Raw genomic sequence first — 49247 nt, forward strand, 5'->3', positions numbered from 1 at the left:
CGAGCGTGCGCCAGCGCAGACCCCGCCCGCGGTGCAATGAGCTGCGCCAGCGCGCGGCCGCGCAGCGTTTACGGCCTACGCGGGAATGGCCACGCCCGGCGCCGGCCGTGGCCGGCTTCGGAAACCGGCGCCTACGCGCCTACAATGGCGGCCGTTTCCGCAGATTGAATTTGCCATGTCCAAGAATTCCAAGGCCAAGCGCGACCAGCGCAAGAAGCAGCAGCCCAAGCGCCCGATCATGCGCCTGAACAGCCAGCAGCCGGTGCAGAACCATGCGGTGCTGCAGAACGAGGAGGGCCAGGTGGTGGCCGCGATCGGCCTGCAGGGCAGCGAATGGCTGCTGTCCATCGGCGGCCAGACCATGGGCAACGCCGACAACCCGGTGCCGATGCTGGCCATGCTCAAGCACCTGTCCAACGTGCAGGAGAAGGAAGGCCGCACGGTCACGCTGGAATACTCGAGCCAGCTGCAGCAGCTGATCGACGACCTGGCCGCCGATGACGGCAAGAGCGCCGACGAGTACCTGGCCAACCTGGTCGCCGAGTTCGAAGGCGCCGATGACGCTGCGGATGAGCAGGCCGACGACAATGCCGACGCCGCGGCCGCCCAAGACCAGGCCACGGCCGACGCACCCGCCGACGCCGACGCCGACAAGCCGCAGGCCTGAGACGGTCCCTGCCGGGTGAGCGTGTATATCGACGATGCGGTCCACCCCTGGCGCGGTGAGCGCTGGGCGCATCTGATGGCCGACACCCTGCCCGAGCTGCATGCCATGGCGCGGCAGCTCGGGATTCCGCCGCGGGCGTTCCAGAACCGCCCCAGCGGCGCGCATTACGACGTCCCGGCGACCTTGCGTGAACTGGCCATCGGCCTGGGCGCGCGCGCCATCTCGCGCCACACCGACCGCGCCCTGATGAAGGCGGTGATCGCCAACGCGCGGGCCCAGTACCGCAGCGACTGATCCGCCCCGGCGCCAGCCCCTCTCTCCCGGGCGGGCGGCCTTTGTGCCGCAACTGATGCTCCCGCGGCCGCGCGCGACCTCAGAACGGGTCACTGCCCGGGCGCACTTCCACTCCCAGCAGCGAACACAGCGCCAGCATGGCGTCGTCGTCCCGGCTCAGCGCCATCCAGCCACTGAGGCCCGGCCGGCCGGTATCCACGCTCCACAGCGAATAGTTGTGCTCGCGCAGGCGGTCATGGGCGGTCGCCATCAGCGACGGGGCATCCACGCTGGCGGCAAAATCGTCATCGTCCAGATCGCCACCCCAGTCCAGCTGCAGGTTCCAGCGCATTGCCAGTTCGTTGACGGCGGTCATCAGCGCGTCGGCATCGGTACGCTCGACCTCGAAGCCGGATTGCCAGGCAATGGCGGCCATCAACGGCGGCAACCAGTCGCTGTCCTCGTCGATTGCCTCGCCGTTCTCCAGCAGCGCTTCGCGCCAGCGGCTGAACTGCTGCAATGCCAGTTCCTCGTCGCCGGGGTTGATCAGCACGAACAGGTTCCAGATGCGGGCCTCGAAATCGTCCTCGTCGTAATCGCGGGCTTCTTCCTCGAAGTCGAAATAATCGCTGTTGTCTGGCATGGCACTGCATCCGGGTGGTGGCTGGCACGCATTCTGACCGCGGCAGGCGCGCCAAGGAAGCACGGGATTGGGCGCCTGCGGCGGCGCGGTTTATCCTGTGCCGCAGAAGACGGCTACGGTGGCCGTCACCCGAGTTGAAAGATGAGCGATACCCCTCCCGACCACCTGGCGGTCAACCCGCACAGCCCGTTCCACGATGCGGCCGTACTGGAACGCGGCATCGGCGTGCGGTTCAACGGCATTGAACGCGACAATGTCGAGGAATACTCGGTCAGCGAAGGCTGGATCCGGGTGCAGGCCGGCAAGGCGCGCGACCGCCGCGGCAACCCGATGACGATCAAGATCAAGGGCACGGTCGAGCCGTACTTCCTGGAACCGGCACAGAAGTAACTCGCGCGTGCGGCGGCCTCGGCCCGGCCCGCCGTCGGCACTCAGTCGCGCTGGCGGGTTTCCAGCAGGTCCAGATTGCGGATCAGCTTGCGCGACAGTTCCTCGGAAATCAGCCCGCGCCGGGTCAGCCGGAACAGCTCCTCGCGCTCGGCGTTCAACCCGGCCGCGCGCAGGGTGCGGTAGGCCTGCTGCAGGCGCCGGACTTTTTCCGGATCGGCATCCGGGTCCTGGTTCTTTTGCAGATTCTGCTGGTAAAGCAGACTGACCCGCGAGGCGGCCTCGTTGTACAGCGACACGTTGCCGGTGGGCTGGTTTTCCAGCAGCGTCTGGCGTGCTTTCTCCACCGCGGCCAGTGCCGCCTTGGAGGACAGCTTGCGCGCCAGATCCTCTTCGCGCCGGCCGCTGTCATCCTTGGGCAGCTCCAGCCCGCGCAGCAATCGCGGCAGCGCCAGGCTGGCCCCGGCCAGCGAGAACAGGATCACCGCCGCGGCCAGGAAGATGACCAGATCGCGCGCCGGGAAGCCCGCGCCTCCGGGCAGCGCCAGCGGCAGCGTCAGCACGCCGGCCAGGGTGATCGCGCCGCGCACCCCGGCCACCGAGGTCGCCACCACCACCCGCCACGGCATGCCGGTCTCCTGCTCGCCGCGCCAGCGCGCCTTGAACAGGCTGAAGCGCAGGGACAGCGACACCCAGACCAGCCGCAGCAGCACCAGGCCGGCGTTGATCGCCAGCACGTAGACCAGCAGCCACCACGGATTGTGGTGCCCGGTTTCGCCCATGCTGTGGACCGCGCGGTCGACAATGCCCGGCAACTGTTCGCCCAGCAGGACGAAAATGACGCCGTTGAAGGCGAACTGCACGGTGCTCCACACGGCGGCGCGCTGCACCCGCATGCTGCCGCTGATGCGCCCGGTCAGCTCCACGTAGCTCATGGTGATGCCGGCGGCGACTGCGGCCAGAATCCCGGAGGCGTTGAACTCCTCGGCCAGCAGATACGCGGCGAAGGGAATCAGCAGGTTGACCAGCATCGCCGCGCCGGGCTCTTCGCCAAAGCCGCGCCACAGCCAGCGCTGCAGCGTGGAGACGGCAAGCGTCACCCCGAACCCGATCGCCAGCCCGGCCAGCGCCACCCACAGGAACGTCAGCGAGGCCGAGGCCAGCGAGAAGCTGCCGGTCATCACCGCCGCCACCGCGAAGCTGAAGCACACCAGTCCGGACGCGTCGTTGAGCAGCGACTCGCCCTCCAGGATGTGCATCAGCCGCTTGGGAACCGGCACCCGCGCGGCAATCGCGGACACCGCCACCGGGTCGGTCGGCGAGATGATTGCCGCCAGGGCGAAGGCCACCGCCAGCGGCATCACCGGAATCATCCAGTGGATGAAGAAGCCGGCGCCGATCACCGTGAACACCACCAGCCCCAGCGCCAGCTCCAGGATCACGCCCTTGTCGCGGAACAGGCCCTGCTTGGGGATCCGCCAGCCATCCAGGAACAGCAACGGCGGCAGGAACAGCAGGAAAAACATCTCCGGGTCCAGCGTATGGCCGCGCTTGAAGCCCCCGGCAATCACCGCCCCCAGCGCGATCTGCACCAGCGGCAGTGGCAGGGAAAACGGCAGGATCCGTACCAGATAACCGCTGGCGACCACCGCCACCAGCATCGCCAGAACCACTTCAATCGTGTGCATGCCCGGTCCGCGCGATCACCCCCGCACCGGCAGGCTGCTGGCGCAATGGCGAGGGATGAAAGTAACGCCGGAAATTACCACAGCCCCGACGCGGGACCGATGACAGCGCGCGCCTGGAACGCGCCCGCGGCCGGCGGCGCCCCGGGGCGCTGGTGGGACGTTCAACGGCCTGCGCGGAATCGACGCTCAGGCCGCGGGCTGCGACGCGCCATCCCCGTCGAAGCGGTAGATATCCATGGCCAGCATGCCCAGATCGATCCCGGCATCGATGCGCTGCGCACCGAAGCGCTCCGCCCCGGCCGCGCCCATCGCGAAATACAGCGGCAGCAGATGCTCGTCGCTGGGATGGGCCTGCGCGGCGAAGGGCGCCTGCTGGCGATAGTCGAACAGCGCCTCGCGGTCATCGCGCGCGAGCGTGCGCTCGATCCATTCGATGAACGGCCGTACGTAGGGCGCTTGCTTGCCCTGCGGGTAATTGCGCCAGTCCCCCAGGTTGTGGGTGATGCTGCCCGAGCCGATCAGCAACACCCCCTGCTCGCGCAACGGCGCCAACGCCCGGCCAAGCTCGAACTGGTGCCGCGGCCCCAGCAGCGGCTGGATCGACACCGGCACCACCGGGATGCCGGCCTGCGGATACAGAAAGCGCAACGGTACCCAGGCGCCGTGGTCCAGCCCGCGCTGCGGGTCAAGCTGTGGCTGCAGGCCGGCCTGCGCCAGCCGTTGCGCCACTTCGGCCGCCAGCGCCGGGGCGCCGGGTGCCGGGTATTGCAGCTGGTACAGCTCGGCCGGAAAGCCGCCGAAGTCGTGGAGCGTCCGCGGCTGCACCGCACTGCCCACCTGCGGGTGCGCCGCGAGCCAGTGCGCCGATGCCATCACGATCGCGCGCGGACGCGGCAAACCGGCGGCCAGCTCGGCCAGACGTTCGCCGACCAGGCCCGGCTGCATGGCGGTCAGCGGCGAACCATGGGAAATATAGAGGGAAGGCAGACGGCTCATGGGCGCACTCCGGAACGGATCGGGGGACGTCCTCCAGCGCGAACGCGGCGGCAGCGGCGGTATGCCGGGGTGCCGGCGCAATGCCTGCAAGGACGCGAGAAGGCCATGCTATTGACCTCGCCCACTTCGATAAATAACGTCAAGCGACCGGGTTTCTATCAAAAAGAGAAACAATGGACACACTCGATGCCATGCGGGTGCTGGTGGCGGTGGTGGAACGCAATGGTTTCAGCGCCGCCGCCGAGGCGCTGGATATTTCCACCCCGGCCGTGACCCGCCACATCGCGGCGCTGGAAAAGCGCCTGGCCACGCGCCTGCTCAACCGCACCACGCGCCGGGTCAGCCCGACCAGCGTCGGCGCGGCCTACTACCAGCGCTGCGTGCGGCTGCTGGCCGAGTTCGACGAGCTGGAGGCCGCGGTCGGCGCGCAGGCGCTGCAACCGTCGGGGCGCCTGCGGATCAATGCGCCGGTCAGCTACGGCATCGCCCGGATCGCACCGCTGCTGGCCGGCTACCGCGCCCGCCATCCGCAGGTGCAGCTGGACCTGACGCTGTCCGACCGGCAGGTGGACATGGTCGAAGAAGGCTTCGACCTGGCCATCCGCATCACCCGCAACCCGTCCCCGGCGCTGATCGCCCGCAAACTGGGCGATGCCGCGGTGATCCTGTGCGCCGCCCCGGCCTATCTGGCAGCGCACGGCACGCCGGCCACGCCAGGTGATCTGGCCGCCCACCAATGCCTGGCCTACAGCTATTGGGCGGGGGGAGACAGCTGGCTGTTGCAGGGCCCCGAAGGCGAGATCAGCGTCAACGTGGGCGGCGGGCTGCGTGCCAACAACGGCGAGGTGCTGCGCGAAGCGGCCATCGCCGCAATGGGCATCGTCGCCCAGCCGGATTTCATCGTCGGCCAGGCGCTGGCCGGAGGCCGGCTGGTGCGGGTCCTGCCCGATTACCGCATCGCGTCCATCGGCATCCACGCCGTCTATCCCAGCCGCAGCCACCTCGCACCGAAGGTGCGCAGTTTTATCGACTACCTGCTGGAACAGCTCGCGCCGGATCAACCCGACACCGCAGAAGCCTCCAGCAGTTCGACCAGCGCCGGCAGCGGCAGCGGCCGCCCCAGCAGGTAACCCTGCACCTGGTGGCAGCCATGTGCGACCAGCCAGGCGTACTGCCCTTCGGTCTCCACGCCTTCGGCGATCACCACCAGCCCCAGGCTGTGGCCCAGTGCCAGCAGCGCGCGGCAGATGGCGGCGTTGCGCGGGTTGCGGTCGACATCGGTGACGAAGCAACGGTCGATCTTCAGCGAATCCAGCGGCAGGTGCTGCAGGTAGGACATGCTGGAAAACCCGGTGCCGAAATCGTCCAGCGACACGCAGATGCCCTGCTGGTGCAGCTGCTGCAGGGTCTGCAGCGCCTGCGCCGGATTGCGCATCAGGCTGCTCTCCGTCAGTTCCAGCTGCAGGCTGCCGCGCGCCAGGCCACAGGCCTCGATGGCGCGGCTGAACTCGCCGACCAGATCGCTGTTGAAGAACTGCACCGCCGACACATTCACCGCGATCGGCAGATGGCCCCAGCCCAGCCGGCCCAGCTGCTGCTGCGCCTCGGCGGCGGCGGCGATCACCCAGCGTCCGAGCGCGATGATCAGCCCGGTGTCCTCGCACAACTGGATGAAATCGCCCGGAGGGATGAAGCTGCCATCGGCCTGCGGCCAACGCAGCAACGCTTCCAATACTGCCGGACGGCCATCGGCGGCATGCCGGATCGGCTGGAAATGCAGTTCGAATTCGCCGCCGTCAATGGCGCTGCGGATCCGCCCGGCCAGCTGCAGGCGCTCGGCCAGCTGCCGCGCCACTGCGCCGTCGAAACGCGCCATCGCCGCGCCGCTGTCGCGCGCGGCATGCGCGGCCTGCGCCGCCTTGCCGATCACCTGCTCGGCCACCGCACCGTCGGCCGGGCAACTGGCCACGCCGATCCGCGGTTCCAGCTGGTGGAAGAAATCGCGGCCGCGGACCGGTTCGGACACCAGCTCCAGCAGCGCATCCAGTGCCATCTGCGGGTCGTGTTTGCTGTTGATCGCGAACACGAAGTCCTCGGCCGGTTGATAGGCCAGCAGGCCATAGCGCGCGCCCAACCCACCCAGGCGCGCGGCAATGGCGCGCAGCACCTCTTCCCCGGCCTCGCGGCCCAACGCATCGTTGACCATCTGCAGGCCGTGCAGCTGCACGTGGGCGATGGTGTAGCCGCGCGCATCGCCATCGAGCAGTTCGGCCAGCGCACGCACGGTGAGCAGGCCGGTGCCCTGATGGTGGCTGGCGCGATAGGCCAGCTCGCGCTCATAGGCGAGCTGCTCGCTGATATCCTCCGCCAGCACCAGACAGGCACGCACCCCGGCAAATTCCAGCTGCGCCAGATGCGCGCGCACCTTGAACACGGTGCCGTCCTTGCGCCGGTGGATGCGCACCATCGGGCCCTGGGCCTGCGCGTGTGGCGGCTGGGCAATCGCGGCAAGGATGCTGGCCCATTCCGTTTGTGGGCGGATGTCCAGAATCGTCATCGACAGGAATTCATCGCGGCTGTAGCCGTACTGTTCCACCGCCGCGCGGTTGACTTCAAGGAAGCGCAGCGTGGTGACATCGAAAACCCAGAACGGCGCCGGATTGCGGTCGAACACCAGCCGGAACTGGCGCTCGGCCTCCTGCGCCCGCGCCTGGGTCAGGATGCGCTCGCTGACATCGACCACGGCGCCGGTCATGCGCCGCTGCCCGCCGGCCATCGCCACCCGCTCGCCGCGTACCGACAGCCAACGCACACCGCCGCCGGGCAGCACCAGCCGGAACACCGTATCCAGCGGATGGGTGCCGGCCCAGGCCGCGGCCAGCATCTCGCGCAACGCAGCCTGCTCGTCCTGGTGGACGCGGGCCAGGAACGTCTCCAGCCGGGTGTGTTCACGATCCACCGCGAACATCCGCCGGGTGGGCGGCGACCAGCGCAGGATGCTGGCATCGCCCTCGATGAACCACGTGCCGACCTTGCCGACCTGGTGCGCCAGCGCCAGTTCGGCACCGCCCTTGCGCAATTCCTCGGCCAACACCGCCTGGCGTGCGGCGCTGCGGTGCATGCTGGTCAGCAGATAGGCAAATCCGGCCAGATACAGCAGATAGATGGCGATGGCGGCATAGAGATAGCGCCACCACGGCGCCAGCACTTCGTCATAGCCCAGCCCGGCAAACAGCATCAACGGATAGTCATGCGGCGTGCTGACCGCACCGATACGGCGCATGCCATCCAATGGACTGGACACCACCCCGAGTGCCTGTACCTGGTCGGCCGCAGGGAACAATCGTATCGGGCGCGGCAGGGCCCGTTCGACCATCGACGGATCCTGGCTGTGCGCCAGCAGCTGGCCGTAGCGGTTGCTGATCGAAACCACACCGTGGCGCCCGGAATCCAGTCCGCTGACCACCCGCTGCAACATCACCTGACGCACCCGCGCCAGGAGCCACTGGCCCGGCTGCATCGGCACCGCGACCCTGACCAGGGGCGTTTCCCCGGGGATCCTCTCCAGGGCACCGACATACAGCTCGCCGGCCAGGACGCGGTTGCGCGGAATCACCCAGCTTTGCAGGGTCCGGTCCCCGCGGCCGCCGGCAAGCGGCGCCCCATGGTCATCAACCAGGGTGATGCTGGCCAGCCCCGGGTTGCGCTCCAGGATGCCGCGGATGCTCTGTTCCAGCAGCGCGGGCGCATGGACGGGGGCCTGCTCGAAGAACATGCGGCCATCACGGGCGGCGCCGCGCAGGGCGCGTTCCAGCGTCGCCAGCTCCGCGCCCAGCAGGCGATCGCTGCCGGTGGCCAACGCCATGCTCTGCCGCTGCGCGGCGGCGATCCGGCTGTGCCTGTCGTTCCACAACATCAATGCCAACGCGCCTGCCAGCAACAGCGCGATCAGTACCCCGAAACAGGCGGCCATGCGCGTGGGATGGCCCATGTCCACCTTCACCGGCGTTTTCCGCAAAGTAGTGACCGACTGGGTTTCATGACGCGTGGCGGCGGCCTTCGATAGTCTCAAGGGAATACATCTCGGCGTACCCGGCCACGAATCGTGACAGCGTGCACACAATCAGCGTAGCCGGGCGGGCAGCGGCAACCTCCGCAAGCGACAACGCTTTCCTACACCGCCGACAGCATGCCCCACGGCCGTGACCGCGGGAAGAGCGGGCTGCATCCGTCGTGCCGCACCACATGGCCCGCGCGGTCGGCACGACGGTGGCGCGCGCGCAGGTCTAGACTTGCGGCTTACCCTCGCATGGAAATCGCCATGACCCTGCATCGCCCCCTGCCTGTGCTCGCCATCAGCATCGCGCTGTCGCTCAGTGGCTGCGGCCGTGACAGCACTCCGGTCGTTACCACCACGCCGGCGCCCGCTGCCGCGGCCAGCGCCGCGGCACCGCAGCTGGGTACCTTCGGCTTCGATGTGGGGGGCATGGACCGCAGCGTTGCCGCCGGCGACAACTTCTACGATTACGCCAACGGCAACTGGGTGAAGAACACCCAGATCCCGGCCGACCGCTCCAGCTATGGCAGCTTCAATGTCATTGCCGAAAAGACCCTGGCCGACACCCGCGCCATTCTCGAACAGGCGCGTGACAACCCCAGCGCCCGCGGCGAGGCGAAGCAGATCGGCGACTACTACGCTGCGTTCCTGGACGAAGCCGCCATCGAGTCGCACGGCCTTGCGCCACTGCAGCCGGAACTGGAGGCGATCAACCAGCTCGCCGACAAGACCGCCCTGGCCCGCACCCTGGGCGGCGAACTGCGGGCCGATGTGGACCTGCTCAACGCCACCAATTTCTATACCGACCGCCTGTTCGGGCTGTGGGTCTCGGCCGACCTTCTGCAGCCCGGGCGCAATGTGCCGTACCTGGTGCAGGGCGGGCTGGGCATGCCGGACCGCGACTTCTACCTGCAGGGCGGGCGCATGGCCGAACTGCGCGGCGCCTACCAGGGCCATGTGGCCAGGATGCTGGAGCTGGCCGCGGTGCCGGATGCCGCGGCCAAGGCCCAGCGCATCGTCGCGCTGGAAACCAGGATCGCCCGCGTCCACGCCACCCAGGAGCAGACCAATGATGTCGAGAAGGGCGCCAATGCCTGGACGCAGGCAGACCTGCGCACGCAGGCGCCGGGGATGGACTGGGCCGCATTCCTCGAGGCGGCCGGGCTGAATGCACAGCAGGACTTCATCGTCTGGCAGCCGGCGGCGGTGCGTGGCATTTCCAGGCTGGTCGCCAGCGAACCGCTGGCGGTGTGGAAGGAATACCTGGCCTTCCACGCCCTGGATCGCGCCGCACCGTACCTGCCCAAGGCCTTCGCCGAGCAACATTTCGCTTTCCACGGCACCACCATGAGCGGCACCCCGCAGCAGAGCGAGCGCTGGAAGCGCGCCGTGGCACAGACCAACAGCGCGCTGGGCGAGGCGGTCGGCAAGATCTACGTCGAGCACCACTTCGACGCCAGCACCAAGGCCCGCGCCGACGCGATGGCCAAGAACATCATCGCCGCCTTCGCCAAGCGCATCGACGCGCTGGAGTGGATGTCGCCACAGACCCGGGCGCACGCCCAGGCCAAGATCGCCGGGCTGACCGTGGACATGGGCTATCCGTCCAAATGGCGCGACTACAGCGCGCTGGAAGTCAGGCGCGACGACGCGCTGGGCAATGCCGAACGCGCCTCGCTGTTCGACTACCGCCGCAACCTGGCCAAACTCGGCCAGCCGGTGGATCGCAGCGACTGGGCGATGCTGCCGCAGACCATCAACGCGATGAACGTACCGCTGGAAAACCGGCTGGTGTTCCCGGCGGCGATCCTGCAACCCCCGTTCTTCGACGGCGCCGCCGATGACGCGGTCAACTACGGTGCGATCGGCGCGGTGATCGGTCACGAGATCAGCCACGGCTTCGACAATGCCGGCGCCCTGTTCGACGAAACCGGCAAGTTGCACAACTGGTGGACGCCGCAGGATCTGCAGCGGTTCAACGCCGCCGGGGCGGCCTTGGCCGCGCAGTTCAGCAGTTACAGGCCGTTTCCCGATGCGGCGGTCAACGGGCGGCTGACGCTGGGTGAGAACATCGCCGACGTGGCCGGGCTGGCCACCGCCTACGACGCCTACCGGCTGTCGCTGCAGGGCAAACAGCCGCAGACGCTGGAAGGTTTCAGCCCGGACCAGCGCTTCTTCCTCGGCTTCGCGCAGATCTGGCGCAGCAAGATGCGCGAGCAGGCCTTGCGCAATTCGCTGCTGACCAACGTGCATGCACCGGGCCAGTTCCGGGCGCTGACCGTGCGCAACCTCGATGCGTGGTACCCGGCGTTCGAGGTCAAGGACAGCCAACAGCTGTATCTGGCCCCGGAACAGCGGGTCAGGATCTGGTAACAGCACGCCCGGCGGGTCGGGGAAAACGGGCGCTGCGGCGCCCGTTTTCTTTGCTGCCGGCCCGCCACGAGCTGCGGGCCGGGATCCCGCCAAGCCCGGTCATGACCGGCCTCGCCTCTACGGGGCGGGTGGCGGCCAGTGCAGCAGCCGCTGCGGGTCCTGCCCGAGCCTGCGGCAGGCACGGTTGGCGATGCCATCGCCCAGCGCCACCCGGAACAGCGGCGCGGCGCCGCGCAGCATCCTGGCCGCCATGGCCGAATGAAGTTGCTGGGCCCGCGTGCGCCCGATCCGCGCGGCAGCCCAGTCCGGCAGCAGCGCCGCGCCGGCGGCCAGGAACAGGTCGCGTGACACCCCCGGCAGGGGCACCGGCAGACGCACGGCACCGAGCACTTCCAGCACCTCGCGCGAGCGCGCATCCATGCACAGCTGCGGTTGCTGGCGGGCGAAGTAGTCCTGGACCTGCGCCTGGCTGGCGGGCACGTCGCGCGCGCCCAACGCCTCGGCCACCCGCCGGTACTCGTCGTAGTAACGGTCGGCGATGGCGGCCGGCACCTCACGGCAATAGCGGCGACACCCTTCCAGGAAGCCATAGGCCTCGGTGACATGCACCCAGGTCAGCAGCGCCGGATCATCGGCCGCATAGCGGCGGCCATCGGGCAGCTGGCCGTAGACACTGGCGTGGATGCGGCGCACCCGCGCCACCAGCTTTTCCACCGCCGCGGTGGGGCCGTAGCTGGTACCGGCGACGAAGGCGGTGGTGCGGCGCAGCCGCCCGACCAGATCCTGGCGGAAGTTGGAATGGTCATAGACGCCAGCCAGCACCAGCGGATGCAACAGCTGCAGCATCAGCGCGCACAACCCGCCGGCGAGCATCCCGGGGAATTCGCCATGCACCCGCCAGGTCACGCTGTCCGCGCCGAACCAGCCCGGATCACCGGCAGGATGGTCGTAATCGATTCCACCCTGATCGCGGGGAAAAGCGTCCAGCACCCAACGGCGGATGGGCGCGGCGGCGGCGGCGGAAACTCGGCGGGGAACTGGCGGCATGGCCCTTTCGTAACGGCCCGCCACTGCGCAGCCACCGCGCGCGCATTCGCGGAATCCATGCCCCGGTGCGCCAGTCAGCGGCGCGCAGGGCGATTGTGCTGGCGCAACATTCCAGCTGCGCACGCGGCCCGCATGCCGCGGTTTGCACGATGCCGCGTCGCAAAAATTCCGGGGCCGGGTGAGCCGGCGGGGTCGGCGCCGCAGCTGCCTTCGCACCTTCCCCATTGCCAAGCCGCGTGAAAGTGCTAGAACTGGAACCGCCTGACATGCTCACGCCGTATCCGCCGCTCGTTCCAGTGTTCTGCAAGGAGCTCAATATGATCACGTTGTTCAAAGGTTTGGGATTGTTGTTGCGGGACAACGAGCTGTACCACAGCCCGTTCGAGAAACAGGTTGCGCACTGGAAGAACCTGAGTGAGGAACAGATCCGCAGCGAAGTGGCGTTGCTGGCCAAGGCCAAAAGCCAGTGGCTGGTGGCTTCGATCATCGGCTGGCAGGCCGCCTCGCTGCTGATTCTCGGCCTGATCACCAACTACCTGTGGCGCGATGATTTCCAGATCAGTTTCACCCGCGTGGTGATCGTGTTCGGCTCGTGGGTGTCGATCCTGTTCGTGATCTGGTTCATGGCCAACATGTTCGACCACACCGCCGGTTTCGAACGCTGGATGCGGGCGTTCAACAGCCGCGCGCGGATCAGTTCCGATGTCGACAGCGTCGAGACCGTCGCCGATGCGCTGGAAATGTTGAAGCACTACCCGGAAGTGCTGGACTACAAGCAGGCGGTCAGCGCCAGGCGTGAACTCCGCCACGAAGATGTCGTGATCATGCGTGAGCTCGGACGCATGCGTCAGCATTCGGAACTGGTCGGCAAGCTCAACCATGTCGGCGAGGATGGCCTGCGCCTGCAGCCGGCGTTCTGACCGCAGCGCGCGCAATGGAACTGCCTCTGTCGCCGCGCACCGTCGCGGCGACAGTGTTTTGGCGGCCCTGTCGCGCGCCGGGGCAGGTCGGGCGGCGCTGCGGCATGCCCGGCGGCCGCCTGCACACTGGCCGCGCAGCCAGGATCCGGATACGACAACGGCGGACAGTGACCTGCCCGCCGTTGACAGGTGCTCGATTACGGCTTATTTGCGCTCGGCCGCGCTGGCGTCACGGACCGCGCGGAACGGTTCGGCCGCGTCCCATGCCGGCCACTGCCGCGAATTGGCCAACTGTGAACCCAGGGTGTAAACCACTTCCAGATCACGCGCGGCACCGGCAAAGGTCCAGTCCGGCTGCCATTCGTCGCCCTGCTGGTGGTAACGCTTGGCGGTGTAGTCGTCCGAGGCCCGCTTGCCGGCGGCAACGCCGCCGTCCACCCAGTCCTGGCCCGCCGAATACGACAGCGCCGGGACCCCGCGTTTGGCAAACGGGAAATGGTCGGAGCGGAAGAACAGCCCGGCCTCCGGTTTCGGGTCAGCGGTGTAGCGGATGTCCCAGCCCTTGGCCACATCCTTGAGCTGGTCCAGCAGCTCCAGCTTGGCCGAGCCGTAGATGCCGAAGTCGCGCGACGGGCCGAACGGCGCCATGCCGTCCATGTTGATCACCGCCACGGTCTTGCCCAGCGGGTACAGCGGATGGCTGGCGTAGTACTCCGAACCGAGCAGGCCCTTCTCCTCGGCGGTCACCGCCAGGAACACCACCGAACGCTGCGGGCGCGGCTGGCCGGCAAAGCCGCGGGCCAGTTCCAGCAGCGAGGCGGTGCCGCTGGCGTTGTCGAGCGCGCCATTGAAGATGCGGTCGCCGCGGGCATCGGGTTCACCGACCCCGATGTGGTCCCAGTGCGCGCTGTAGATGACGGTTTCGTCCGGATATTTGGCCCCTTCCAGACGGGCGACGACGTTGTGCGAGGTGATCACCTCGTTCTTGACCTGGTAGTCGGCCGAGAAGGTTTCGCCCTTCAGTTCGACCGGCTTGAAGTCACGCGACTGCGCCTGCTTTTTCAGTGCTTCGAAATCCAGCCCGGCCTGCTTGAACAGGTCCACCGCCAGATCGCGCTGGATCCAGCCTTCCAGCGGCGGATGCGCCTGACGCGGGTTGTCGCGCACCACGTCGAACATGGTGTTGGTGTTGGAGCCGGCCACCGTGGCCCAGCCGTAGGACGCCGGTGCGGTCTCGTGCACGATCAGCACACCAGCCGCGCCCTGACGCGCACCCTCCTCGTACTTGTAGGTCCAGCGGCCGTAATAGGTCATGCCCTTGCCGTCGAAGTCGCCAACGCCGGATTCGAAATCCGGATCGTTGATCAGCATCACCGCGATCTTGCCCTTCAGGTCCACGCCCTTGAAGTCGTCCCAGTTGCGCTCCGGCGCCTTGACGCCATAGCCGACGAACACCAGCGGCGCATCCTTGATCGCGACCGCGCTGTCGCCGTTCATCGCGGCGCGCACCGCGATCTGCTGGCCCTGGGCCAACGTCTGCGTCTTGCCGCGGCTGCGCAGCGACAATGAGGGCGTGCCGACGATATCGCCCTTGAGCAGCGGCACCGCCTGCGTCCACAGACGCTTGCCGTCCTTGAGGTCCCCGCCCGGCTGCAGGCCGGCGGCGGCGAACTGCCTGCTCAGATAGGCGACGGTCTTGTCTTCGCCCGCGGTCGCCGGCGAGCGGCCTTCATAGGCATCGGAGGCGAGCTCCTTCACGTCGGCGGAAATGCGCGCACCGTCGAACCTGGGCGTTGCCGCCAGCAGCGCGCTGGAAATCGAAACCGCCAGCACGCCAATTACCAATCGCTTCATCAATTCTCTCCACAGCGGAACCAATCCGGGCTCGAGTGTAGGCGATGCCCGCGGCGTTGCAGCACAGGCGCTGCAGCAGACAGGCCGTGCCGGTATCAGCCGATTGGATCTGCCGCCGCAGCCGCTGCCCCGGACGCCGCCGGCCTCGCCGCCTGTTCCGCTGGCTTGCGCCTGTGCGCTACGGCGGCGGCCGTGACTGCCGGCTCCACCGCTCCCACTTGTGGCGAAGCCCGATCGCACCGGGGCGGAACTGCGCCGCCGGATTCGCGCCGTCTTCGATACGGCTGGACAGCCAACCCGGCGGCGCACAACGAAATTTAGAGGTAAAAGCGGCCAATTACCTAGCTGCACATGTTTCAAAAAAAACTCGTTCAATAACAGTCGCTTGTAGATTTTTTTCACTTACATTTAACTTAAAAAGTCAATATTCATTAATTTCCCGTTCAAAAATAAGTTAGCCTGCGTTCACCTTGTTTGGGTGGCTGGCGTTTTTCTGCCCGGCAAGCGCTTATCAAATTCATCGAGAGAGAGAGTAATGATCAAAGGCAAAACGATCCGGCGCGCCTCTTTGAGCGTTGCCTTGGGCCTGTGCATCGCTTCTGGCGCCTATGCACAGTCCAACGCCTCCGGCTCCATCTTTGGCAACGGTGGCCAGCCCGGCAACACCGTCATTATCCGCAACGTCGATACCGGCTTGAGCCGCGAAATCCGCGTAGACAGCAGCGGCCGCTACAACGCCTCGGCACTGCCGGTCGGCAAGTACGAGGTCGTACTGAAGAACAACGGCGAAATCATCGCCTCGCAGCCGAATGTGATGGTGCAACTGGGCTCGGGCAGCGAGATTTCGTTCGGTGTCGCCGGGGGCGGCAGCGCGACCGACATGGAGCGGATCGAAGTCCGGGCCAGCGCGATGTCGAAAATCGACGTGTCCTCGACCGATACCCGTTCGGTGTTCACCGCCGAACAGATCGCCAAGATGCCGATCGCCCGCAACATCAATGCGCTTGCGCTGCTGACGCCGGGTGTCGTCGCCGCTGACTCGCGTTATGGCAACGTCGCTTCGTTCGGCGGTTCGGCCGCTTCGGAAAACGCGTTCTACATCAACGGCTATGCGGTCACCAATCCGCTGACCAACCTGGGTTCGACCACGCTGCCGTTCGACGGCATCAGCCAGTACCAGGCCATCACCGGCGGCTACGGCGCCGAGTTCGGCCGTGCCACCGGCGGCGTGGTGAACATCATCACCAAAAGCGGCACCAACGAGTTCAAGGCCGGCGGCCAGGTTCTGTGGGCACCCAAGAAGGGCCGTGCGCACTCGCGCAACCTGTATTACCCGAAAAACGGTACCGCAAGCGACGGCTTGATCTACCAGCACCTGAGCGACCAGGAAACCGAATCGCTGACCTACAGCGCCTATGTCAGCGGTCCGATCATCAAGGACAAGCTGTTCTTCTACGCCGCCGGCGAATTCGAAGACCAGGATCGCACCACCGTCTCGGCCCGCTCCAATACCGGCTCGGGCTTCCAGAAGCGCAACTATGAAGTTCCGCGCTGGCTGGCAAAGCTGGACTGGTACATCACCGACAACCACCTGCTTGAACTGACCGGCATCTCGGACAAGACCAAGCAGACGATGTCGTCGTACGAGTACAACTACACCGGCAACAACGTCTTCAATCCCGGCTCGAAACAGAACGCCGGCTACTACTATGAAGATGGCGGCGAGCTGTATATCGGCAAGTACACCGGCTACCTCACCGACAACCTGACCCTGTCCGCGCTGTACGGCAAGCAGGACCAGAAGCACATTGCCAATCCGTGGGGCTACGATCCGTCGGTGGTCTACGTCAGCGATGCCCGTGCCGGCTCCACGCCGGTCCGCTTCGGCGCCTACGATCAGCTCAGTTTCCCGGATGCCTACGACAAGACCGATGGCGGCCGTATCGATCTGGAATGGCGCCTGGGCAGCCATACCCTGCGCGGCGGCTACGACGGCCAGAATTCCGAATCACGCGCCGGTGAAGCCACTGCCGGTCCCGGCTATCGCTGGCAATACAATTCGGTCGGCGCAACCAATGCCAACCAGAACATTCCGGGCAGTGGCGGTGCGCGCGGCCCCGGCGGCAATGGCGACTACGTGATCAAGTACGTGTACGCCAACGGCGGCACCTTCAAGGTCGAGCAGAAGGCGTTCTATCTGGAAGACCGCTGGCAGGTCACCGACAACGTGCTGCTGTCGCTGGGTTTGCGCAACGAGAGCTTCCAGAACTTCAACGCCGACGGCATCGTCTATGTCGAACAGAAGAACCAGTGGGCCCCGCGTATCGGCGCAAGCTGGGACGTCTACGGTGACGCGTCGCTGAAGGTGTTCGGAAACGCCGGCCGTTACCACCTGGCCATGCCCAACAACGTCGCGCTGCGCGGCGCGGCCGGTTCCACCTACACGATGGAGTATTTCTCCTTCACCGGCATTGATCCCAACACCGGCGTGCCGTTGGGCACCACGCCGCTGGGCAACGGCCCGTATTCGTCCAACCAGGAATACGGACAGGCTCCGGACCCGGCTTCGGTCGCCGCCAAGGGCCTGAAGTCCCACTTCCAGGACGAGTTCGTGCTCGGCTTTGAGAAGCAGCTCAGCGAGTCGCTGACCTTCGGCGCACGCTATGTCTTCCGCGACCTGAAGAGTGCGATCGATGACATGTGCGACTGGCGCCCGGCCTACAACTGGGCCATCGACAATGGTTACTCGGTGGACGTCGCCGAAGCACTGGGTGACGGCCTGAACAATTGCCGCCTGTTCAACCCGGGTGAAAGCAACACGTTCCAGCTGGATGACGGCACCGGCAAACTGATCACCGTGCCGTTGAGCGCCAAGCAGCTGGGCTTCCCGAAGCTGAAGCGCCGCTACCAGGGCGTGGACCTGTTCCTGGAGCATGGCTTCGACGGCAAGTTCTACGGCAAGGTCGACTACACCTGGTCGCACAACTACGGCAACGCCGAAGGCCAGCTGAAGTCCGACGTGGCCCAGGGCGACGTGTCGCAGACGATGGACTGGGATCACCCGGAGCTGATGTTCCACGCCAATGGCAACCTGCCCAATGACCGCCGCCATTACCTGAAGGCATTCGGCTTCTACCAGTTCAGTCCGGAATGGCGCTTCTCGGCCACCTTCACGATGATGTCCGGTCGTCCGAAGAACTGCACCGGCATCTACGCCGGTCCGGATCCGGATGGCGAGTTCTCCGATACGGTGGAATACTCCGGTCCGTACTACCGCTACTGCAACGGTAAAGTCCAGCCGCGCGGTTCGGCCGGTACCACGCCGTGGGTCGGTCGCCTGGACCTGGGCACCGCCTACCGCCCGTCGTTCGCCAATGACAGGCTGGAATTCTCGGTGGACCTGTTCAACGTCACCAACTCGCAGACCGCGCAGAACTTCATTGAATACGGCGAAATCGGCTCGGTCGGCAATCCCTATGCGCAGACCAACCGTGTGATCAGCTACTCGACCCCGCGCTACGTGCGGTTCGCAGTGCGTTACGACTTCTGATCCAACCAGGCTCCACGCAGCACTTTGAACCCGGCCTTGTGCCGGGTTCTTTTTTGCCGCGGAAACACGGCGTCGCACACGTGATTTGCCCGGCCCTCAGATGAGGCGGATCGGCAGATCGCGCCCGGCCACCGCTTCATTGCCGCTGTAGTCGCGCGCGATGATGCGCAGGGTGTAGTCGCCTGGCGGCAGCTCGGAGGGCTGCCACAGGCCGCTGGCCAGGGTGCCGTCACGCACGGTGTTGGTCAGCACGTAGCGGAAGCGGGTTCTCGCGCTGCCATGCACGGTGATGCCGCTGTCGGCGGCGTAGGCCAGCTTCACCGCTTCGTTCTGCGGCGGCATCCGGTTGAATTCGATGTTCATGCGCGGCGCCTCGTAGCCGGGCAGCGCGCGGCCGTGTGCATCGAGGATCTGGTAGCCAAGCGCATACAGGCCGAGCCGGCGGCGCGGCAGATTGTGGTCGACCTGGTCCCAGGCTTCGACCACCAGTTGCAGGCCGCCCGCCTCGCGCGGTACCCGCAGCCGCCCGTCGCTGCGCTCGCGCAGCGGCTGGTCGGCCGCATCCAGCAAGGCGATGGCATCGATCTGCGGCGGATAGTGGTCGGCGTAGCCGGTGAACCCCAGCCGCACCGCATTGCGTTCGTAGCCGGTCGGCCCCACCGCCAGATGCACATGCGCCTGGCGGTTGATCGTGCCCAGCGCATCGCCGGCGGCGAAACGGGTGCCGCGGCGCACGCGCACCCGCGCCAGCTGGCCGGCCTCGTCGTAGGAAAACTGGAAGCGCGCATCCAGCGGCCGGTTGCCGGCCTCGCGGCCGACCTTGATATGGAGGTAGTCCAGGCTGTCCAGCGACAGCCCTTCGGCCTGTCCGTCCAGGCTCCAGGTGGCCACCGGGCTGCTGACCTTGGCATCGGCGATCGCCAGCACCCGCTGGCCGACGTCGCCGCGGATATCCAGCCCGCTGTGCAGGTGATGGCGGCTTTCGCCCCTGAAATTGCCGCGCACCTCCCCCAGCGTGCCGACCACTTCGTGCCAGCCCTGCTGCGGGGCCAACGGCCAGCGGCCCTGGTTGCGCGGCAGCGGATTGTCCGGCGCCGGCCCGACGGCTGCCCGCGACGGGGCGCCAGCGTCGGGCACCGGGGTCAGGTGGTGCAGGCGGTAGCCGTCGGCATCGCTGAGCAGCACGCTGCCATCGGGCGCCAGCGCAATGCCCGCCGGACGCGCAAACCGCGCCGACGGCTCGTCCCCGGCGATGGCGACCCGGTGCCCGCCCGGCGACACCTGCACCACGCGCCCGCCCAGCCGCTCGGCCACGTACAGCACGCCGTCATGGGTGACGGCCAGGGCCATCGGCCCCCACAGCACCCGCTCGCCGCCGGGCCCGCCAATCCGGGTGCTGACCACACCCGCGGGACTGACGCCGCGGATGGCGTCGTTCCCCAGATCGGCCACCCACAGCGTGCCGTGCGCGTCCAGCTTCAGGTCGGTCGGAGTATCGAAGCGGGCAACGGCGCCCCGGCCGTCGGCATGGCCGGGACGATCGCCCCCGGCCAGCGTGCGCACGCGGCCATCGGTTTCGATCACCCGGATGCGGTCGTTCCAGGTATCGGCCACATAGATCCGGCCCTGGTCATCCACCGCCACGCCCATCGGGCCGTTGAACTGTGCCCGCGCGCCCCTCCCATCGACAGCGCCGGCGGTGCCATTGCCGGCCACGGTGCTGACCTCGCCGCGTGGGCTGACCTTGCGGATCGCATGGTTGCCGGTATCGGCCACGTAGAGGTTGCCATGGCGGTCCAGCGCCAGCCCCGAAGGGGTGTTGAACGCGGCAGCCGCACCGGTGCCATCGGCAAACCCTTCGGCCCCGCCGGCCAGGAGGTGGAAGCGGCCATCCAGCCAGCGCCGGACAATGCGGTTGTTGTCACCGGCATCGGCGACGTAGAGGCTGCCACCGGTGTCGATCGCCACGCCCCAGGGGTCGCTGAAACGCGCCTGCGCGCCGTCGCCCGCGGTGTTTCCGGCGATGCCGTCACCGCCCAGCAGCACGATCCCGGCCCGCCAGCCCAGGGCGGTCGCCGCCGGCGCTGTCCTTTCCGGCGCCGGTTCCGGCAGCAGGTAACTTGCCGCCAAGGCAAGCCCTGCCACTGCCACCACGACTGCCACTGCGCGCTTGCGATTCATGCCTGTCCGCCCCGTTCACGACCGGGCACGATAGACGTTCAGCCGCGGCAGCGGAACCGCACCGCCCGTTGCGGCCGGTTTGCCAAGTGCGGGATCGCCCCGGGTCATGCGGCCATCCTTGGTGGCGGTGGTGCGGGTTCCGGCCTTTCCGGAAAAACCCGCGCAGCGACCGGTGCCGGTGCCGTTTGCGCGACGGCCGCCGCTCACCGATTACGGTGCCGGCCGCTCCGGGCCGGTGCCCAACGCCTCGCGGTAGCGGGTATACAGCGCCAGCACCTTGTCGATATAGCGGCGGGTTTCCGCATAGGGCGGCACCCCGCCGTAGTGGCTGACCGCGCCGGTGCCGGCGTTGTAGGCAGCCGCCGCCAGCGTGCGGTTGCCGTCATAGCGGCGCAGCAGCGACTGCATGTGGCGCGCACCGGCGGAGATCGACTGCTGCGCCGAGAACGGGTCCTTCACCCCGTAGGCGCCCGCCACCTCCGGCATCAGCTGCATCACTCCCTGCGCGCCCTTGGGCGATACCGCAGCCGCATCGAAGGCGCTTTCGGCATGGGCGACGGCGCGCAACCAGGCATCGTCCACCCCGGTAGCCTTGGCCGCGGCACGGAACTGGCGGCTGTATTCGCCCAGCCGCGGCTTGCCGACCCGGCCCAGTCCGGCATGCGCCGGTTCGCCCGGCGGCGTGGCCACGGTGAACTTCAGGTAGGCCCGTGAACCGGGCAGGTTGCGGGTTGAATATTCCAGGCGCCCCTGCTGCTCGCGCTCGTACAGGGTGCCGCTGAACACGCCGAAATCGCCCCACAGGTTGGGGGTCTGCACCGCCGCGTCATCCACCGTCATCGCCTTGCACTTCGATCCGGGTTCCGGCGCGGTGGCCAGACTCACCGTGCCGCCCTGTACGCAGCGATATACCGTGCGCGCGACGGCCGGGGCGGCCGGCAGGCACAGCAGGACCAGCACAATGGGCAGGACACGGGGCATGCACGCATACCGGGGACGGGAGGCGGCGCGATGCTGGACCTGCCCCTGCTAACCGGAGGTGATGGATCCAGCCCGACGGGGTTCACAATGGTGGGCCTTCCGCAAACACGAGAGCACCATGGCCACCGGCGCCTGTCCCGTCATCGATTACGTCACCCCGCTGTTCAATGTTGGTCAGAACCTGACCGTCAGGCGCGGCACCGAGTGGCATGGCGTTCCTGAAGCGCGGATGCAGCTGGCCCATGGCCAGCTTTCGCCGCCGCGGCCGCTGCAGACCGAAGTGCGCCGGTTCGACACCCTGGTGGCGGCCGACCTGCAGCATGAACATGACCCGCGCTGCCGCACCCCGGAGGGCCTGCTGGCTGAACTGCAGCGCATCTATGAAGGCTTTAGCGCCGAGGAAACCGTGACCCTGGTGCGTTTCACGATGGAATGAGGTGGCACCGGCGCCGGTACCTGTCCGTGCGTTGCCGCGCCGTCATTTCGCGTTGCTATCGGCCAGCGCCGCGCTCCGGCACGCGCGGGCGACCGGCCGCTTCCCCGTTGCTGGCTGCCATTGGAGGAAACCGTCATGACCTTTGAATTTCTGTACCGCGTCCTGCTCTGGTCCCTGGCGATCAACTACGCCGTGCTTTTCGCCTGGTTCGCTGTATTCATCATCGCCAGAGACTGGATGCGCAGGTGGCACGGCAAGTGGTTCCACCTGGCGGATACCACGTTTGACGCCATTCATTACAGCGGCATGGCCTTTTACAAGATCTGTATCTTGCTGCTCAACCTGGCCCCGCTCATCGCACTTTGCCTTGCCGGCGGTGGCCGCTGACAATCCGCGGCGGCGACCCCGCTGAACTCGCACGCACGCTCGCCATTGCGCCGAGATACTCCGCAGCGGCAGGTCGCCCCGGTCCCACACGCGCACCGCAGTGGAAGCTGGCCCGCCTGTCCTCGTCGGGCGCCTTCGAGGCGAAGCCCGCCCGTCGGCTCCGCCAGGGAACGACCCGCTGGCCTGCAACGCCGGCAGGCGCTCAACCGGCGCAGGCGGCCAGCTGCCGCTCGGCATACCACAGCGCGCGCCGTGCCAGATCGTAGGCGCTGTCGGCAGCCCTGGGCAGGGTGTGTTCGGCTTCCACCGGGTCGGCGCCATGGCCGTAGCGGTATTCCAGCCGTTGCAGTTCATCCACATGCTTCAACACCGGCGCCATCCAGTTTTGCCGCCGCGCCGGCGGGCAGGGGCGGTAGCGTCCATCCAGCTCCCCGATGCGGGCGCGGATACGGCGGCTGGCGTCGCCGGCCAGCCCCGGCGCCTTTTCAAAACGGACCGGCGCGGCCTTGTAGGCATCCCCGGTGGCTTCACTGCCCAGATCCGAGGGCCGCTCATGCAACGCGGGGTTGAACGCCACTTCCGGCGGCCTGCGGGCCTCGGCCATCTGGGTGTCGCGGCCATACAGCAGGCGCTGCGTCCGCGACTGCGTGGTACCGGCCGCCTTGCCTGAAAACAGGTGGGCGGTGGCACGTTCACCCACGCCACGCTGCAACGGGTCGCGATGCTCGAACACCCGCGCCGCCGCATCACCATCCATCGGCGCCTCCGCATTGCCGGGGGCCAGCTTCACCCGGCCCTGGTCATCGATCAGCGACAGCCTGGCGGGTGCGGGTGCGGCCACTGGCGCGGCAATGACCTCCACCGCCGCGGGAGCGTACCGCGGCGCTGCCGTTTCCGGCGCAGGCGCTGCCGGGTCCGGCAATCGCGGCGGTGGCAGCGCTGGCGCCGGCTCACGACTGAACAGGCGCAACTGCATCCGCGCCTCCCGCCCCGGCGGCAGGCCCGCCTCGGGAAGCCGCAGCAGCACACGACCCAGCAACAGCAGCATCAATGCGGCCACCAGCACGGCGCTGGCCTGTGCCCAGGTGTCTGTTGCGGAGTCCGGTCTGCGCATGCCACTCCTGGGACGGGATTATCGATCGCGGGCCCTCCGCGCACGCCGGCTGGCCAAGACCGGAACAGACCGCCGCCGGCCGGCCGAGTTCCCCGGACGCTCCGCTCCGGCGCACCCGCCGCAGCCGCGCTCGCACCGCTCCGGCGCCGGTACCGCGTTATGGCCGGTGGGTGCTGTCTGTTCCGGGTGCTGGCAGGTCCTGCCGCCGGCGCCGACCCGGGCCGCGTCTACTGCCGCCACCGCAGCGGACCCGGTATCCCGGATGACCGGCACCGCTCACCGCTTGCCCGTAAACTGGGCCCTCTTGCCGCCGTCATTCGACCGGGCAACGGGAATCTCCCGTTTCCGCCGCCCTTGCACGTCCCGGCCTCAATCCACGCATCGGCAATGGACCGGCACATGATCAAAAGCGACATCACCCCCGTCTTCGAACACACCGCCTTCCACTTCTTCTACGCCTTCGCCCGCTTCGAATTCTGCCTGAAGGAAGCCGGCTACCTGAAGTCGGACAAGCCGGGCAAGAAGGCCGAGCCGAACTGGGACAGGTTCGTGCGCAGCAACCGCAGCCGCTACACCCTGTCCGCCGCCGCACTGGCGCTGCTCAACGCCGCCCCGCAGCAGCAGATCAGCACCGCGCCCGGCAAGCTGGCCTGGCGCGAGATCGAGTTCGATGAAAACGAATACGAGCTGCAGGCGGTGGCGATCCTGTTGCGTACCGCGCGCAACAACGTCTTCCACGGCGGCAGGCACGGTGCCAACGGCTGGGACGATGTGAATCGCACCATGCAGATCCTCACCCATGGCAAGACCGTGCTGGATGAACTGGCAGAATTCGCCAGGTTTGGTGACTACCTCCGCCGCTGAGTCGGCCGGCCACCGCAGCCCCGGCGCGGCGCTACGTGCCCGCCGTGATTGGACGGGCCCCTGATGACATGGCAACGCTGCGCCCGCATCGCGCCGGTGCCCGCCAGACAGCGCGCATGGGCAAACGGCGGCTCTCGCGCTTGGGACAAAGACCATCGACAGCGCCCCGCCGACGGCCGACTCGCCTGCGGTAGCATGGCCGCCCTTGCCCCACCAGCCGTCCGCGCATGTCCCACTACACCGGCCCCCTGCTCACCCGCCCGCTGCTCGACCAGCTGCAGGCCGCGCTGAAGAACGGCCACCGCCAGGCCCGGGCTTCGTTCGACCTGGGCCGCAGCGAGGACAGCGTGATGCTGTCCGCCGACGGCTGGCACTGGCGTGGACAGCCGTTCCCCTGGCCGGCCAGGCTCAAGGACCGCACCATTCATTACTGGGACGGCAGCGGGTTTGCCGCCATCTCGCGCTTCGGCAGCGGCCTGTACAAGCTGGTGCCCACCGACTGGGGCGCACCCACCTTCGAGATCGACGGCATCAAGATGCTGCCCAGCGCGCAGGTGTCGCCGTTCGAGGATGCACGCACCAAGGTGGCGCTGGTGCAGCCGCAGGGCAAGGTGGTGCTCGATACGTGTGGCGGCATGGGCTATTTCGCCGCCTGCTGCCTGGAAGCCGGCGTGGCGCAGATCCTGTCCTTCGAAAAGAGCGCCGAAGTGCTGTGGCTGCGCACGCTCAATCCGTGGTCGCCGGATCCGGAGGCGGCCACCGCCGGCGGCCGTCTGCAGCTCACCCACGCCGACGTCTGCAGTGCCATCACCGCGCTGGCGGACGCCTCGGTGGATGCGATCCTGCACGATCCGCCGCGCTTCGGCATCGCCGGCGAACTGTATTCGCAGGCGTTCTATGACCAGCTGGCGCGGGTGATCCGCCGGGGCGGGCGGATGTTCCATTACACCGGCGCGCCCAACAAGCTGACCAGCGGCCGCGACGTGCCGCGCGAAGTGGCCAAGCGCCTGGAAAAGGCCGGATTCAAGGCGCAACTGGCGCTGGACGGGGTGTTTGCGCTACGCCGCTGAGCGCCCGGCACCGATGCGTCAGCGGCGCGGCTTGAGCGCGACTTTCAGCACCCCGTCGCGCTGGTGCGAGAACAGGTCGTAGGCTGCGACGATGTCATCCAGCGCGTAGTGATGGGTGACCAGCGCGCCGAAGTCGGCGCGACCGGAAGCCACCACATTCATCAGCCGGCGCATGCGCTCCTTGCCGCCCGGGCACAGCGCGGTATTGATCCTGTGGTCGCCCAGGCCCGAGGCGAACGCCGCCAGCGGAATTTTCAGGTCCTCCGAATACACCCCCAGGCTGGACAGCGTGCCACCCGGCTTGAGCACGCGCAGCGCCGATTCGAACGTGCCCTGGGTGCCCAGCGCCTCGATCGCCGCATCCACGCCGCGGCCGCCGGTCAGCTTCATGATCTCGTCCACCACATCGCAGTCGTGGAAGTTCAGCGCCACGTCCGCGCCCATGGTTCTGGCGATGTCGAGCCGGTGCGCGTTGCCGTCGACCACGATGATCGTCGACGCGCCCAACAGCCGCGCCCCGGCAGTGGCGCACAGGCCGATCGGGCCCTGCGCGAACACCGCCACCACGTCGCCGATGCGGATGTTGGCGTTTTCCGCGCCCTTGAACCCGGTGGACATGATGTCCGGGCACATCAGCACCTGTTCGTCGCTCAGCCCGTCGGGCACCGGCGCCAGATTGGCCTGGGCATCGGGGACCAGCACGTATTCGGCCTGGGCGCCGTCGATCATGTTGCCGAAGCGCCAGCCGGCGGTGGCCTTGTAGCCGTGGCCGCCGCAGCAGCCGCTGGCCTGCAGATAGCTGCCATCCTGCGAGGCGACGCCGTCCTGCGCCGCGTAGGAATTGAAGTTCGGGCAGATCGCACCGGCAATCACCCGTTGCCCTTCGCTGTAACCGCTGACCGCGCTGCCGAGCTTCTCGATCACCCCGACCGGCTCATGGCCGATGGTCAGGCCCTTGGCGACCGGGTATTCACCCTTGAGGATGTGGATGTCGGTGCCGCAGATGGTGGTGGTGGTGATGCGGACCAGTGCGTCGTTGGGGCCGACGTCCGGAATCGGTTTGTCGGTCAGTTCGATGCGTCCGGGCGCAACGAAAATGGCGGCTTTCATCAGGCTCATAGTGCGGTCCTCGAAGGAAGGGACCGGCCGCCGCCGGTACTGCCGGATCATACCCCCGCCCTGCCAGGCATCGGTCACGCGCTCCTGCGGTCCATCGCAGTCAACGCGGCGGAACGCGCTGCCAGCAACCCTCGGCGATGCGGTGGGTTCGGCGCGACTACGCGGCGCGCGCCGGGAGCAGGCCACGGCGGCGCGACCACAATTCCAGCGGCACCGTCACCAGCGGCGGCACGGCAGCCAGCAACGCCACCACGGTCGTCCACAGCGGCCAGCGCAGGCGCATCCCTGCCACCAGGCTGACCGCCACATCGAACAGGAATGCGGCCCCGTGCAGGCGACCAAACAGCCAGCCCCCCAGCCCGGTAGTGCCGGTGCCGTATTTCAACAGCATGCCGAACAACAGGCCGGCCCAGGTCAGGCCTTCGATAGACGCAGCGGCAGCAAACAGTTTGCCGGTGGTGGAAAGCGGTTTGGCGGACATCAAAAAAACCATGCACGTGCAAAAAACCCGCCGATTGCAGGCGCGCCGCACGGCAGCCCCTGGATCAGCGCCGCGTTACGCGCTGCGCGGGGCGCGTTTGGCGGAGCCCGGCGGGCCGCGGCGAGCGGTGTCCCGGCTGCACCCGGCAAGGGCGCGCGGCTGTCGTTTTGTCGCGGGTTGATTCAATCGACCCGGACGCCGGCTTTCTCACGCTGGAACAGTACCCGCTCGGGCCGATGCAGCAGGAAGCCCTGGGCGTAATCCACGCCAAGCTCGCGCAGCACCTCCAGCACGCCCTGCTCGTCCACCCATTCGGCGACCACCTGCAGCCTGCGTTCGTGCCCGATCCGGGTGACCGCATCGATGATGATGCGGCTGACCGGCTCGCGCTCCAGGTCGCGCACGAAACTGCCGTCGATCTTGATGGCGTCCACCGGCAGGTTTTTCAGATAGCCGAAGGAGGACATGCCGGCGCCGAAATCGTCCAGCGCGATCCGGCAGCCGGCCGCCCGCAGCCGTTCGATCACCCGGGCCACGCGTTGCAGATCGCGCACCGCCACCGTTTCGGTGATTTCAAAACACAGTCGCTGCGCCGGCACGCCGAATGTGCTGATCGTATCGAGGATGAAATCGGCCAGCCCGTCGTCTTCGAGACTGGCGCCGGACAGGTTGATCGAACAGCTGTGCAGCTGCGCGCCGCACGGATGGATCTGCTGGAAATTGGCCAGCGCGGTGTGGATCACCCAGCGGTCAACCGCCGGCATCAGGCCGTAGCGTTCGCCCGCGCTGAGGAAGGCGCCAGGCATGACCACCCGGCCGGTGTGGTCGCGCATGCGCAGCAGCAGCTCCACGTGCACCGCATCGCCCGCCGTCGGGTCCAGCGCCACCAGCTGCTGGTAATCCAGCAACAGCTGGCCGTGCTCCAGTGCGCCGCGCAGGCGGTTGGCCCATTCCATCTCGCCGATGCGCTGGGTGCTGGCGGCATCCTCGCGATAGGTGCAGACCCGGTTGCGGCCGTTTTCCTTGGCCTGGTAGCAGGCGCTGTCGGCCCAGGCCAGCAGGTCCTTGAGCGTGCTGCCCTCGCCCTCGACCATGACCAGGCCGATGCTGGCGCTGACCGTATAGGTGCGCTCCTGCCAGTGGAAGATATGCCCTTCGATACAGCGGCGGATGCGCTCGGCCAGCGCCTCGGCCCGGGCCAGATCCACCCCGAACGCCAGCACGCCGAATTCGTCGCCGCCGAGGCGCGCGAGGAATTCCGTGTGGCCAAGCTCGGCGCGCATCGCGCGTACCAGCTGCACCAGCAGCTGGTCACCGGCGGCGTGCCCGGACAGATCGTTGATCAGCTTGAACTGGTCCAGGTCGAAGTACAGCAACGCAAACGGTGCCACCGGCGCAGTGCAGCCGTATCCGGCCAGCGCTTCGCGCAGCAGCCGCTCGAATTCGCGACGATTGCGCAGCCCGGTCAGTTCGTCGTGCGTGGCCTGGTAGTGCAGGCGCTCGGTCATCGCCCGCTGCGCACTGGTATCGGTGGCCACCATCAGCAGGTGCGGCAGCCCTTCCACCTCCACCTGCGCCAGCGAAGCGTTGATCCAGAACGCGGCACCCGCGGCCGGGGCCAGCATCGCCTCCTGGCTGCGCCAGCCGCTGCCACTCGCCGCCATGGCCATCGCGCGCTCGCAGGCAAGGCTATCGGCGAACAGCGAGCACAGCGGTGCGCCGACCACCGTGCCCAGCAACTGGCGCGCTGTCTGGTTGGCGTAGGTGATGCGGCTGCCATCCCCGTTGGTCAGCAACACCAGCGCCGGCAGCAACTCGTTGAGGGTACGGAAGCGCGCTTCGCTTTCGCCGAAACGCACGCTCATGCGCCGCCCCAGATCCACTGCGCGGCGCCGGGTGGTCATCTGCGACCACAGCAGCAGCGCCAGCAGGATGCTGATCGTGGTGCCACCGCCCAGGATCGCCCGCAATTGCCCCCATTCGACGATGCCGGTCCGCGGCCATAGCCGCATTTCCCAGCGGCGGCCGCCAAAATCCAGGTGCCGTACCTGCTGCGGTATATCCGCCACCGGTGGCGCGGAAGCGAACACCAGGTCCTGCCCCGCCGGCGCATCCAGATCGCGGATATGCACGTGCATGTAATCCAGCACCCGGCCCTGCAGCGCCTGGGTGATCATCGGCCCCAGCCGCATGCTGACCGCCAGCGCGCCGAGTTCGCGCGCACGGCGTTCAGTCACCGTCACCGGCATCGCGCCGGGAGAATAGACCGGCAGGCGCAACGTGATCCCCAGCGCACTGGCCGGCTGCCCCTTGAACTGCAACAGCGGAAACGGCGCTGACGCGGTGGGCAGATCGCGGTCACGCGCCACCTGCAATGCCCGAAGATTCTCCGGCTGCCGGGTGATGTCGAAACCGAGCAGCACCTGGTTGCCTTCCAGCGGCGCCACGAACTGGTAGCGGTAAGCCACCTGCGCCGGATGGGCCGGGTCGGGCTGGCGGCGCGCGTACCCGGTGAGCACATACCCCCGTGCCAGCTCCTGCGGACGCAGGTTCTGCTGGTACTGGGCAAACTCGTGCTGATCCATCTTGGCGCTGGAGAGAAACACGGTCTGCATCGAGCGCAGCACCATGGCTCCGCCCTTCAACGAATCCTGCATGCGTGACTGCGCCGCATTGGCCAACGAGTGCTGCAGGGATTCGGCACGCTGCTGCTGCTGCCTCCAATCCAAATGCGCCATCGCCGCGGTACTCAGCAGGCCCAGCAGCAGCAATGCCAGGGACCAGAATGCAGGAGTGGACCGCACTGCGTGCGCGCCGCCGCTGCCGATGCCGGTTATCCGTAGCGTCTCCCCTGACCCCTGTGCTGGCATGAATCCGGCTCCCTGACAACAAGGCCAATGATGCTACGCGTCCACCCGCGCCGCGCAGTGAAAGCGCCCGGATCGATGCACGCATCCTTCTGGCCGAGCCAGCTGGGCGGTCGTCCATCAGTAGCTTTATCGGGCGCTGACGGGAATTCTTGACCGCAACGCCGGCAGTGGAATTCCGGTCCGATACGGCGCGCCGGTGGTACGGATGGCCAGCCTCATGGAGCCGTCGCGCTGCGTGCTCGGCGCCTGCCCACGGGCCTGCCGGCGGCGTCACTGGCAGAGCGGTCGGGTGCTTCCACGCGTCGGCGGCATTGCCGGTATCTGCGCTACCGGAGCCGGCGTGGATCTGAAAAATCCTGCGCGGCTGAAGGCCGGAACCGGCGGCTGGATATTTTCTGCAGCGCGATAGACAAAGCTGTTTTCAGCGATGCTTCATGCCACCTGCCGCCAAATGAGTTCGTCCCAGTTGCCCGCCGGCACACCTCTGACAGGAGAACCGAACATGTCCAACATTTCCGCACTCAGCTTCCGTGGCCTGGCCATGGCCCTGGCCCTCACCGCAGGTCTGGCCACCGTCAGCGACGCCAGCGCCATGTCGAAGAAAGACAAGCACACCGTCGTGGGCGCGGTGGTGGGCGGCGTGGCCGGCCACCTGATCTCCAATGGCGATCCGGCGGCGACCATCGGCGGCGCGGTGGCCGGTGGCGCCATCGGCAACCTGACCACCCGGGACAACCACAGCCACCGCTACGATCATCGCCATGACTATCGCCGCGGACATGGCCATCACCACGACCGCCGCGACCGGCAGCGCCGGCACGGGCGCGGCTGGTAAAGACGCCGTCACTGCCGGCCGATCACCGCACCGGCAGCCGGGCCCTGACAGCTCGTCCACAACCACCGGAAGGCCGCGCAACGCGCGGCCTTTTCCATGGGCGATGTTGCTGCGACGGGCCGGGGCTGCCGCGGTGAAGCCCGACCGGGTTGTGCAGGCGGATGGAACCGGAGCGCGGGAGGCTCGCGGGAGCGCCTGCATCGACGCAGGTTGCTTTTCCGCCGAGACGAGCGCGTGTGGGTGCACGGCGCCCTCTTCACAGGCATGGCTCCGCGCCGCGCACGCGCTACCCTGTTTTCCCCGGTTTCACTCCGCATGTCCCCCCGTCAGCCAATGAACACCATCGAGCACCGCGTCCAGGGCCTCAACAACGATGAGGTGGCGGCCGACTGGCCCGCGATCAGCGCGCGCGAGATCGCGTGGCTGCGCGATCGTTTCGCGCAGCTGGAAGGCGACTGCCAGGTGCTGTGGCACAGCCCGCGCCCGATGTCGGCGGCCGCCATCGTCGACAGCCGGCCGCGACAGGTCTTCGTCAAGCGTCATCACCACAGTGTGCGCAGCGCCGCCAGCCTCGGCGAGGAGCATCGCTTCATTGCGCATCTCGCCGCCGCCGGCGTGCCGGTGGTGCAGGTGCTGCAGGATCGCCATGGCCGCACCGCACTTGAACATGGGGACTGGACCTACGAACTGCATCACGTCGGCGACGGACAGGACCTGTACCGCGACGCGCCGTCATGGACCCCGCTGAGCGACATCGACCAGGCCCGCGAGGCCGGCAGGATGCTCGCCACCCTGCATCTGGCCTCGGCCAGCTACCGCGCCCGCCAACGCAGCACGCATCTGCTGGTGGCGCGTGACGACCTGATCCGCGCCGCCGATCCGATCGCGATGCTGGAGCGCACTTTCGGCGCGCGTCCGGCGCTGGCCGACTATCTGGCCCGCAAACCATGGCGGCAGGATCTTGAGCAAACCGTATTGCCTTGGCACGCGGGCCTGGCTGAACGTCTGCAGGCCGAACCATCGCTGTGGGCGCACAACGACTGGCATGCCTCCAACCTGCTCTGGCGCCGCCAGGGCGGCAGCGTGGTGGTGGACACCGTATTCGACTTCGGCCTGGCCTCGCCCACCAGCGCCCTGTTTGACCTGGCCACCGCAATCGAGCGCAACGCGGTGGCGTGGCTGCAACTGGAACGCGGCGCGCGGGCGGTGCAGGGCGATACCGCGCTCGCCCTGCTCGACGGCTACCGCCACGTGCGTCCACTGACCGCCGCGCAGGTGCAGTTGCTGGCCGACCTGCTGCCTGTGGTGCATCTGGATTTCGCGCTGTCGGAAGTGGAGTACTTCCACGGCGCGACCCGCTCGGACGCGAATGCGGACATGGCCTATCACGACTTCCTGCTGGGCCATGCGCAGTGGTTCCACACCAGCGCCGGGCAGGCGCTGCTGGCTGCGCTGCGCGCCGCTGGCTGAACGGACGCGGGCAAATCGCGACCCGTTGTGGTGAAATAGCCCACTGAAGCGGGGGTGCCTGGTTTGACCAGGCTGAGAGAGTCCCTTGGAACCTGATCCGGTTTGCACCGGCGTAGGGAGCTTTGAGCAGCACACAAACCCCCGTCATGGTGTGGTGCGCGTGCGCGCCTTCGCTTCGTCTCCTTATCCTGCTGATGACGAATCGAATGAACCGCTACTACCGAATCCCGCTGTTGACTGCCGCCCTGGGCGCAGCCCTGCCGCTGTATGCCAGTGAAGCGGACGCTGAAGCCTCCGACCGTTCCCCGACCGAGCTGGCGGCCGTGCGCGTGCAGGCCAGACACGCCGCCGCAGCGCAGACCACCCAGTCCAGCAGCTTCGGGGCCGGTGACTGGAAAAGCACCCCCGCCTCGGTCAGCGTCCTGGACCGCGCCCTGCTCGACAGCCGCCACGTGCGCACGCTGTCCGAGCTGGCCAACAACGATGCGTCGCTCGGCGACAGCTACGCGCCGGTCGGCTACTACCAGAACATCGCCATCCGCGGTTTCGCGCTGGATACCGGCACCGGTTACCGCTTCAACGGCCTGTCCATCGCCGGCGAGCAGCGCCTGGCGCTGGAGCACGTGCAGCAGGTGGAAATCCTCAAGGGCGAAGCCGGGCTGGCGGCCGGGGTGATGGCACCCGGCGGCATCGTCAACTACGTGGGCAAGCGCCCGGCTGAAGTGCGCAACCTCACCCTGGGCACCGACTCGGAAGGCTCGCGCTACGCCGCCATCGACGCCGGGCACTGGCTGACGCCGCGCTTCGGGGTGCGCTTCAACGCCGCCTGGGACGACAGCAGCTCGTATATCGAGCACGCCGATGGCCGCCGCAATTTCTATTCGCTGGCCACCGACTGGCTGATCAGCGAGCGCAGCAAGCTTGAAGTGGATGCCAACTACCAGACCAGCGCGCAGCGTTCGGCTTCGGGCTACCAGCTGCTCGGCGGCGTTGCCCTGCCGCACGGTGTGGACCGCAAACGCATGCTCGGCTACCAGGCCTGGCAGCAGCCGGTGGGCATCGACAGCACCAACCTCAGCGCCCTGCACACCTACGACTTCAACGCCAACTGGCAGTCGCGCGTATCGGCCAGCCACAGCCGCTCGGTGATCGATGACAACGTCGCTTTCGCCTACGGTTGCTACTACGCCGTGCAATGCGCCGACGGCAGCGTGCCGGGCAACTACTTCGCGCCCAACGGCGACTACGACATCTACGACTACCGCAGCCCGGACGACACCCGTCGCAACCGGGAACTGCGCGCCGAATTGCGTGGCAATTTCGTTACCGGCAACATCGGCCACCAGCTCACGCTCGGGGCGGATGGCTTCGATCGCACCGTGGACAAGCGCCGCAACGTCAACGAGTACGTCGGCACGGCGAACATCCACGATGCACAGGTGCCGCAGTTCGCGCCCTCCCCGAAGATGCCCGGCGACCCGGTGCGGCGCCTGGACAGCCGGCAGACGGCCGTGTTCGTACTGGACCGTCTGAGCTTCGGCGACGACTGGCAATGGCTGGCCGGCGGCCGCTTCGTGCGCCTGGACGAACGCACCTACAGCAAGCGCGGCGTGCCCGAGCGTGCGGACCGGCTGTCGCGCTTCCTGCCGCAGACCGCGCTGATCTGGAAAGCGAATGCGGCGATCAACGTGTACGCCAGCTACGTGGCCGGCCTCTCGCTCGGCCAGGAAGCACCGTTCTGGACCTCCAACGACGGCGCCTTCCTGCCCTCGGTGGTCTCGCGCCAGGTCGAGGCAGGCATCAAGTACGCCTCGTCGGATGCACTGACGCTGGGCGCCGCGCTGTTCCGCACCACCCAGCCGTTCCAGTACGCCAGGCCCGACGGCAGCGACGCGGGCTACACGTTCGTCGAAGAAGGCCAGCAGGCCCACACCGGCCTGGAGCTGACCGCCAACGGACGCGTCACCGAGAACCTGCAGCTGACCGCCAGCGCGAGCGTATTGCAGGCGCGGGCGCGCGACACCGGCACACCGGCCTACGAAGGCCACCAGCTGATCAACGTGCCAAAGACACGCGCGAGCCTGCATGCGGATTACCAGCTGCCGTTCGTGCCCGGCCTGGCCGTCGCCGGTGGCTGGCGCTATGCCTCCGCGAATGTGGCCACCGCCGATGGCCGCGTGCGCGCGCCCGGCTACAGCGTTGTGGATGCGGGCCTGCGCTTCCAGCACCAGCTGCGCGAACATCCGGTGCGCTGGAACCTGTCGGTGGACAACGTCTTCAACCGCTTCTACTGGCGCGATACCGGCAGCAGCTCCGGTGACTACTACCTGTTCCCAGGTGCCCCGCGCCAGGCCCGCCTGTCGGTCACCATCGGGCTATGAACGCCGCGATCCTGGAGTGGTCGGCCGTCGCCTTCAGCGTCCTGGGCGTATGGCTGATGGCGCAACGGCGGATGCTGGCCTGGCCGGTCGGGCTGGTGTCCGTCGCGCTGTACGCGCTGGTGTTCGCCGAGGCCAGACTGTATTCGGACACCCTGCTCCAGGTCGCCTTCGGCGCGTTTCTGCTCTACGGCTGGTTCAACTGGCACCGGCAGACGCAGGCCGACGGGCGCATCGTCATCGCTCCGCTGGCACCCCGGCATCGACTGCGCGACCTGGGCCTCGGCGTGGCGTTCGGCATCGCGCTGGGCGCGGCGATGCACACCTTCACCGATGCCGCCCTGCCCTGGCTGGACGCCATGCTTGCCGCGTTGAGCCTGGTCGCGCAGTGGTGGCAGGCACGCCGGCATACCGCCGCGTGGTGGCTGTGGATCGCGGTGGACGTGGTCTATGTCGGCATGTACCTGGTCAAATCGCTCAACCTCACCGCGGGGCTGTACCTGCTGTTTGTCGGGCTGGCGGTGATGGGGTTGCGGGCGTGGACGGCCGCGGGCAAGACCGGGGGCCACGTGGGCAGACCGGCGATGTAGAAGAGACGGGGCAATTCACTCTGGCCTCTATCTTCCTATTTTGAAGGCTGGGTTGGTAAGGCCAACCCAGCCTATGTTCCTGCACTGCGCCGTCGAATTTTTCCGCGCGGGCTGCATCTCAAAGCACGAACATGGCAATCGCGGCGACTGCCATCACCGCCGTGGCGAGCCAGCCGACAAGCTTGAGCCGGAAGGGAGCGGAAAACGCGCCAAGGTACTTTTTGCTGGAGACGACGATCATCGTCGCGACCATCAGTGGAACCGCAATCACACCGTTCAGCACTGCACTCCAGAACAGCATCCTGATCGGGTCGATCGGCAGGAACAGCATCAGCAGGCCCAGCGTGAAACCCAGCGTGATGACCCCATAGAACGCCTTGGCGTTGCGTGGCTTCTGCTCCAGGCCGGCACGCCAGCCACGCAGCTCGCCCACGGCATAGGCCGTTGAGCCGGCAAGCACCGGAAGCGCCAGCATTCCAGTGCCGATGATGCCCAGACTGAACAACAGGAAGGCGAACTCGCCAGCGATGGGACGCAGGGCTTTTGCCGCGTCCGCGGAGGTGGTGATATCGGTGATGCCCGCCGTATGCAGGGTCACCGCGGCAGTGAGGATTATGAAGAACGAAATGACGTTGGAAAATGCCATCCCCGCGTAAGTATCAAGACCGATCCGGTTGAGCTCTTCCGGGGCATCGGACGGATTGTCTAGCAGCGAACCTTTGCCCTCGCCCTGGCTGGCGTCCTCCACTTCCTCGGCGCTCTGCCAGAAGAACAGGTAGGGACTTATCGTCGTCCCGAACACCGCCACAATGACCGTGAATGCATCCTGCGACCATGCCAGCTGTGGCCAGAACATGCGGCTGGCCACCGCGACCCAATCGATGTGCACGGTGAACAGAACGCAGGCGTAGGCGAACAATGACAACGTCAGCCATTTCAGGAAGTGCACATAGAGATGGTAGGGGACGAAGATCTGCAGCAGCAGCGAGCCGACCGCGAACAGGATGGTGAACAGCGTCTGGCCCCAGCCCAGCACCAGTTGCATCGCCGCTCCCATCGCCGCAAGGTCGGCCCCGATGTTCACCGTATTGGCGACAAACAGCAGGAAGACGATCGCGCCCACCAGCCACCCGGGCATCACGTGTGACATGTTGACCGCGAGGCCTTCGCCGGTGACGCGGCCGATCCGGGCGCAGATGGACTGGATCGCCGCCATCAACGGATAGGTGAACAGCATCGTCCACAGCATGTTGAGGCCGAACTGGGCACCGGCCTGCGAGTAGGTCGCGATGCCACTGGGGTCGTCATCGGCGGCGCCGGTGATCAGTCCGGGACCCAGGCGTCGAAGCCAGGCGAAGCGGCGTGGTTTTCCGGTGGATCGGGCCATTGCCCTGCCCCTGACTCGTTCGTCGTGACGACGCCAATCACCGCACTCAACAAGGCGTTGGTCCACCGGAAATATACCGCCGGCTTGAGCGGGTTACGTTAGCCGCTCCTCACAGCGATCGACGCCTCCGGTGGCTTTTCCGAAGTCTTCTTTTGCGACCACGACCCACGGGCGACGCGTCGATACCGGTCCCGCAGCAACCGGGATACGGCCCGGAGTTTCGGCACGCAACGTGGCAGGGCCGCCGCAGCTCGATGGAGCGCAAACGGGGGCAAATTCCAGTGGCTGGACCACGGACCTCCGGTGGCCCGTGCCATGCCGTTCCGCCACCGCGAGCGGGCCGTGGACGGCGCAACGGACATGGCAGCGCCGAGCCGAAACGCACGGAAGCAGGTCCTGGAGAACCTCACTCTGGCCGCGGTTTCCGGGTCCTGAAGATCACCCTTCCGCGATACGGCGGGCCCAGCGCCTCGGCGCGATACCCGTGTTGCAGCACCTGTGCCTGCACCTGTGGCCACAGGGCCTGCTTGCACACCCAGATCGCGCCGGGTTCACCGTCGGTCCCGGCCAGCCCGGTGCCCAGGTCCCCGTCGTAGGTGGGGTTGAAACGGGCCTGGCGCCCGGCCGGGACGGGTTCAAGGCTCACCTTCTCGATCCAGGCATCCAGGTGCAGGCGCAGACCATAACGGACCATGTCGTCGACGAAGATCACCTCGTGCACGGGCGTGGGCACCCGCACCTGGATCGCCCGCGCCCACGCCGAGGCGTCGCTGTGGGTGGGCCAATACCCGGCACCCAGCCTGAGCGCGAGCAGCAGCGCCACCCACAGCGCGAGCCATGGCCAACGCGGCAGCGCCCGGCCTTCCTTGAGGCGCTGGACGGCGACCAGCAGCGCCAGCGGCACGAACAGCGGCAGCAGGTACAGCGGCAGCCGCGAGCGCGACAGGCAGAACACCAGCAACGGCAGCAACACCCAAACGGTGAGGAGCAGTGGCGCGGCCTGTTGGTGACGGGCCGCGGGGTCACGCCAACGCCGCAGGGCTGCCGGCAGGCCCTTGGCCCCGCGCCACAGCGCGCCTGTCCACGGCAGCGTGCCCAACGCCAGGGTCGGCCCGTAGATCGTGGCCCAGCCGTACCACTGCCCATGCCGGTCGAATTTGTTGGTGGCGACCCGGTGCATCACCTCGTCGCCGAGGAAGTACTCGAACAGACCGGGATTGCCCAGCATCACCGCCACATACCAGGGCAGCGCGATCACCGCGAACACCACGATCCCGGTCAGCCGGAGCGCGCGCCGCGGACCAGGCAGCAGCCCGTCGCACACCAGGACCACGAGCAGCGGCAGCAGCTCCGGCGGGCCTTTGGCAAGGAACGCCAGGGCGAACCCGGCCCACATCAGCACGATCCACGCCCCCGGACGGCCGCGATCGCCCCGGCTTTCGACAAACGCCCAGACCGCCACCGTCTCGCAGGCAGCGAGCACGAAGTCGGTGGTCACCACCTGGGCCGCGCAGACCGGCAGCAGCATGGTCGCGAACGCGACCGCAGCGGTGAGCTCACCGCCCGGGGCCAGGCGGCGCGCCAGTCGCCAGGTCAGCCACACGCACAGCAGATACGACAGCGCCATCGGCAGCCGCGCCGCCCATGGGCGCAAACCGAAGGAGCGGATGCTGGCGGCCACCGCCCAATAGGTCAGCGGCGGCTTGGTCCAGTGGGCCACATCCTGGTTGCGCCGGGGGGTCAGCCAGTCTCCGCTCTCGACCATGTTGATCGCGACGTTGGTGTAGCGGCCTTCGTCCGGCTCCCAGATGCCGCGGCTGCCGAGGAACGGGAAAGCCAGCACGAGGGCCAGCAGGGCCACCCGGAGTCCGGTGTGGTTGGCGGCGCCGGTCCCGGCGTTCATGCCACATCCTCGGGACAGATTTCGGAATGGCGCCTAGATTGCCGGAGCGCCATGGGGAAAAAGTTCTTCACGGATTACCGGGAAGGTCGGCTGGAAATAGTCGCTGTCACGGTGGCAGAACCGCGGTCTGGTGGAAAAAGGAAAGCACCGGATCAAATTCGACCCCGTGTCGCGGAGTTTCCCCACCGTCGGCTGCTGCGCCGAAATCGAGGATTTTGAACAATCCGGCTCCATCGACCGCGCGGAACCGACCAGGCAAATGCACCTGGCCGCGATGGTCCCGCCACCCTCGAGGCACCCCCTTGAAGCCGACACGTGAACCCGACCCGGTGCTTGAGCCGAACGCCCGCACGGGATGCGCCGCTGCTTTCCCAAGGCGCTCATCCCCCACTTGATGCAGCTGGCCCTACCGCGGGGTCGATCACCGCAGGTGGCTGTTTGCCGGGTCTGATCGGCTCGACGGTGTCCGGGTGCTGTTCCGGCGTGACTGCGGGTATCGGCAGGGTCCGCGTTGACTTGCAGGTCTGGTATGCGTCCTTGCATTTCTGCATTGCCGGTGTTCCGGGACTCACGTACCTAGTGCACTCGTTGTACTTCTTCTGGCAGCAGCCGTAGATGCTCCCGGGGGCCGCGGCACAGTGCTGTTTCCACCCGTCACCCAAGGTGTCCTTGGGCTTCTGTTGCGCCTGGCCGCTCGCGGCACCGAGCAACAGGGTGATGCCAAACCCCAGTCGCAGCGCATGTCTGGTCAAAAGCACGGGGTTGCCTCCACACGTCGTCCCACTGGACAACGGTGTACCGGCTACCGACCGGACATCGAATGACGGGGGAGCTTACGACCGCCAAGCCTGACCCTTCCCCACGACCAAGACAGCCAATACCGCAGCCTCCATTACAGGGCAAAAACGGCGAAAGCGAAAATAAGTCTGAGCATGAGTCGGCCCCGCATGCCCTATGACACCGCCATGATCGAAAGTTTCTTTGCGAACCTGAAGCTGAAGATCAATGACGGCCGCCCGTTCTTGATTCGGGCAGCGCGAAGACTGCATTCCGGGCTGGGTTACATCACGCCCTTACAAGCCGAACAGCAATATCAACAGATCAGGACTGTCCCTTGACTACCCTGTCCACCAAACACGGGCCACTTCACTCTGACCCCTGTTTTTCACTTAATTGTCTCTGACCCCTGTTTTCTCACAGAAAAATTTGGGGTCAAAATTTGGGGTCAGCAAAATTTGGGGTCAGAGTCGAATTCCGATACCGCAAGAGTAGGCTTTCCGATACCCAGCACCGCACCGCCGCCATAGCGTTGAGATGACGCTCAACGGAGGAAGGAAATGGCAAGGAAGCCAAGGATCGACCTGGCCGGCATCGCCCAGCATGTGATCCAGCGCGGCAACGATCGCCAGCCCTGTTTCTTCCGCGACATCGATCAGCAGCGCTACCTGCAGGACCTGCGCGAAATCACGCTGGCGCGGGGCTGTCACGTACATGCCTACGTGCTGATGACCAACCATGTGCACCTGCTGATGACGCCCACCAGCGTTGGCGCAATCAGTGGAGTGATGGGCCGGCGCTATGTGCGCTACATCAATGACGCTTACGGCCGCACCGGCACCTGTGGGAAGGGCGCTACAAATCCCATCTGGTCGCCAGTGACGAGCACCTGCTGCGCTGCCATCGCTACATCGAACTGAACCCGGTCCGCGCCGGCATGGTCGCCAGCGCAGACCAGTACCGCTGGTCCAGCCATGCAGGCAACGCGAGCGGCTCGCCCGAGCCGCTGCTGCACCGCCCGACTGCTTTCTGCGCCTGGGCGCCACTGTTTCAGAGCGACAGCGGGCGTATCGCGAGCTGGTGCAACAGGCCAGCGTCGAAGACGCCTCCCACTTCAGTCATCACCTGCACCATCAGCACCCCATGGGCAATGACCGCTTCCGTGCCGCCATCGAAACCCAACTGGGTCGCACCGTCACCCTGCAAAAAGCAGGAAGGCTAAAAAAGCGGAGCCAAGGAAGCTCAGAGCCGGAGGATCCGGATACGGCCCTGAATTAATTCACTCTGACCCCTGTTTTCCTCCAACCTGGGGCAAAGACCGCAGTCGCGCCTGCAACCGCACCCGTGTTGGTTGGCGCTTGGCACTGACGCCGACAAACGGGCCGCCGCGTACCGCCTCCTGCTCGATGAAGCCCTCGACGAAACCACGCTTACCGAAATCCGCGACTACCTCCGGCAACAACGCGCACTGGGCACGACGCCTCTCGCGCGATGGTCGCGGTAAAAACCCAGCGCTTCGCCGGCACCTGGCCCGCCCATCGACCACGCAAACAAAAAGGCCAGGCCACTTAAGTGAACCTGACTCCGTTTTTGCTCCGTTTTTGGAACTCCGTTTTTGCGACGCTTAAGGCGGCATCGTCTCCCTGTGGCAAGGGCGATACAGATTCCATCTGGTCGTAAGGGACGAAAAATCCAGAGCTGGCAGAAACTCGACCTGCGCGGCGGGCGCTCCACCCTGGCCAGCTTCTTGGGCTGGAGTAAAAGTGGGACTAACGCCCAGCTTTCTTATGCGTCTTGCTATAAAAAGACACGAATCGATTCGTGGAGAAGGATCTATGAAGCAGACGGGAATCTGGACGATGCGCGGCGGCCTACTGCTGGCGTGCGCGCTGGGATTGGCAGCGCCAGCCAGCTATGCCGCCAAACGGGCCAACCCCAAAGCGGCTCTCACCGCCGATTGCATGACCCTGCATGATGTCGCTGCAAAGGAAGCCTGCATGGCCACTTCGGGCGACTTCAAGGACTGCCCCAACACCGATCTGCGTTGCGCCCCCTATCGTCGTATGCACGCACTGGACACGCAGTTGCTTCAGGCCAGTGCACAATTGGTACAGGACAGCCGTAAGGCCTATGCATCTCTGACCGCCAACGACCCTGCCTATCTGGACGACCTTGATGCCGGAATGCGCCGTGCCGACCTGGCGTGGCGCGCCTCGCGCGACGCCGACTGCGCGGTCGAGCCGATGGTGCAGGGCATGTCGCGTGTCGAAGTTACTGACCTTATCGAAGCCTGCCGTGTCGACCGCACCCAAGAGCGCCTCGGGCAGCTTGATGAGTGGCGCGCCGCGCTGATCATAGAGAAGTGACGTGAACGCCGCTTCCCGACGCCTGCCCCCCCAAAAAAAACAAAAGCTAGCAAAGCTCGCTCTGATCCCTGTTCTTTTTCAAAATACTTCTTCAAGGTCTATCTGTACTTAGACCACTCGGGGGTGTTGGCTGGAATGTTGGCTGGAAACAGTGCTCTGTCGAGCCAGTTCCTCCGCTTGGGTTTGGGCATTTGCCTGTTGGCGCTCTTCACCCATCGATTGAATCCGAGCGAGTGAATCCTCGGTCGGCGTTGCGATCGCTTGTGAAGTCGACATGTGCGCCCTGACATGTGCAGGATCAGCCAGATCTCCCTGAACGACGAAAACCCTCTCACCTGCTCTTGCCTGAGGTGCCTGCACGCTCAGAACCACATGATCGATACGCTCCATGCCCGTCTCTCTGGCCAAGCAAGCAGAACTCGCGGCAAGACGCTGACTGTTCTCATCGAACCGTCGGCCAAGTCCCGCCTCAAGCCGTTGAACCGCCTGATTGGCCTGATCCAGCAGCGGGTCGATAACTGCCGCACGCCTCATAGCAGGCGTTTCAGCAGGCGGATGTGGCGCGACTGCTCCCTGCCGCCGCTCCTGCTGTGTCGGATCAACATGTAGCAATCGTTCAACGGGGCCGTTACGCCTGGAGCGGTCAAGATCAACCGTCCCATCCGTGTTTCGCTGACGATGCAATTCCGAACGCGGAGCATCGGACCAGCGGCCGTTGATGAGGGCATGACCCTCACCATCCCTATTCCAGATGACCAAGTCGTCCCCGGACGAATACAGCCCGGCAGTTGCCGCCGCCCGGCCTTCCGGTTGTGGTCTTCCCCATGCGTGGGATCGCCCATCTTCGAGCGCATCCAAGTAGGCGGGAGACTCGACGTTCTGCAGGAAGAGTGTCTTGACCACCTCGTAGCGATGCATCGCATCCGGGTTCGCGCGATCGCCTGCCAGTACGGTGGGATTTGCAAGCGGGTTGGCAGAGATCGTGGCAAACACCGCTCTCATCGGGTTGCCTGGGCTCGCGGCACGCAGCCTGTTGAATACCTCGGTTCCCTGCAGTGCATGCTCTACACCGCTTTCAAGATAGTCGGGCTGTTCTACGCCAAGCACGACCCGGTTGGGGAGCATGCCATCAATTCGGGTCTTTACGTCATCCACACTGGTGAGGTCGCCGTTGGAGATCGAGCGAATTACGCCAGGATAGCGGGCTTGACCCGCTTGATTCTCCAGCTTCATCAACATGGTGGCCAGCTTCGCCTGATCATCCAATGTCGACTGTTGGTACAGCTCTGTGCCCCGAAGCTGTTGCATGGCACCACCGTTGTCCGTACGTCCATCGCCTGGGCGAAGCAAACGATCTACCTGAGCGACATCGCGGGCGTGTACGAAGGAAACTCCGTCATCTGACGCGAGAAATTTATTCAGACTGGACCAGACGCTTGCGTCTAATGATCGGCCGTTCTGCGCTCGAATGGCATTACCGTCACGCTGGAGGTCGGAGATGGTTTGCTCACGCTGCCGGGCATCCAGCTCCAGCGAGGGAACTTGCTGAGCGGCCCATCTCTGATACCCATCAGCCAGGTCTGTAGCAACGCGCGGATGCTGACCAAGGTCGGTTTGCAGGGTACCAATCGAGAACCCGCTATTCCCGATTGGCTCCATGACGCCAGCTCGGATATTTCCAGCAAATGAGAGTTGGTAGGCTACGTTGCGGCCAGCGCTGCTCCCTTCGGAGGCGACGCCAATTGAAAAATAGGCCAGCGTTCGGAGTTGGTCGTCACTGAGTTGGGGTTGGCGAACTAAGGTTTGGTTGACCATTTACTTGATTCCTTTCATTGATCGTCGCCTTCGCAGCGGGAAATCAACGCTCGCATGGACGCCATTACGCTGGTGACCTCCTCTGCAGCCACAGCAGACATGCCATCAGTCAGCTCGTCGTCCGTCCTGGAGGCATCGTCCGTGTATGCGGAGAGGGTCGTGAGACAGCTGGCGTTGTCTCCTTTGCGTTGGTAGGCGGCAGCAATTTCCATCCGTAGGCCGGCGGCCACGGAGTACGGCAGGGTTTCCCCGCATACCTTCAGGATGGCCTCATGCGCGGAAATGGTTTTATGGTCATCTTCAGCAGTAGTCCGTTGTTCTGATTGCCGCAGGGTCGCCTGGATGCTGTCTGATGCACAGACCGGTTTGACTGCCAGGTACACGCCTTTGAAGCCACCATTGCTGCCGCAGTAGGCGGTACAGCTATCAGGTGAAGTTGTGCCAACTTCGATTCCGCGTTCAGTCCGGTGCATCGTCAACGTGCATTGGTCTGAATCAGGAAGGGGTTCTACCTCGACCGATCGGAGGTTGCCGCTTGCGGTGCCGGTCATGCTGCATCCATAGCCCGACGTCTCGGTTTCGAGCTGGAAACGGAGGTGGCCATCTCTCCCACCCTCAAACAGTCGGAGTTCTCCCCAACCTCCTTGCGTGATGTAAGTGTCGGCTGGCCGGGCAGTGTGCCCGGGCGCGGGCCTGTCGACCTCCTGGGCAAGGGAGCGCTCCGAAGTGCAACTGGCGAGGATGGCAGCTGCAAGCAAGGCAGATGTGAGATTGAGCAATTCCATGCTGATGTAGTTTCCTGAGAATAGAAAGACGGTAGCAATTTGCAGGTTGAAGATGGGTAATGACCGCTTCCGTGCCGCCATCAAAACCCAACTAGGCCGCATCGTCACCCTGCAAAAAGCAGGAAGGCCAAAAAGTGGAGCCAAGAAAACTAAGAGCCGGAAGATCCGGAGATCGCCCTGAACTAATTGACTGTGAACCCTGTTTTCTCGCCTTCCACAGCACAATCGCTGTCGTCAATCGGGACCGTTTTGTCCACCCCACCAGGATGCAGGGTGACGTAAACGTCGGCTCCGCGGTACCAAACGAGGGTGTCTCCCTTCCTCTCCAGATGGGCGTCTTCGTTGCCGTAACTGGGGCATGTGTGATCGGCATCGTCGGATGACTCGGAGCAGAACCGCACCTGGGCCCGACGGCCCTTGATCGAGCCCTTGAGCAATCCGCTCTCGCCCCTGACACGCGTGCCGTCGCCCCAGATGCCGCTGATCTCAGAGCCCTTCTGCTGCAGCTCAAGGGTGGCGACATGACCGAAACGGCATTCCTGCCGGTAGACCCATTGTCCGCCGAAACTGGTTCCGGCCGTCGCACAAGAGGCGCAAGCCAGCGACAGCAGCGACGCTGAGAATTTCCCTTTCATCAAGACCACTCCATGGGCGGGGCCCCCTTTTATAGCGCATGGAAATCCGGGAAACCGGGATCAAAGTCGAATTCCGACCTCGGTAGCCTCACAGAAAAATTTGGGGTCAGAGTCGAATTCCGCTCGACGAAACCACGCTTACCGAAATCCGCGACTACCTCCGGCAACAACGCGCACTGGGGCACGACGCCTTTCGCACAATGGTCGAAGCAAAAACCCGGCGCTTCGCCGGCACCCGGCCCGCCTATCGACCGCCGAAACCCTCAAACAATGAAGTCAAACCCGATAAGTGAACCTGACCCCGTTATTGGACCCCGTTATTGGACTCCACCATGCAGTGGCTCGTGCAATCGGCGCAGGCCCTGCAACGCATGACCTGGGATGAGGATTACCGGCGCGAGGTCGGGCGGAGGATTTCGTAGCCTTCAACAACAAGCCCCGCTTTTGGCTTGCTTGTCATGCGGGTGGATTAACTGCCTCCGTCCCCTTTAGTTCATTCGAGAGATGCCGCCTTAAAAGGCATCCAATCAGTCTGAGATACAACTTCATCGCCTGAAACCAGCAAAGCTCTGAACAAGTATTCCTCTTCTGGAGTAAGGCAGCGCGTGGCTGTCAGCGCCGTCAGTTGAACGAGCAGGACTACTTCCTCACCAGGCGGCAAAGACAAACGAGACCCAGTGCCTACGTAGTCAAGGTAACTGCACGGCGCGATAACCGCACCGCCAGCACGCGCAACCTCCACCTTGACCGAAGACTCCGCACTCAGACTAAACAAGCGGTCATCAACCACCAGCGCATCTTCAGATCTGTTACTCACAGTAACTATGAACTCTTTTCCTTCGACAATATCGACTTCGACGTGCGAGCCATATTGCTTACAGGAAAGCAGAAATGCGGCACACACCAAGGCCATGAGGAAACACAAGACCGTCGACTGCGAGGCGACCACTTTTTTCACCTTATTCATCTTGAACGCTCCCGATTTTCACGATCTCTTTCAGGCTCCTCCTTACGCCTCGGTTCGTCCGACCCCTCTCTTTCCCTAATGCGCTCCTTGTAGGTATTGATCTGATCCTTGAATCCCTGAACCTCCTCCGGAGTGTTTCCGAATCGATCGGCGTTTTTCAGGTTGTATTCGCAGGCGTCAATCTCATCTTTCCAGTTCTCGCCGTAGCCATTTTTTTCGATGTGCTCGTCATAATGCTTTTCAAACTCGTGGCCCAGAGTAGCAGCCAATAGGTCAATGGGGTCAGGTTCACTTTCCTAGGTCAGGATGCGCCACTGACTGACAGGCTATGGCGGCGCTGAAGGACAGACGGATTGCACGGTCGCTGCCACTGTCGGCGTCATGGCCAGACTATCCCGCATCGACCTGCCCGGCGTCCCGCAGCACATCGTGCAGCGCGGCAACAATCGCCTGCCCTGTTTTCTGGATGACGGTGACCGGCTGCGCTATCTGCACCTGCTCAAAGCGGCGCTGCATACCAGCGGCTGTCAGCTGCACGCCTATTGTGCTGATGGATAACCATGTCCATCTGCTGCTCACGCCGTCCACAGCTGGTGCGGTCGCAAAGATGATGCAGCGGCTTGGGCGGAACTATGTGGCCCTGTTCAATGGCCGCCACGGACGCACCGGCACGCTCTGGGAGGGCCGCTACAAGGCGTGTCTGGTCGACAGCGAAGATTATGTGCTGCGCTGCTACCGCTATATCGAACTGAACCCGGTGCGTGCGCGCATGACGGATGATCCTGCGACCCACCGCTGGTCCAGCTGCGCCGCCAACCTGGGACAAAGGCCGCAGTCGGGCCTGCAACCGCACCCATGCTGGCTGGCGCTTGGCACTGATGCCGAAAAACGGGCCCTCGCGTACCGCATCCTGCTCGACGAAGCCCTCGACGAAACCACGCTTACCGAAATCCGCGACTACCTCCGGCAACAACGCGCACTGGGCACGACGCCTCTCGCGCGATGGTCGCGGCAAAAACCCGGCGCTTCGCGGGCACCTGGCCCGCCCATCGACCGCCGAAACCCTCAAACAATGAAGTCAAACCCGATAAGTGAACCTGACCCCGTTATTGCTGGGTCAGAGTGGATAGCTAGGTCAGCAAGGGCCAAACGGGGCACTCCACTCTGACCCCTGTCTTTCCTTCTCGACATCCGCGAGTCCGGGACGCGCCCCGACTCGCTTCCAGCCCATCAATCGCTCAATGATGCGGGCGATCCTTCCGTNCTGGGTCAGAGTGGATAGCTAGGTCAGCAAGGGCCAAACGGGGCACTCCACTCTGACCCCTGTCTTTCCTTCTCGACATCCGCGAGTCCGGGACGCGCCCCGACTCGCTTCCAGCCCATCAATCGCTCAATGATGCGGGCGATCCTTCCGTGGATCGTTCCATCAGGCTGTTTTCCGACAGCCTGATAGGATGCGCGCCATGGCTACCGTCCAGTCGACCACGCGCTCGCCCGAACGTTCCCTGCGCCTGCTCGATGCGCAGCGTCTCGATCACGCCGACACGCTCGTGCATGAACGCCCGTTCGCGCTCCTGATCGCGCGCGGCCAGTTGCCGGACGAGGCGCGCGATGAGCTCGCGCGTGATTTCCCACGCTATCCGAGCGCCGGCTTCTTCCCGCACGAGGTCGCCGACTGCGGCCCATCGGTCAACCGACTGATCGAAGAGCTCACCTCGCGCGCGTTCGCCGACGCGATCGGCGCAGGCCTGGGCTTGCCGAATCTCGGTGAACACCCGCATCTCGTCACGATCTGCCGCTCATTGAACAAACGCCACGGCACGATCCACACCGACAGCCGCTCGAAGATCGTCACCGCCCTGCTCTACCTCAACGAGGACTGGCCTGCGATCAGCGGCGGCTGCTTGCGCTTTCTCTACCGCATCGACGACATCGACGACCTGGTCGTGCCGGAAGTGCGTCCGCTGTACGGCCACCTGGTCGCGTTTCGCCGTGCCGACAATTCGTTCCACGGTCATCTGCCGCACGAGGGCGAGCGCCGCGTGATCCAGATCGCGTGGCTGACCAGCGAAGAGGAAAAACTGCGCAAGACCCAGCGCGGCAAACTGTCGCGCCTGTTCAAGAAGCTGTTCGGCGGCCTCGACCGCAAGCTCGGCGCCGGCCGCGACCGCAATGCCGCGCATCGCCACTAGCCTCTCTGGCGCTGACGTGGTCAACGCGGGAACCTGAAAACAACCCCATAGCGCTCCACGGATGGGCGTGATCCAAGCACCGACCGAGGGCCTGCCATGAGTCGCCAGATCCCGCTGACCGCCTCGCCCGAAGACTACGTCTGGTCGCAGACGCGCGAAAGCGCGCTCGCCCAGAACCGGGGTCAGAGTCGAATTCCTATGTTGGAGCCACAGCTTTTCCGATATGCAAAAGCCACACCGGCGCCATAGCGTTGAGTAGAAGCTCAACGGAGGAAAGAAATGGCAAGGAAGCCAAGGGCCGACCTGGCCGGTGTCACCCAGCACGTGATCCAGCGCGGCAATGACCGCCAGCCCTGTTTCTTCCGCGATATCGACCACCAGCGTTACCTGCAGGATCTGCGCGAAATCACACTGGCCCGCGACTGCCACGTGCACGCCTATGTGCTGATGACCAATCATGTGCACCTGCTGATGACGCCAACCCGTGTGGGCGCCATCAGTAGCGTGATGCAGGCACTGGGGCGACGTTATGTGCGTTACATCAATGACGCGTATGGCCGCACCGGCACCTTGTGGGAAGGACGCTACAAATCCCACCTGGTCGCCAACGACGAGCACCTGCTGCGCTGCTACCGCTATATCGAACTCAACCCGGTCCGCGCCGGGATGGTCGCCACCGCGGACCAGTACCGCTGGTCCAGCCATGCGGGCAACACCGGCACGTCCCCCGACCCGCTGCTGCATCCCCAGGACTGCTACCAGCGCCTTGGACCCATGCCAGCGGACCGGCAACAGGCCGCCCGCGAACGGCTGCAACAAGCCAGCGCCGAAGACGCCTCCCGCTTCGCCCACCACCTGCACCACCAGCAACCGATGGGCAACGACCGCTTCCGCGCCGCCATCGAAGCCCAGTTAGGGCGCAGTATTACTCCACGAAAAGTGGGAAGACCCAGAAAGCAGTCTCAAGAAAACCCAGCGTCAGAGGACCGCGACTAGGAGCTCATTTAATTGTCTCTGACCCCTGTTTTCCCCCCGCTTCCTGGACGCGATGAAGAACGAACGGACCTGCAAAGGCATCACCCTGCGCTGGGTAGAAGGCTCGCAGAAAGGCACCCGCAAGCTCGGCCCCTGAGTCCGGGGTCATTGGGCCGGCGCTATGTGCGCTACATCAATGACGCTTACGGCCGCA

Annotated in this window: 42 protein-coding genes and 1 riboswitch; of the genes, 22 read left to right on the top strand and 20 right to left on the bottom strand. The window is 65.9% G+C overall.

The genetic code is table 11. The features are described from left to right. Positions 1-175: 175 nt before the first annotated feature. On the top strand, positions 176-667 hold the full coding sequence (locus tag QZH66_RS10450) for a hypothetical protein (protein ID WP_305805881.1): 492 nt from the start codon (positions 176-178) through the stop codon (positions 665-667). Between the two features lie 15 nt (positions 668-682). Next, positions 683-961, top strand: a complete 279-nt coding sequence (locus QZH66_RS10455; RefSeq protein ID WP_305805882.1) for a DUF4031 domain-containing protein — start codon at positions 683-685, stop codon at positions 959-961. Between the two features lie 79 nt (positions 962-1040). Here the strand turns inward: QZH66_RS10455 and QZH66_RS10460 are convergent, their stop codons facing one another. Next, positions 1041-1583: a hypothetical protein gene (locus tag QZH66_RS10460; RefSeq protein ID WP_305805883.1), complete on the bottom strand. Its 543-nt coding sequence runs from the start codon at positions 1581-1583 to the stop codon at positions 1041-1043. 141 nt (positions 1584-1724) lie between these two features. Here QZH66_RS10460 and QZH66_RS10465 point away from each other — a divergent pair, with 141 nt between their 5' ends. After that, the gene (locus QZH66_RS10465; RefSeq protein ID WP_305805884.1) at positions 1725-1973 is read left to right on the top strand and encodes a DUF3297 family protein; all 249 of its coding nucleotides are present in this window, start codon (positions 1725-1727) and stop codon (positions 1971-1973) included. A 41-nt stretch (positions 1974-2014) separates the two neighbouring features. On the opposite strand, the gene QZH66_RS10470 is transcribed toward QZH66_RS10465, so the two are convergent. Beyond that, positions 2015-3658 (bottom strand): Na+/H+ antiporter, encoded by a 1644-nt coding sequence (locus tag QZH66_RS10470; RefSeq protein WP_305805885.1) that lies wholly within the window; start codon positions 3656-3658, stop codon positions 2015-2017. A gap of 186 nt (positions 3659-3844) precedes the next feature. Then, positions 3845-4654, bottom strand: a complete 810-nt coding sequence (locus QZH66_RS10475) for a class III extradiol ring-cleavage dioxygenase (RefSeq protein ID WP_305805886.1) — start codon at positions 4652-4654, stop codon at positions 3845-3847. Positions 4655-4827: 173 nt separating this feature from the next. Between QZH66_RS10475 and QZH66_RS10480 the strand changes: the two genes are divergently transcribed. Then, positions 4828-5784 (top strand): LysR family transcriptional regulator, encoded by a 957-nt coding sequence (locus QZH66_RS10480; protein WP_305805887.1) that lies wholly within the window; start codon positions 4828-4830, stop codon positions 5782-5784. On the opposite strand, the gene QZH66_RS10485 is transcribed toward QZH66_RS10480, so the two are convergent. Continuing rightward, positions 5712-8657 carry an EAL domain-containing protein gene (locus QZH66_RS10485; RefSeq protein ID WP_305805888.1) on the bottom strand — a complete coding sequence of 982 codons (2946 nt, stop codon included), beginning with the start codon at positions 8655-8657 and terminating at the stop codon, positions 5712-5714. The genes QZH66_RS10480 and QZH66_RS10485 overlap by 73 nt on opposite strands. Before the next feature lie 318 nt (positions 8658-8975). On the opposite strand from QZH66_RS10485, the gene QZH66_RS10490 reads away from it, so the two are divergent. Next, positions 8976-11084 carry a M13 family metallopeptidase gene (locus QZH66_RS10490; RefSeq protein WP_305805889.1) on the top strand — a complete coding sequence of 703 codons (2109 nt, stop codon included), beginning with the start codon at positions 8976-8978 and terminating at the stop codon, positions 11082-11084. A 117-nt stretch (positions 11085-11201) separates the two neighbouring features. Here QZH66_RS10490 and QZH66_RS10495 read toward each other — a convergent pair whose 3' ends face one another. Beyond that, complete coding sequence (locus QZH66_RS10495) at positions 11202-12131, bottom strand: oxygenase MpaB family protein (protein WP_305805890.1); 930 nt, start codon at positions 12129-12131, stop codon at positions 11202-11204. 317 nt (positions 12132-12448) lie between these two features. Between QZH66_RS10495 and QZH66_RS10500 the strand changes: the two genes are divergently transcribed. Further along, positions 12449-13051 carry a hypothetical protein gene (locus QZH66_RS10500; protein WP_305805891.1) on the top strand — a complete coding sequence of 201 codons (603 nt, stop codon included), beginning with the start codon at positions 12449-12451 and terminating at the stop codon, positions 13049-13051. Positions 13052-13255: 204 nt separating this feature from the next. On the opposite strand, the gene QZH66_RS10505 is transcribed toward QZH66_RS10500, so the two are convergent. After that, complete coding sequence (locus tag QZH66_RS10505; protein ID WP_305805892.1) at positions 13256-14905, bottom strand: M28 family metallopeptidase; 1650 nt, start codon at positions 14903-14905, stop codon at positions 13256-13258. A 535-nt stretch (positions 14906-15440) separates the two neighbouring features. Between QZH66_RS10505 and QZH66_RS10510 the strand changes: the two genes are divergently transcribed. Continuing rightward, on the top strand, positions 15441-18455 hold the full coding sequence (locus tag QZH66_RS10510) for a TonB-dependent receptor (RefSeq protein ID WP_305805893.1): 3015 nt from the start codon (positions 15441-15443) through the stop codon (positions 18453-18455). A gap of 96 nt (positions 18456-18551) precedes the next feature. Here QZH66_RS10510 and QZH66_RS10515 read toward each other — a convergent pair whose 3' ends face one another. Both QZH66_RS10515 and QZH66_RS10520 read right to left on the bottom strand, forming a co-directional pair. After that, a complete protein-coding gene (locus QZH66_RS10515; protein ID WP_305805894.1) occupies positions 18552-20636 on the bottom strand; it encodes an NHL repeat-containing protein in 2085 nt (694 codons plus the stop codon). A gap of 210 nt (positions 20637-20846) precedes the next feature. Further along, positions 20847-21617, bottom strand: a complete 771-nt coding sequence (locus QZH66_RS10520) for a lytic transglycosylase domain-containing protein (protein WP_305805895.1) — start codon at positions 21615-21617, stop codon at positions 20847-20849. 118 nt (positions 21618-21735) lie between these two features. On the opposite strand from QZH66_RS10520, the gene QZH66_RS10525 reads away from it, so the two are divergent. Continuing rightward, a complete protein-coding gene (locus QZH66_RS10525; RefSeq protein ID WP_305805896.1) occupies positions 21736-22053 on the top strand; it encodes a hypothetical protein in 318 nt (105 codons plus the stop codon). A gap of 135 nt (positions 22054-22188) precedes the next feature. Further along, positions 22189-22440, top strand: coding sequence for a DUF6868 family protein (locus QZH66_RS10530; RefSeq protein ID WP_305805897.1), 252 nt, complete (start codon positions 22189-22191; stop codon positions 22438-22440). A gap of 202 nt (positions 22441-22642) precedes the next feature. Here QZH66_RS10530 and QZH66_RS10535 read toward each other — a convergent pair whose 3' ends face one another. Then, positions 22643-23554 carry a hypothetical protein gene (locus QZH66_RS10535; protein ID WP_305805898.1) on the bottom strand — a complete coding sequence of 304 codons (912 nt, stop codon included), beginning with the start codon at positions 23552-23554 and terminating at the stop codon, positions 22643-22645. 399 nt (positions 23555-23953) lie between these two features. Here QZH66_RS10535 and QZH66_RS10540 point away from each other — a divergent pair, with 399 nt between their 5' ends. Both QZH66_RS10540 and QZH66_RS10545 read left to right on the top strand, forming a co-directional pair. After that, positions 23954-24418, top strand: coding sequence for a hypothetical protein (locus QZH66_RS10540; RefSeq protein ID WP_305805899.1), 465 nt, complete (start codon positions 23954-23956; stop codon positions 24416-24418). A gap of 227 nt (positions 24419-24645) precedes the next feature. Then, positions 24646-25488, top strand: coding sequence for an SAM-dependent methyltransferase (locus QZH66_RS10545; RefSeq protein ID WP_305805900.1), 843 nt, complete (start codon positions 24646-24648; stop codon positions 25486-25488). Positions 25489-25506: 18 nt separating this feature from the next. On the opposite strand, the gene QZH66_RS10550 is transcribed toward QZH66_RS10545, so the two are convergent. The 3 genes from QZH66_RS10550 to QZH66_RS10560 all read right to left on the bottom strand — a co-directional run bounded on the left by QZH66_RS10550 (position 25507) and on the right by QZH66_RS10560 (position 29892). Continuing rightward, positions 25507-26607 carry an NAD(P)-dependent alcohol dehydrogenase gene (locus QZH66_RS10550; RefSeq protein ID WP_305805901.1) on the bottom strand — a complete coding sequence of 367 codons (1101 nt, stop codon included), beginning with the start codon at positions 26605-26607 and terminating at the stop codon, positions 25507-25509. Between the two features lie 157 nt (positions 26608-26764). After that, on the bottom strand, positions 26765-27088 hold the full coding sequence (locus tag QZH66_RS10555) for a DUF3817 domain-containing protein (RefSeq protein WP_305805902.1): 324 nt from the start codon (positions 27086-27088) through the stop codon (positions 26765-26767). Between the two features lie 182 nt (positions 27089-27270). Then, positions 27271-29892 (bottom strand): EAL domain-containing protein, encoded by a 2622-nt coding sequence (locus QZH66_RS10560; RefSeq protein WP_305805903.1) that lies wholly within the window; start codon positions 29890-29892, stop codon positions 27271-27273. Between the two features lie 568 nt (positions 29893-30460). Between QZH66_RS10560 and QZH66_RS10565 the strand changes: the two genes are divergently transcribed. The 4 genes from QZH66_RS10565 to pnuC all read left to right on the top strand — a co-directional run bounded on the left by QZH66_RS10565 (position 30461) and on the right by pnuC (position 35231). Then, a complete protein-coding gene (locus QZH66_RS10565; protein WP_305805904.1) occupies positions 30461-30793 on the top strand; it encodes a glycine zipper 2TM domain-containing protein in 333 nt (110 codons plus the stop codon). Between the two features lie 333 nt (positions 30794-31126). Beyond that, entirely contained in the window at positions 31127-32263 is a 1137-nt protein-coding gene (locus QZH66_RS10570) for a phosphotransferase (protein ID WP_305805905.1), read from the top strand. Between the two features lie 40 nt (positions 32264-32303). Continuing rightward, a riboswitch (TPP riboswitch) is annotated at positions 32304-32399 on the top strand. A gap of 70 nt (positions 32400-32469) precedes the next feature. Further along, positions 32470-34644 (top strand): TonB-dependent siderophore receptor, encoded by a 2175-nt coding sequence (locus QZH66_RS10575; RefSeq protein ID WP_305805922.1) that lies wholly within the window; start codon positions 32470-32472, stop codon positions 34642-34644. Beyond that, positions 34641-35231, top strand: a complete 591-nt coding sequence (pnuC, locus tag QZH66_RS10580) for a nicotinamide riboside transporter PnuC (RefSeq protein WP_305805906.1) — start codon at positions 34641-34643, stop codon at positions 35229-35231. The genes QZH66_RS10575 and pnuC overlap by 4 nt, the downstream gene beginning before the upstream one ends. A 118-nt stretch (positions 35232-35349) precedes the next feature. Here pnuC and QZH66_RS10585 read toward each other — a convergent pair whose 3' ends face one another. Both QZH66_RS10585 and QZH66_RS10590 read right to left on the bottom strand, forming a co-directional pair. Beyond that, positions 35350-36684 carry a divalent metal cation transporter gene (locus tag QZH66_RS10585; RefSeq protein WP_305805907.1) on the bottom strand — a complete coding sequence of 445 codons (1335 nt, stop codon included), beginning with the start codon at positions 36682-36684 and terminating at the stop codon, positions 35350-35352. Positions 36685-37024: 340 nt separating this feature from the next. Then, complete coding sequence (locus QZH66_RS10590) at positions 37025-38521, bottom strand: glycosyltransferase family 39 protein (RefSeq protein WP_305805908.1); 1497 nt, start codon at positions 38519-38521, stop codon at positions 37025-37027. 965 nt (positions 38522-39486) lie between these two features. Between QZH66_RS10590 and QZH66_RS10595 the strand changes: the two genes are divergently transcribed. Continuing rightward, entirely contained in the window at positions 39487-39639 is a 153-nt protein-coding gene (locus QZH66_RS10595; RefSeq protein ID WP_305805909.1) for a hypothetical protein, read from the top strand. A 219-nt stretch (positions 39640-39858) separates the two neighbouring features. Beyond that, complete coding sequence (locus QZH66_RS10600) at positions 39859-40218, top strand: transposase (protein ID WP_305805910.1); 360 nt, start codon at positions 39859-39861, stop codon at positions 40216-40218. 130 nt (positions 40219-40348) lie between these two features. Here QZH66_RS10600 and QZH66_RS10605 read toward each other — a convergent pair whose 3' ends face one another. After that, on the bottom strand, positions 40349-40480 hold the full coding sequence (locus tag QZH66_RS10605; protein ID WP_305805911.1) for a hypothetical protein: 132 nt from the start codon (positions 40478-40480) through the stop codon (positions 40349-40351). 653 nt (positions 40481-41133) lie between these two features. Here QZH66_RS10605 and QZH66_RS10610 point away from each other — a divergent pair. Next, a complete protein-coding gene (locus QZH66_RS10610; RefSeq protein ID WP_305805912.1) occupies positions 41134-41664 on the top strand; it encodes a lysozyme inhibitor LprI family protein in 531 nt (176 codons plus the stop codon). Between the two features lie 108 nt (positions 41665-41772). On the opposite strand, the gene QZH66_RS10615 is transcribed toward QZH66_RS10610, so the two are convergent. From QZH66_RS10615 to QZH66_RS10635, 5 genes are all read right to left on the bottom strand, one after another. Next, on the bottom strand, positions 41773-43479 hold the full coding sequence (locus tag QZH66_RS10615; RefSeq protein ID WP_305805913.1) for an XVIPCD domain-containing protein: 1707 nt from the start codon (positions 43477-43479) through the stop codon (positions 41773-41775). A gap of 14 nt (positions 43480-43493) precedes the next feature. Next, complete coding sequence (locus QZH66_RS10620) at positions 43494-44264, bottom strand: hypothetical protein (RefSeq protein WP_305805914.1); 771 nt, start codon at positions 44262-44264, stop codon at positions 43494-43496. 182 nt (positions 44265-44446) lie between these two features. Beyond that, positions 44447-44899, bottom strand: a complete 453-nt coding sequence (locus tag QZH66_RS10625) for a hypothetical protein (protein WP_305805915.1) — start codon at positions 44897-44899, stop codon at positions 44447-44449. A 493-nt stretch (positions 44900-45392) separates the two neighbouring features. Further along, positions 45393-45866 carry a hypothetical protein gene (locus QZH66_RS10630; protein WP_305805916.1) on the bottom strand — a complete coding sequence of 158 codons (474 nt, stop codon included), beginning with the start codon at positions 45864-45866 and terminating at the stop codon, positions 45393-45395. Further along, entirely contained in the window at positions 45863-46135 is a 273-nt protein-coding gene (locus tag QZH66_RS10635) for a hypothetical protein (RefSeq protein WP_305805917.1), read from the bottom strand. Before QZH66_RS10635 ends, QZH66_RS10630 begins: the two co-directional genes overlap by 4 nt. A gap of 112 nt (positions 46136-46247) precedes the next feature. Between QZH66_RS10635 and QZH66_RS10640 the strand changes: the two genes are divergently transcribed. From QZH66_RS10640 to QZH66_RS10655, 4 genes are all read left to right on the top strand, one after another. Further along, positions 46248-46424 (top strand): hypothetical protein, encoded by a 177-nt coding sequence (locus tag QZH66_RS10640; protein WP_305805918.1) that lies wholly within the window; start codon positions 46248-46250, stop codon positions 46422-46424. Further along, on the top strand, positions 46417-47034 hold the full coding sequence (locus QZH66_RS10645) for a transposase (protein WP_305805919.1): 618 nt from the start codon (positions 46417-46419) through the stop codon (positions 47032-47034). Before QZH66_RS10640 ends, QZH66_RS10645 begins: the two co-directional genes overlap by 8 nt. 295 nt (positions 47035-47329) lie before the next feature. Continuing rightward, the gene (locus tag QZH66_RS10650) at positions 47330-48058 is read left to right on the top strand and encodes a 2OG-Fe(II) oxygenase (protein WP_305805920.1); all 729 of its coding nucleotides are present in this window, start codon (positions 47330-47332) and stop codon (positions 48056-48058) included. Between the two features lie 279 nt (positions 48059-48337). Continuing rightward, positions 48338-49054, top strand: coding sequence for a transposase (locus QZH66_RS10655; RefSeq protein ID WP_305805921.1), 717 nt, complete (start codon positions 48338-48340; stop codon positions 49052-49054). Positions 49055-49247: the final 193 nt, after the last annotated feature.

The sequence above is a fragment of the Stenotrophomonas sp. YIM B06876 genome, assembly GCF_030711595.1.
Lineage (GTDB): Bacteria > Pseudomonadota > Gammaproteobacteria > Xanthomonadales > Xanthomonadaceae > Stenotrophomonas.

Bases quoted from the DNA above. Each gene is read 5' to 3' on its own strand.
- QZH66_RS10630 (WP_305805916.1), bottom strand. From the start codon at position 45,866: ATGAATAAGGTGAAAAAAGTGGTCGCCTCGCAGTCGACGGTCTTGTGT.
- QZH66_RS10510 (WP_305805893.1), top strand. From the start codon at position 15,441: ATGATCAAAGGCAAAACGATCCGGCGCGCCTCTTTGAGCGTTGCCTTG.
- QZH66_RS10535 (WP_305805898.1), bottom strand. From the start codon at position 23,554: ATGCGCAGACCGGACTCCGCAACAGACACCTGGGCACAGGCCAGCGCC.
- QZH66_RS10515 (WP_305805894.1), bottom strand. From the start codon at position 20,636: ATGAATCGCAAGCGCGCAGTGGCAGTCGTGGTGGCAGTGGCAGGGCTT.
- QZH66_RS10640 (WP_305805918.1), top strand. From the start codon at position 46,248: ATGGCCAGACTATCCCGCATCGACCTGCCCGGCGTCCCGCAGCACATC.
- QZH66_RS10650 (WP_305805920.1), top strand. From the start codon at position 47,330: ATGGCTACCGTCCAGTCGACCACGCGCTCGCCCGAACGTTCCCTGCGC.
- QZH66_RS10495 (WP_305805890.1), bottom strand. From the start codon at position 12,131: ATGCCGCCAGTTCCCCGCCGAGTTTCCGCCGCCGCCGCCGCGCCCATC.
- QZH66_RS10500 (WP_305805891.1), top strand. From the start codon at position 12,449: ATGATCACGTTGTTCAAAGGTTTGGGATTGTTGTTGCGGGACAACGAG.
- QZH66_RS10530 (WP_305805897.1), top strand. From the start codon at position 22,189: ATGACCTTTGAATTTCTGTACCGCGTCCTGCTCTGGTCCCTGGCGATC.
- QZH66_RS10595 (WP_305805909.1), top strand. From the start codon at position 39,487: ATGATCGAAAGTTTCTTTGCGAACCTGAAGCTGAAGATCAATGACGGC.
- QZH66_RS10470 (WP_305805885.1), bottom strand. From the start codon at position 3,658: ATGCACACGATTGAAGTGGTTCTGGCGATGCTGGTGGCGGTGGTCGCC.
- QZH66_RS10475 (WP_305805886.1), bottom strand. From the start codon at position 4,654: ATGAGCCGTCTGCCTTCCCTCTATATTTCCCATGGTTCGCCGCTGACC.
- QZH66_RS10450 (WP_305805881.1), top strand. From the start codon at position 176: ATGTCCAAGAATTCCAAGGCCAAGCGCGACCAGCGCAAGAAGCAGCAG.
- QZH66_RS10520 (WP_305805895.1), bottom strand. From the start codon at position 21,617: ATGCCCCGTGTCCTGCCCATTGTGCTGGTCCTGCTGTGCCTGCCGGCC.
- QZH66_RS10590 (WP_305805908.1), bottom strand. From the start codon at position 38,521: ATGAACGCCGGGACCGGCGCCGCCAACCACACCGGACTCCGGGTGGCC.
- QZH66_RS10550 (WP_305805901.1), bottom strand. From the start codon at position 26,607: ATGAGCCTGATGAAAGCCGCCATTTTCGTTGCGCCCGGACGCATCGAA.
- QZH66_RS10625 (WP_305805915.1), bottom strand. From the start codon at position 44,899: ATGAAAGGGAAATTCTCAGCGTCGCTGCTGTCGCTGGCTTGCGCCTCT.
- QZH66_RS10615 (WP_305805913.1), bottom strand. From the start codon at position 43,479: ATGGTCAACCAAACCTTAGTTCGCCAACCCCAACTCAGTGACGACCAA.
- QZH66_RS10505 (WP_305805892.1), bottom strand. From the start codon at position 14,905: ATGAAGCGATTGGTAATTGGCGTGCTGGCGGTTTCGATTTCCAGCGCG.
- QZH66_RS10525 (WP_305805896.1), top strand. From the start codon at position 21,736: ATGGCCACCGGCGCCTGTCCCGTCATCGATTACGTCACCCCGCTGTTC.
- QZH66_RS10620 (WP_305805914.1), bottom strand. From the start codon at position 44,264: ATGGAATTGCTCAATCTCACATCTGCCTTGCTTGCAGCTGCCATCCTC.
- QZH66_RS10490 (WP_305805889.1), top strand. From the start codon at position 8,976: ATGACCCTGCATCGCCCCCTGCCTGTGCTCGCCATCAGCATCGCGCTG.
- QZH66_RS10465 (WP_305805884.1), top strand. From the start codon at position 1,725: ATGAGCGATACCCCTCCCGACCACCTGGCGGTCAACCCGCACAGCCCG.
- QZH66_RS10610 (WP_305805912.1), top strand. From the start codon at position 41,134: ATGAAGCAGACGGGAATCTGGACGATGCGCGGCGGCCTACTGCTGGCG.
- QZH66_RS10645 (WP_305805919.1), top strand. From the start codon at position 46,417: ATGGATAACCATGTCCATCTGCTGCTCACGCCGTCCACAGCTGGTGCG.
- QZH66_RS10570 (WP_305805905.1), top strand. From the start codon at position 31,127: ATGAACACCATCGAGCACCGCGTCCAGGGCCTCAACAACGATGAGGTG.
- pnuC (WP_305805906.1), top strand. From the start codon at position 34,641: ATGAACGCCGCGATCCTGGAGTGGTCGGCCGTCGCCTTCAGCGTCCTG.
- QZH66_RS10565 (WP_305805904.1), top strand. From the start codon at position 30,461: ATGTCCAACATTTCCGCACTCAGCTTCCGTGGCCTGGCCATGGCCCTG.
- QZH66_RS10575 (WP_305805922.1), top strand. From the start codon at position 32,470: ATGAACCGCTACTACCGAATCCCGCTGTTGACTGCCGCCCTGGGCGCA.
- QZH66_RS10545 (WP_305805900.1), top strand. From the start codon at position 24,646: ATGTCCCACTACACCGGCCCCCTGCTCACCCGCCCGCTGCTCGACCAG.
- QZH66_RS10480 (WP_305805887.1), top strand. From the start codon at position 4,828: ATGGACACACTCGATGCCATGCGGGTGCTGGTGGCGGTGGTGGAACGC.
- QZH66_RS10460 (WP_305805883.1), bottom strand. From the start codon at position 1,583: ATGCCAGACAACAGCGATTATTTCGACTTCGAGGAAGAAGCCCGCGAT.
- QZH66_RS10600 (WP_305805910.1), top strand. From the start codon at position 39,859: ATGGCAAGGAAGCCAAGGATCGACCTGGCCGGCATCGCCCAGCATGTG.
- QZH66_RS10540 (WP_305805899.1), top strand. From the start codon at position 23,954: ATGATCAAAAGCGACATCACCCCCGTCTTCGAACACACCGCCTTCCAC.
- QZH66_RS10655 (WP_305805921.1), top strand. From the start codon at position 48,338: ATGGCAAGGAAGCCAAGGGCCGACCTGGCCGGTGTCACCCAGCACGTG.
- QZH66_RS10555 (WP_305805902.1), bottom strand. From the start codon at position 27,088: ATGTCCGCCAAACCGCTTTCCACCACCGGCAAACTGTTTGCTGCCGCT.